General features: G+C 39.1%; 55 protein-coding genes and 4 tRNA genes (1 of these 59 running past the window's edge). 19 read left to right on the top strand and 40 right to left on the bottom strand.

The annotated features are described in order from the left end of the window. Positions 1-679, bottom strand: the 5' end (the start) of a protein-coding gene (locus AAEU28_RS16175; RefSeq protein ID WP_421965059.1) for a sigma-54 dependent transcriptional regulator. It extends 764 nt beyond the left edge of the window; 679 of the gene's 1443 nt are visible here — the first part of the coding sequence; the start codon lies at positions 677-679; its stop codon lies off the left edge, out of view. Between the two features lie 155 nt (positions 680-834). Then, positions 835-1611, bottom strand: a complete 777-nt coding sequence (locus AAEU28_RS16170) for a hypothetical protein (protein WP_421965058.1) — start codon at positions 1609-1611, stop codon at positions 835-837. 221 nt (positions 1612-1832) lie between these two features. On the opposite strand from AAEU28_RS16170, the gene pseB reads away from it, so the two are divergent. Genes pseB through AAEU28_RS16130 form a run of 8 tightly spaced genes read left to right on the top strand, consistent with a single transcriptional unit; the run spans position 1833 to position 10576 of the window. After that, the gene (gene pseB / locus AAEU28_RS16165) at positions 1833-2834 is read left to right on the top strand and encodes a UDP-N-acetylglucosamine 4,6-dehydratase (inverting) (RefSeq protein WP_421965057.1); all 1002 of its coding nucleotides are present in this window, start codon (positions 1833-1835) and stop codon (positions 2832-2834) included. Beyond that, positions 2831-3982: a UDP-4-amino-4,6-dideoxy-N-acetyl-beta-L-altrosamine transaminase gene (gene pseC / locus AAEU28_RS16160; protein WP_421965056.1), complete on the top strand. Its 1152-nt coding sequence runs from the start codon at positions 2831-2833 to the stop codon at positions 3980-3982. The genes pseB and pseC overlap by 4 nt, the downstream gene beginning before the upstream one ends. Then, positions 3979-4845 carry an aldo/keto reductase gene (locus AAEU28_RS16155; protein ID WP_421965055.1) on the top strand — a complete coding sequence of 289 codons (867 nt, stop codon included), beginning with the start codon at positions 3979-3981 and terminating at the stop codon, positions 4843-4845. Before pseC ends, AAEU28_RS16155 begins: the two co-directional genes overlap by 4 nt. 24 nt (positions 4846-4869) lie before the next feature. Then, the gene (locus tag AAEU28_RS16150; protein ID WP_421965054.1) at positions 4870-5634 is read left to right on the top strand and encodes a cytidylyltransferase domain-containing protein; all 765 of its coding nucleotides are present in this window, start codon (positions 4870-4872) and stop codon (positions 5632-5634) included. Continuing rightward, entirely contained in the window at positions 5627-6913 is a 1287-nt protein-coding gene (locus AAEU28_RS16145) for an aspartate aminotransferase family protein (protein ID WP_421965053.1), read from the top strand. Before AAEU28_RS16150 ends, AAEU28_RS16145 begins: the two co-directional genes overlap by 8 nt. Position 6914: 1 nt before the next feature. Continuing rightward, positions 6915-8411, top strand: coding sequence for a UDP-2,4-diacetamido-2,4,6-trideoxy-beta-L-altropyranose hydrolase (gene pseG / locus AAEU28_RS16140; protein ID WP_421965052.1), 1497 nt, complete (start codon positions 6915-6917; stop codon positions 8409-8411). Between the two features lie 7 nt (positions 8412-8418). Continuing rightward, positions 8419-9474 carry a pseudaminic acid synthase gene (gene pseI, locus AAEU28_RS16135; protein WP_421965051.1) on the top strand — a complete coding sequence of 352 codons (1056 nt, stop codon included), beginning with the start codon at positions 8419-8421 and terminating at the stop codon, positions 9472-9474. Next, positions 9467-10576 (top strand): Gfo/Idh/MocA family protein, encoded by a 1110-nt coding sequence (locus AAEU28_RS16130; protein WP_421965050.1) that lies wholly within the window; start codon positions 9467-9469, stop codon positions 10574-10576. The genes pseI and AAEU28_RS16130 overlap by 8 nt, the downstream gene beginning before the upstream one ends. Before the next feature lie 59 nt (positions 10577-10635). Here AAEU28_RS16130 and AAEU28_RS16125 read toward each other — a convergent pair whose 3' ends face one another. From AAEU28_RS16125 to AAEU28_RS15995, 27 genes are all read right to left on the bottom strand, one after another. Continuing rightward, the gene (locus tag AAEU28_RS16125; protein ID WP_421965049.1) at positions 10636-11703 is read right to left on the bottom strand and encodes a glycosyltransferase family 2 protein; all 1068 of its coding nucleotides are present in this window, start codon (positions 11701-11703) and stop codon (positions 10636-10638) included. A 16-nt stretch (positions 11704-11719) separates the two neighbouring features. After that, complete coding sequence (locus AAEU28_RS16120; RefSeq protein ID WP_421965048.1) at positions 11720-13021, bottom strand: radical SAM protein; 1302 nt, start codon at positions 13019-13021, stop codon at positions 11720-11722. 64 nt (positions 13022-13085) lie between these two features. Then, complete coding sequence (locus tag AAEU28_RS16115) at positions 13086-14582, bottom strand: AAC(3) family N-acetyltransferase (RefSeq protein ID WP_421965047.1); 1497 nt, start codon at positions 14580-14582, stop codon at positions 13086-13088. Further along, the gene (locus AAEU28_RS16110) at positions 14583-14831 is read right to left on the bottom strand and encodes a phosphopantetheine-binding protein (protein ID WP_421965046.1); all 249 of its coding nucleotides are present in this window, start codon (positions 14829-14831) and stop codon (positions 14583-14585) included. Between the two features lie 14 nt (positions 14832-14845). Then, positions 14846-16336, bottom strand: coding sequence for a class I adenylate-forming enzyme family protein (locus AAEU28_RS16105; RefSeq protein ID WP_421965045.1), 1491 nt, complete (start codon positions 16334-16336; stop codon positions 14846-14848). Beyond that, entirely contained in the window at positions 16333-17610 is a 1278-nt protein-coding gene (locus AAEU28_RS16100; RefSeq protein WP_421965044.1) for a DUF4910 domain-containing protein, read from the bottom strand. Before AAEU28_RS16100 ends, AAEU28_RS16105 begins: the two co-directional genes overlap by 4 nt. Position 17611: 1 nt before the next feature. Beyond that, on the bottom strand, positions 17612-18115 hold the full coding sequence (locus AAEU28_RS16095) for a GNAT family N-acetyltransferase (protein WP_421965043.1): 504 nt from the start codon (positions 18113-18115) through the stop codon (positions 17612-17614). Between the two features lie 59 nt (positions 18116-18174). Then, positions 18175-18474, bottom strand: coding sequence for a hypothetical protein (locus AAEU28_RS16090; protein ID WP_421965042.1), 300 nt, complete (start codon positions 18472-18474; stop codon positions 18175-18177). Beyond that, positions 18474-18863, bottom strand: coding sequence for a flagellar export chaperone FliS (gene fliS, locus AAEU28_RS16085; RefSeq protein ID WP_421965041.1), 390 nt, complete (start codon positions 18861-18863; stop codon positions 18474-18476). The genes AAEU28_RS16090 and fliS overlap by 1 nt, the downstream gene beginning before the upstream one ends. A 110-nt stretch (positions 18864-18973) precedes the next feature. Continuing rightward, a complete protein-coding gene (locus AAEU28_RS16080) occupies positions 18974-20986 on the bottom strand; it encodes a 6-hydroxymethylpterin diphosphokinase MptE-like protein (protein ID WP_421965040.1) in 2013 nt (670 codons plus the stop codon). 15 nt (positions 20987-21001) lie between these two features. Further along, on the bottom strand, positions 21002-22420 hold the full coding sequence (gene fliD, locus AAEU28_RS16075; RefSeq protein WP_421965039.1) for a flagellar filament capping protein FliD: 1419 nt from the start codon (positions 22418-22420) through the stop codon (positions 21002-21004). A 25-nt stretch (positions 22421-22445) separates the two neighbouring features. Continuing rightward, positions 22446-22856: a flagellar protein FlaG gene (locus AAEU28_RS16070; RefSeq protein WP_421965038.1), complete on the bottom strand. Its 411-nt coding sequence runs from the start codon at positions 22854-22856 to the stop codon at positions 22446-22448. A gap of 102 nt (positions 22857-22958) precedes the next feature. Continuing rightward, positions 22959-24404 carry a flagellin gene (locus AAEU28_RS16065; protein ID WP_421965037.1) on the bottom strand — a complete coding sequence of 482 codons (1446 nt, stop codon included), beginning with the start codon at positions 24402-24404 and terminating at the stop codon, positions 22959-22961. 366 nt (positions 24405-24770) lie between these two features. Next, complete coding sequence (locus AAEU28_RS16060; protein ID WP_421965036.1) at positions 24771-26213, bottom strand: flagellin; 1443 nt, start codon at positions 26211-26213, stop codon at positions 24771-24773. A gap of 816 nt (positions 26214-27029) precedes the next feature. After that, positions 27030-28280: a flagellar hook-associated protein FlgL gene (gene flgL / locus AAEU28_RS16055; protein ID WP_421965035.1), complete on the bottom strand. Its 1251-nt coding sequence runs from the start codon at positions 28278-28280 to the stop codon at positions 27030-27032. Between the two features lie 5 nt (positions 28281-28285). After that, positions 28286-30307: a FlgK family flagellar hook-associated protein gene (locus AAEU28_RS16050; RefSeq protein WP_421965034.1), complete on the bottom strand. Its 2022-nt coding sequence runs from the start codon at positions 30305-30307 to the stop codon at positions 28286-28288. 1 nt (position 30308) lies between these two features. Further along, complete coding sequence (flgJ, locus tag AAEU28_RS16045; protein WP_421965164.1) at positions 30309-31289, bottom strand: flagellar assembly peptidoglycan hydrolase FlgJ; 981 nt, start codon at positions 31287-31289, stop codon at positions 30309-30311. Positions 31290-31392: 103 nt separating this feature from the next. Next, positions 31393-32487, bottom strand: a complete 1095-nt coding sequence (locus tag AAEU28_RS16040; protein ID WP_421965163.1) for a flagellar basal body P-ring protein FlgI — start codon at positions 32485-32487, stop codon at positions 31393-31395. 9 nt (positions 32488-32496) lie between these two features. Continuing rightward, positions 32497-33180, bottom strand: coding sequence for a flagellar basal body L-ring protein FlgH (gene flgH / locus AAEU28_RS16035; protein ID WP_138483440.1), 684 nt, complete (start codon positions 33178-33180; stop codon positions 32497-32499). Positions 33181-33194: 14 nt separating this feature from the next. Continuing rightward, positions 33195-33983: a flagellar basal-body rod protein FlgG gene (gene flgG, locus AAEU28_RS16030; protein WP_138483442.1), complete on the bottom strand. Its 789-nt coding sequence runs from the start codon at positions 33981-33983 to the stop codon at positions 33195-33197. A gap of 17 nt (positions 33984-34000) precedes the next feature. Continuing rightward, entirely contained in the window at positions 34001-34765 is a 765-nt protein-coding gene (locus AAEU28_RS16025) for a flagellar basal body rod protein FlgF (RefSeq protein WP_421965033.1), read from the bottom strand. 122 nt (positions 34766-34887) lie between these two features. Continuing rightward, positions 34888-36231 carry a flagellar hook protein FlgE gene (gene flgE, locus AAEU28_RS16020; RefSeq protein WP_421965032.1) on the bottom strand — a complete coding sequence of 448 codons (1344 nt, stop codon included), beginning with the start codon at positions 36229-36231 and terminating at the stop codon, positions 34888-34890. 42 nt (positions 36232-36273) lie between these two features. Continuing rightward, complete coding sequence (locus AAEU28_RS16015; protein WP_138483448.1) at positions 36274-36957, bottom strand: flagellar hook assembly protein FlgD; 684 nt, start codon at positions 36955-36957, stop codon at positions 36274-36276. Between the two features lie 14 nt (positions 36958-36971). Beyond that, the gene (gene flgC, locus AAEU28_RS16010; protein ID WP_058029153.1) at positions 36972-37406 is read right to left on the bottom strand and encodes a flagellar basal body rod protein FlgC; all 435 of its coding nucleotides are present in this window, start codon (positions 37404-37406) and stop codon (positions 36972-36974) included. 2 nt (positions 37407-37408) lie between these two features. Then, complete coding sequence (gene flgB, locus AAEU28_RS16005) at positions 37409-37819, bottom strand: flagellar basal body rod protein FlgB (protein WP_421965031.1); 411 nt, start codon at positions 37817-37819, stop codon at positions 37409-37411. 165 nt (positions 37820-37984) lie between these two features. Continuing rightward, positions 37985-38818, bottom strand: a complete 834-nt coding sequence (locus AAEU28_RS16000; RefSeq protein ID WP_421965030.1) for a CheR family methyltransferase — start codon at positions 38816-38818, stop codon at positions 37985-37987. A gap of 17 nt (positions 38819-38835) precedes the next feature. Then, entirely contained in the window at positions 38836-39768 is a 933-nt protein-coding gene (locus tag AAEU28_RS15995) for a chemotaxis protein CheV (protein WP_058029150.1), read from the bottom strand. A 140-nt stretch (positions 39769-39908) separates the two neighbouring features. On the opposite strand from AAEU28_RS15995, the gene flgA reads away from it, so the two are divergent. The 3 genes from flgA (at position 39909) to flgN (ending at position 41427) form a co-directional block, all read left to right on the top strand. Further along, the gene (gene flgA / locus AAEU28_RS15990; RefSeq protein ID WP_421965029.1) at positions 39909-40616 is read left to right on the top strand and encodes a flagellar basal body P-ring formation chaperone FlgA; all 708 of its coding nucleotides are present in this window, start codon (positions 39909-39911) and stop codon (positions 40614-40616) included. Between the two features lie 66 nt (positions 40617-40682). Further along, a complete protein-coding gene (gene flgM, locus AAEU28_RS15985; RefSeq protein WP_421965028.1) occupies positions 40683-41006 on the top strand; it encodes a flagellar biosynthesis anti-sigma factor FlgM in 324 nt (107 codons plus the stop codon). Next, positions 40999-41427: a flagellar export chaperone FlgN gene (flgN, locus tag AAEU28_RS15980; RefSeq protein WP_421965027.1), complete on the top strand. Its 429-nt coding sequence runs from the start codon at positions 40999-41001 to the stop codon at positions 41425-41427. The genes flgM and flgN overlap by 8 nt, the downstream gene beginning before the upstream one ends. 31 nt (positions 41428-41458) lie before the next feature. On the opposite strand, the gene AAEU28_RS15975 is transcribed toward flgN, so the two are convergent. Beyond that, the gene (locus AAEU28_RS15975) at positions 41459-41926 is read right to left on the bottom strand and encodes an LPP20 family lipoprotein (protein WP_421965026.1); all 468 of its coding nucleotides are present in this window, start codon (positions 41924-41926) and stop codon (positions 41459-41461) included. Between the two features lie 106 nt (positions 41927-42032). Here AAEU28_RS15975 and AAEU28_RS15970 point away from each other — a divergent pair, with 106 nt between their 5' ends. Next, positions 42033-43223 carry a flagellar assembly protein T N-terminal domain-containing protein gene (locus AAEU28_RS15970; protein ID WP_421965025.1) on the top strand — a complete coding sequence of 397 codons (1191 nt, stop codon included), beginning with the start codon at positions 42033-42035 and terminating at the stop codon, positions 43221-43223. A 131-nt stretch (positions 43224-43354) separates the two neighbouring features. Beyond that, positions 43355-44080, top strand: coding sequence for a glutathione peroxidase (locus AAEU28_RS15965; RefSeq protein ID WP_421965024.1), 726 nt, complete (start codon positions 43355-43357; stop codon positions 44078-44080). A 130-nt stretch (positions 44081-44210) separates the two neighbouring features. On the opposite strand, the gene AAEU28_RS15960 is transcribed toward AAEU28_RS15965, so the two are convergent. The 6 genes from AAEU28_RS15960 to dnaQ form a co-directional block, all read right to left on the bottom strand. Beyond that, positions 44211-44287: transfer RNA gene (locus AAEU28_RS15960), tRNA-Asp, on the bottom strand. A 52-nt stretch (positions 44288-44339) separates the two neighbouring features. Beyond that, positions 44340-44416 (bottom strand) — tRNA-Asp (locus tag AAEU28_RS15955). A gap of 27 nt (positions 44417-44443) precedes the next feature. Further along, a tRNA-Asp gene (locus AAEU28_RS15950) sits at positions 44444-44520 on the bottom strand. Positions 44521-44547: 27 nt separating this feature from the next. After that, a tRNA-Asp gene (locus AAEU28_RS15945) sits at positions 44548-44624 on the bottom strand. Positions 44625-44722: 98 nt separating this feature from the next. Beyond that, positions 44723-46087, bottom strand: coding sequence for a TIGR03503 family protein (locus AAEU28_RS15940; RefSeq protein ID WP_421965023.1), 1365 nt, complete (start codon positions 46085-46087; stop codon positions 44723-44725). An 11-nt stretch (positions 46088-46098) separates the two neighbouring features. Continuing rightward, a complete protein-coding gene (gene dnaQ, locus AAEU28_RS15935) occupies positions 46099-46809 on the bottom strand; it encodes a DNA polymerase III subunit epsilon (RefSeq protein ID WP_421965022.1) in 711 nt (236 codons plus the stop codon). A 70-nt stretch (positions 46810-46879) separates the two neighbouring features. Here dnaQ and rnhA point away from each other — a divergent pair, with 70 nt between their 5' ends. Beyond that, positions 46880-47347 carry a ribonuclease HI gene (gene rnhA / locus AAEU28_RS15930; protein ID WP_138484728.1) on the top strand — a complete coding sequence of 156 codons (468 nt, stop codon included), beginning with the start codon at positions 46880-46882 and terminating at the stop codon, positions 47345-47347. 9 nt (positions 47348-47356) lie between these two features. Here the strand turns inward: rnhA and AAEU28_RS15925 are convergent, their stop codons facing one another. Beyond that, on the bottom strand, positions 47357-48109 hold the full coding sequence (locus tag AAEU28_RS15925; RefSeq protein WP_421965021.1) for a class I SAM-dependent methyltransferase: 753 nt from the start codon (positions 48107-48109) through the stop codon (positions 47357-47359). Positions 48110-48160: 51 nt separating this feature from the next. On the opposite strand from AAEU28_RS15925, the gene gloB reads away from it, so the two are divergent. Next, positions 48161-48922, top strand: coding sequence for a hydroxyacylglutathione hydrolase (gene gloB / locus AAEU28_RS15920; RefSeq protein WP_421965020.1), 762 nt, complete (start codon positions 48161-48163; stop codon positions 48920-48922). Positions 48923-49001: 79 nt separating this feature from the next. Continuing rightward, the gene (locus tag AAEU28_RS15915; protein ID WP_421965019.1) at positions 49002-50585 is read left to right on the top strand and encodes a LysM peptidoglycan-binding domain-containing protein; all 1584 of its coding nucleotides are present in this window, start codon (positions 49002-49004) and stop codon (positions 50583-50585) included. 42 nt (positions 50586-50627) lie between these two features. On the opposite strand, the gene AAEU28_RS15910 is transcribed toward AAEU28_RS15915, so the two are convergent. Both AAEU28_RS15910 and AAEU28_RS15905 read right to left on the bottom strand, forming a co-directional pair. Continuing rightward, complete coding sequence (locus AAEU28_RS15910; protein WP_421965018.1) at positions 50628-51314, bottom strand: response regulator; 687 nt, start codon at positions 51312-51314, stop codon at positions 50628-50630. After that, positions 51315-52763, bottom strand: coding sequence for an ATP-binding protein (locus AAEU28_RS15905; protein WP_421965017.1), 1449 nt, complete (start codon positions 52761-52763; stop codon positions 51315-51317). Positions 52764-52903: 140 nt separating this feature from the next. Here AAEU28_RS15905 and AAEU28_RS15900 point away from each other — a divergent pair, with 140 nt between their 5' ends. Further along, positions 52904-53605, top strand: coding sequence for a hypothetical protein (locus tag AAEU28_RS15900; protein WP_421965016.1), 702 nt, complete (start codon positions 52904-52906; stop codon positions 53603-53605). On the opposite strand, the gene AAEU28_RS15895 is transcribed toward AAEU28_RS15900, so the two are convergent. Further along, entirely contained in the window at positions 53602-54504 is a 903-nt protein-coding gene (locus AAEU28_RS15895; RefSeq protein ID WP_421965015.1) for a DMT family transporter, read from the bottom strand. The genes AAEU28_RS15900 and AAEU28_RS15895 overlap by 4 nt on opposite strands. Positions 54505-54704: 200 nt before the next feature. Between AAEU28_RS15895 and AAEU28_RS15890 the strand changes: the two genes are divergently transcribed. Both AAEU28_RS15890 and AAEU28_RS15885 read left to right on the top strand, forming a co-directional pair. Then, the gene (locus AAEU28_RS15890; protein ID WP_421965014.1) at positions 54705-55073 is read left to right on the top strand and encodes a hypothetical protein; all 369 of its coding nucleotides are present in this window, start codon (positions 54705-54707) and stop codon (positions 55071-55073) included. 55 nt (positions 55074-55128) lie between these two features. Next, entirely contained in the window at positions 55129-56739 is a 1611-nt protein-coding gene (locus tag AAEU28_RS15885) for a methyl-accepting chemotaxis protein (protein ID WP_421965013.1), read from the top strand. Positions 56740-57671: the final 932 nt, after the last annotated feature.

Below are 57671 nucleotides of genomic sequence, written 5' to 3'. Positions count from 1 at the left end.
TTTCGTCTAGGAATAAGGTTCCGCCTTGAGCGAGTTCAAAACGACCTTTTCGTGCTGATATAGCCCCAGTGAAAGCTCCCTTTTCATGACCAAATAATTCGCTCTCTAATAAGTCACCAGGAATAGCACCACAGTTAACCGGCACAAATGGCCCAGAGCTTCTTTTAGATAAAAGGTGAACATTTCGTGCAACGACTTCTTTACCTGTGCCTGATTCACCTAAAATCAATACATTGGCATCAGTTTTCGCAACTTGTGAAATTAAAAAACGAACTTGCTTAACCGCTTCAGTTTCACCCACTAAACCATCGAAACTCTTGCCCGCTGTGGCATCAGCTTTATTTGGTAGCATTCGAAGGTATTGCTGAGCATCATGCAATAATTGCATGGTTACATCATGAATAAAGGGCTCTGAGATTAAACCTATCACATTAGCGAGATCTAAAAGAGGTTTGAGTGTTTCGCCTATTAACAAAAAAGGAGTCGCAGGAGAGGCTTTAATGACTTGTTCGTGATCAAGCTCTGCAAGGGCACCGAGGACGACTATGGCATCTTTAGTCTTAGACATCTCTTTCTGAAAATCACTTTCAGAAACCATTTGCGCAGGTTGCCCTACAAAGTTAAGAGCGGCTGATAAGCCATTCGCGCGATTATTATTGTTATCTAAGATTAAAACCATTTAAGGAGTCCAATGCTTCTATCAATGTGACTTAATAAAAGATTGTAAGGGAGTGTGTCAGGGATGCAATACCTAAGTGGCAAGTTTTTGACTCTATCGCCAAAAAAATGCCACTGAGCATGAGGTATATCAATACTTTGTTATTAAAAGATTTATTAACTTAATAACTTATCGATCCCATTTGGTAATGCGTTTGATTGCGCTCTTAATGCAATATCAACATCTAACTTAAGCTGAGACGCAACGCCTTTTGCAGATTCTAATGCATAATCTGTACTTTCAATACGCTCTCGGCCTGCGGTCGACGCAAGCTGTGTTTCCCTGTTTGTATTAATTGATTGATAAATCGAGTTTGAGAAACTAGCCAAATCACTTTGCTGATCACTCACGCCCTCTCTAAGCTCTTTCGCCAATTCAAGAGACTGACCCGCTTTTAGTTGAGATGACACGTCCAAGTTAGATAGCTGCTCCAACACTTGAGACACATCGACTGAGAGAGATTGTGTTTCTCCTTGGTTTGGTGAAACTTGAAATTGGGTTGACTCCCCCGAAAAAACTGGTTTACCTGCAAAGTTGGTAGACTCTATTGTTTGCGCTATACCTGCTTGAAGTTGTTCAACTTCAGATTGAATTGCACTTCTATCACTTGCGGATAAAGCACCACTATTGGCTTGAATAGCGAGGGCTTCAACTCGGTTTAAGTTATCTGTAACGCTTTGTAATGCCCCACCAGCCACCTGCGCAAAAGATACACCATCATTTGCATTTCTTATTGCAACTGTACTGCCACTTTGTTCAGCAATAACGCTTGTGAGGATTTGAATTGCAGCGGCATCATCTTTTGCTGAATTGAGCTTTTTGCCAGAAGCGAGTTTCTCAAAACCACTTTCTAGGCGATTCGCGTTTATAGTGTTAGGTGAACTGATTTTCATATTGACTCCAAACAACATACAAAATCGATTCAAGTATAGTTGAGGTGTTCAAACTATCATCAAATTAAGCCTAGTTTCTTAAATCCTGTTATTAAATATGCTATTTAGTTTTCATATAAGCTAAAGTATTGTTTAATTGTAAGGTTATTCTAAATCAACTTCGCGCAAAGGCTTTCGCAGCGTTGAAAGTGTAAAGATCTAAGTGCAATGGGTAAAAATCAATGTTCAATAATTCAACCATTTTAATCACTGGCGGTACAGGGTCATTCGGCAAGAAATATGTGAAGACCTTGCTTGAACGTTATAAACCTAAAAAGATCATCATTTTCTCCAGAGATGAATTAAAGCAATTCGAGATGCAGCAAGAATACAATGCACCATGTATGCGCTATTTTATTGGTGATGTGAGAGATAAAGAACGTTTGATAAGAGCCATGAGAGGTGTAGATTATGTCATTCATGCTGCAGCATTAAAACAGGTGCCTGCTGCTGAGTATAACCCTATGGAATGTATCAAAACCAACATAAATGGCGCTGAAAATGTTATTGAGGCTGCACTGGATAATAACGTAAAGAAAGTTATCGCACTATCCACAGATAAAGCAGCTAATCCTGTAAACCTTTATGGTGCAACCAAACTCGCGTCTGACAAGCTATTTGTCGCAGCCAATAATATTGCAGGTGGTCATGAGACTACTTTTTCAGTAGTCAGATATGGTAATGTTGTTTGCTCAAGAGGCTCTGTTGTCCCTATTTTCCAAAAGCTTATCTCTCAAAACGATCAGTTTTTGCCTATCACACACCCTGATATGACTCGCTTTTGGATTACACTTCAGCAAGGTGTTGACTTCGTTCTTAAAAACTTCGAGAGAATGTTAGGAGGGGAAATTTTTATTCCAAAAATCCCCTCTATTAGGATCACTGATTTGGCTCAGGCTATGGCCCCAAACTTACCACATAAAATCATAGGAATACGTCCCGGCGAAAAATTACATGAAGTGATGTGTCCAACAGATCTAAGCTTTAACACTTATGAATTTTATGATCATTACGTAATAGCCCCTGCAATTAAATTTAGCAGCCGCTCAAATGACTTTACTATCAATGCATTAAGTGAGAAAGGGAAATTAGTTCCAGAAGGGTTTGAATATAACTCGTTTACCAATGAGAAGTTTCTTACAATTGAGGAAATAAAAGAGTTCAATAAACAGGCGGCTCTATGATCTCCTATGGTAAACAACAAATTACTGATGCAGATGTCGACGCTGTTACCGAAGTTTTACGTTCAGATTGGTTAACACAAGGCCCACAAGTCCCAAAATTTGAGGCTGCGATATCTGACCTTTGTGATGTGAAACATTCTATTGCTGTTAATAGTGCTACTTCAGCATTACATATTGCTTGTTTGGCTTTGGGAGTTAGTCATGGTGATATAGTATGGACTTCACCAGTCTCCTTTGTGGCGTCTAGCAACTGCGCTTTATACTGTGGAGCAAACATAGATTTTGTAGATATATCACCTCTTACAGGTAATATTGACTCTAAGAAGCTAGAGAAAAAATTAGCTCTTGCAAAACAAAACAATACCTTGCCCAAAGTTGTTATAGCAGTTCACTTAGCTGGACAACCCTGCGACATGGCGCAGATAAATTTTCTCTCAAAGCAATATGGCTTTAGAGTTATAGAAGATGCCTCTCATGCAATTGGTGCCAAATATAAAGAAAACGCCGTTGGAAACTGCTTATACTCAGATATTACTGTTTTTAGTTTTCACCCTGTTAAGATCATTACCTCTGCTGAAGGTGGTATGGCCACTACAAACTGCAATGAGCTTGCTCGTAAAATGATAAAGTTAAGGAGCCACGGAATCACTAGCATTGAAACGGAAATGACAGAAGAAAGTCACGGCCCCTGGTACTATCAACAGCAAATGCTTGGTTTTAACTATAGAATGACAGACCTTCAAGCCGCGTTAGGCCTTAGTCAGCTAAGTAAGCTCGAGGAGTTTGTTCGAATAAGAAATCAACTTGCTTCTATCTACCGCTCAAAAATTGCAAAGTTACCTTGCACTCACTTACTTCAAAAAAATGATTGCTACTCGTCATATCATCTCTTTATTATTTTGCTAGACCCCTCAGTACAAGAAAAGCATCGGGCTACCATAGAAAAGCTAAGGGAGAAAGGCATACAAGCTCATTTACATTATATTCCTATTCACCTACAGCCCTACTATCAGCAAATGGGATTCAAATCTGGCGATTTCCCGTGTTCAGAAGAATACTACAAAAGAGCTGTTACTTTACCCTTACACCCTCAACTTACAGAACAAGATTTAGACTATATCGTAAATGTTTTAAGTGATACTTTATGAAATTGATACTTGGTACTGCTCAATTTGGTTTGAATTATGGTGTCACCAACTTTAATGGCCAAGTATCACATTCAGAGATTAAAAACATCTGCGCCTTAGCCCAACAAGCTGGAATCAAGCACATTGACACTGCAATTGCCTATGGAGAAAGTGAATACTTACTCGGAAAGCTCAACCTTGCCAAAAAATTTAGCATTCTAACCAAAGTGCCAAGCTTAAGCTCTAACACTAACTCAATTGATGAATTGGTCAAAGGCAGTTTAAAGCGTTTAAATGTAGACCACCTTGAGGCTATCTCATTTCACGACGCAAAAGATGTTCAAGGTGAGCATGGGGCATTAAATCTTGGACGGCTAGACAAACTAAAGCGTCAGGGGGTTTGTACAAAGTTAGGTGTATCTCTTTATGAACCTGGAACTATCGATTCAATAGAAGCTCCTCAACAGCTCGATTTGATACAAGCACCTATAAATTGTTTTGATCAACGCTTTTTAAATGCTTCCTTAAATTACCATTGGCAGATACATGCGCGCTCTATTTTTTTACAAGGGTTATTACTTACTCCTTTAGAACGCTTACCTAATTTTGCAAAGCAGCACTCTGATTCTTTTGTTAAATTTCAATTGTTAGCAAAAGAAGTTCAGTGTGACTTACTCACTCTAGCATTGGCTTTCGTACTTAAGCACTATAAAAAAGTGCAATACTTAGTTGTGGGTTGTTGCTCTGTAAAACAACTTGAACAAATTTTAAATTGCTATGCTCATGCTATTGAGTTACAAGATTTGGACGTTGCTTTGTTTGATGATTTGAAATGTGATAAAGCTGAGCTAATTAATCCAACACTATGGCCGATAAACAAATAAGCACCTATTTTACTGCCTGAATTTATGATCCAAGCCTTTATTCAAGCTCGAATGAGCTCTACTCGATTCCCAAATAAAGTACTCAAAAAGGTATTAGATAAATCTATACTGGCTTTTCTTGTTGAGCGCGTAAAACGGGCCCAACATATTGACCAGATAGTTATTCTTACGAGTGTTCAAACTGAAGATGATGCAATTGAAAATGAAGCTAAGCACCTCAATGTAAAATGTTTTCGGGGTGACTTAAATAATGTACTCAAACGATTTTATGATGCCTATATCGAGTTTCCAAGTCAGCATATAGTTAGGTTGACTGCAGATTGCCCTTTACTTGACCCTGATATATTAGATCAAACAATCGAACATCACCTGAATACTCAATCTGATTATACTTCAAATTGTCAAAGTAACTCATTTCCTGACGGCTTAGATGTAGAGGTATTCACTGCGAAATCTCTAAAAACAAGTTATAAGCTTGCAAATAAACCCTCTGAGTTAGAACATGTTACTCAGTTTATTAGGAATCACCCAAGTGACTTTATTATCAATGAAGTCTGCTCCCCTGTTGATTTATCCCGTCATAGGTGGACAGTTGACGAACCTTCAGACTTTCAACTCATAGAAGAAATTTTGCATTGCATTTATCCAAGTAACCCTAATTTTTCTTATAAAGACGTTTTAGATTTATTTGCACAAAAGCCATCATTACTTCAAATAAACCAGCACTTTCAAAGAAATGAAGGGTTAAATATTTCATTATTAAGAGATTTAATTAACGGTTATGAATAATCAATATCAAAACTCAAATAAATTATTGAACCATGCCGAAAAGTATATCCCTTTAGGCTCGCAAACTTTCAGTAAAAGCAAAATGTCTTTTCCTGAAGGGGCTAGCCCAATGTTCATTGAACGCGGTGAAGGTGCGCGTGTGTGGGATGTTGATGGCAACCAATACACTGATTATGTCTCTGGTTTATTAGCTATTTCCTTGGGCTATCAAGACAAAGACGTTAATCACGCAGTGATAAATCAACTAGGTCAAGGCGTTACCTTCTCTCTTCCTCATAGGCTTGAAAGTGAGCTTGCTGAGTTGTTAACGAAACACATTCCTTGTGCTGAAATGGTAAGATTTGGTAAAAATGGTAGCGATGCAACTTCAGCAGCCATAAGAATTGCAAGAGCATATACCCGCAAAGAAAGAATCGCGGTATGTGGCTATCACGGTTGGCATGACTGGTATATCGGTTCAACAACAAGAGACTTAGGTGTACCAAAGTTAACAAAATCTTTAACCCATACATTCAAATACAATGACTTTGATAGCCTAAAAGCGCTATTAGAACAGTACCCTAATGAGTTTGCTGCAATCATCATGGAACCTATGAATATAGATTACCCTAAATCTGGCTTTTTGGAATCAGTTAGAGCACTTGCAACTCAACAGCAATGCCTGCTTATTTTTGATGAAACCATAACAGGCTTTCGCTTCCATATGGGTGGAGCTCAAGCTTTATTTGGTGTTACACCCGATATCGCCACTTTCGGGAAGGGAATGGGCAATGGTTTTCCTATTTCTGCCGTCGTAGGTAAAAAGCCTGTGATGCAATTAATGGAAGATATCTTTTTTTCTGGAACATTTGCAGGTGAAACCTTGTCGCTCGCAGCTTCAAAAGCGACGATTAACAAAATTGAGCAACACCAAGTTATCGAACATATTTCAACTTTAGGCGAAAAGTTACTATCAGGGCTTGAACATTTGATTAAACTCACAAATTGTCAATGGCTAGGAACATCTGGTCATCCTAGCTGGTCGTTTGTTCATTTTTCTAACGTGAATAATAATGATGCGCTAACAATAAAATCTTTATTTATACAAGAAATGGCTGAGCGAGGTATTTTATTAGCTGCAAGTCATAACTTGTCTTTTGCTCATACAGAAGAGGATATTGACTACTTACTAGCATGCTACAAAGAAGTAATCATTCTTATCAACTCTGCCATAGATAATGATGAACTCGATGCTCAGCTAAAAGGCAAACCTCTTGAAGCTGTTTTCAAAGTACGCTGATATGAATATATTATTTCGGCTTGATGCATCTAGCTCCATCGGCGCTGGTCACTTTGAACGCTGTTTAACAATCGCTCGTTCTATTAAATCAACATTTGATAAAGCTAAAGTTGTATTTGTATGTCATGAATTAGCACCCGTTTTTATAAAAAAGCTAGAGTATGCGGCTATAGAGTACATACCTTTTAGGCACGAATTCCAATCTGAAAAACATGATGCCGAGCAGCTGCTAAGTATTTTAAAAAACCATTTTTACGACTATATTTTTATAGACCATTACCAATTGCAGGCGAAGTGGGAGTCATCATTGCGACCTCATTGTCGAGTGCTAATTGCACTTGATGACCTCACAACCCGGCAACATACCAACATTGATTATTTAGTTGATCAAACATATGGGCGAACCGCTGAGCAATACCCGTCTTCACTCCCTGAAAATTGTAAAACATTATTCGGATCAAAATATGCAATTCTTCGTGAAGAGTTCAAAGAAACAAGAAACAAGGCAATAATAAAAAGAGAAAGTTACAAATCGGTAAAGCAGGTTGTAATATCATTAGGAGCAATGAATACTGGCGAATATACGCTGCCCTTACTTTCATATTTGGTGCAATACCGCTTAGAAAATCAGTTACATTTTAATATTCAAATTTTATTAAGTAGTAGTGCCAAGGGCTTAACAGATATTAAAAAGTATATTGCACCATATCACTTTATTAAACTGCAATTAGATTGCACTCATATTGCTGATGCGTACCTTCAAGCTGATATTGCTATTGGAGCGTGCGGTACCTCTACGTGGGAAAGGTGTAGCTTGGGCTTACCTACTATTGCCGTAACACTTGCATCTAACCAGCTTACCATCGCAAAACAATTGCATGGGGCTGGTGCACATTATTACCTTGGAGAAGCTCATAGCGTCAAAATTTCGGATTTCAAAGATGCTTTTAGCGAAATAACCTCCAATATAGACACTTATTCAAATATGGTTCGCAAAGCTTTAGAAATTGTTGATGGACAAGGTGTCGAAAATCTCCTTAAGAAAATACAGTTATCTGATGTGCACCTACGCTTAGCTGAACTTTCAGATATCAATACCGTCTATCAGTGGCAATCACAATCTGTAATTAGGCAATACTCTAGGAACACTCAACCAATTAGCTATGATGAACACTGCGCTTGGATGACTAAGGCACTTGCAAATGAGCATCGCCATATTTTTATAATAGAGCTCAAAGTGAGCAGCCGTATTGAGCATGTAGGGATGCTAAGGCTAGACAAGTTTAAAGATGGCTACGAAATCTCTATTCTCGTTTGTCCACAGCATCATCAACAGGGTATAGCTAAGCGTGCCTTGGCATTGATACCGGAGAAGTTCAAAACATCTAAGATCTACGCCACGGTTTTACAAAAAAATCTTGCTTCACAGCAGCTATTCTTAAATTCTGGCTACAGTAAAATTTCGCCAGAAGAATATCTACTACAACCAACTTCATGAGACAACAATGACCTTTAAAATACATAACACTGAAGTAGGCCCTAATAATTCACCTTTTATTATTGCAGAAGTATCTGCAAATCATAACGGTTCTATTGATACAGCATTAAAAACAATAAAGGCAGCAAAAGAAGCCGGCGCAAGTGCAGTAAAAATTCAAACTTATACACCTGACACAATGACCATAGACTGCAACCAACCCGACTTTCTGATTGAAGGTGGATTATGGGATGGTTACAATTTATATCAGCTTTATAAAGAAGCGCACACTCCCTTTGAATGGCATGAAAGACTATTTGCATATGCAGCAGAAATAGGCATAACTTTATTCAGTACGCCTTTTGACGCTTCAGCAGTCTCGCTTTTAGAGTCCCTAAATTGCCCAGCTTATAAAGTTGCCTCATTTGAAATTACTGATATACCGTTACTGAAAGCTATCGCCCGTACTAAAAAGCCTATAATTATATCAACAGGGCTTGCCAACCCTGAAGAGATTGCTGAAGCAGTACAAGCAGTTACTGATGAAGGAAATACTCAACTTGTTTTACTACATTGTATTAGCGCATACCCTACTCCTGTAGAGTTAATGAATTTAAAAGCTATAGAATCTTTGAAAGTAAAATTTAATGTTCAAGTAGGACTGTCTGATCATTCTATGGGGATCGCTGCAGCGAATACTGCTATCGCTTTAGGCGCAACCGTTATTGAAAAACACTTCATTTTGTCACGGGATCTTGGTGGTCCTGATAGTAGCTTTTCAATTGAACCTAGTGAGTTAAAACTGCTTGTAAAATCCTGTCAACAAACACAAAACTCTTTAGGTAGCGGAGAAATCAGTACCAGCCAAATCGAAAGTAATAACAAAAAATTTCGACGTTCCATTTATGCTGTAAAAGATATTTCTAAAGGAGATATTATTACTGCTAATGATATAAAAGTGATCCGCCCAGGCTTTGGATTAGCACCAAAACACTTGGAGAAAGTAATAGGTAGAAAAAGTACACAAACAATCCTAAGAGGGACTCCCCTTAGCTGGTCATTACTGGAGAACACATATGAATAGGAAACCATTAAAGCTGGCTTTCATTGGGGGGGGCAATAATTCTGCTGTCGGATACGTACACTTCTGTGCCAGTCAGTTAGATAATTACTTTAAAGTCGTTGCAGGGGCATTTAGCCGAAACAAGCAGGTTAATATTGAGACTGCCGATAAATGGGGGATTGCACCTGAGAGAACATACAATAACTGGAAAACGCTTCTAGAAAGTGAAAAAGATGAGATTGATGCTGTCGCGATATTGACACCTACCCCAAATCATTTAGAAGCACTGCTTTATGCTCTTGAGCTGAATATTCCAATTATTTGTGAAAAATCACTCGTGAGCGGCCCATCTGAGATTGAACAATTAGAAAAAGTTTACGATAAAAGCAAGCATTACCTAGCTGTCACTTACAATTACTCTGGTTACCCTATGGTTAGAGAATTAAAACAACGTATCAGCAAAGGGCAACTCGGTAAAATACAAAAAATTGTTTTAGAAATGCCACAAGAAGGGTTCAAGAGACCACCTGATATTGCAGGAAAAAAAGCAATGCCTCAAGCTTGGCGTTTACAAGATGGCGAAGTACCTACAATCTGCTTAGATTTAGGCGTACACCTGCATCACATGGCGCACTTTTTAACAGGTCAAGAACCATGCTCAGTGTTGGCACAGGCAAGCAACCACTCTGATTACAATGGGCTTGTTGATGACATGCAACTTCTTCTTAAATACACAAATGATGTTGTTGGCAGTATGTGGATCTCAAAAACCGCAATTGGACATAGAAATGGACTAAATATTAGAGTATACGGTGATCAAGGCAGTGCTTTTTGGCATCAATTGAATCCAGATGAGCTGCAGCTCAATTATGCCTCGGGTTTAAGAGAGACGCTTGATAGAGGAAGTGAGTGCGAAGTTGCTAGCATATATGAGTACAACAGGATGAAACCGGGTCATCCTAGTGGCTTTATTGAAGCGTTTGCTAATCTTTATCGGGACTTCGCTAATGATCTTTACAAAATGAAAGGCGGAAAACGCATAGAGCAAACTGATTTTTTAATATCAAAGATGGGATTAATGCTTTTCAGCAAGGCTTACCAATCAAGTAAAAAAAACTATTGAGTACTTTTACAATGTAACACTTAATGAGTGTGCCAAATACAAGCCCACTCATTAGCTTTTTAAGCTCTAACAAACGAGCCTTTTTCTATGATTCCAAGTTTTATAGCTTGTGACTCAAAAAATTCTGCAGAATCACCTGAAACTCCAAACTCTGAATATACCCTAAAAAAATTGCTAAAATGCTTATCCTTAATTGTCTCAAATGGTAAAGCTTTTTCATCGAACAAACCAATACTCTTGGACTTTTTAAAAATATAATTGTAATTTACTACTCTATCAGCAAAGCTATCAGCATGAAAAACTAAGTTTTTCTGCAATAAGCTAGCTATACAGCCTACCAGTCCTCTCATAAACTTGGTGTAAATTTCAACATGCGGTACTAACTGACTGCCTTGAACTTTATCAAAACAGCTTAACCAAGCTTCTATTAAGCCATCTATCTGTCTAAACGTTAGATTATTAATAATAGATTCCTTTCTGAACTTTTTAAAATAAATAACCTTCGATAAGGTATCTATCTTTTCGGCATGTAGATAACATTCAAATATAAAAGGAATATCTTCATGAAGACCATCAGGGAAAGTAATCTTTCCTCGCTTTACTAAATCGCTTTTTACTAGAGAAAAAATCACAGAACCATCTAATTCAGCTGCTAAGAACTCTTTAATTAACTCTTCCTTATTAGATTTATACAACTCTATAATATGCAGGTCTTTTCTAAAAGCGTATGCTGGGTCACCTACATTTTCAATTAGTCCATAATTATAGAAAAGAAGATCTACTTCCTTTGTACTTGCTTCGTTGTAAACGAGCTCTAATGCATCATCGCTAATGTAGTCATCGCCATCTAAAAAGAAGTAATATTCTCCACTAGCAATCTCCAAGGCTTTATTACGGGCATTACCAGGCCCCTGATTACTATCAAGTTCTATTAAATATAAGTTACTATTCTGCTTTACAAATTCTCTGACAATTTCACAAGAGTTATCAGTTGAAAAATCATCCACAATGATTACTTCGAAGTTTTCTAAACCAATACTTTGCTTAAGAACACACTCTAATGTTGTACCTATGTGTTCTTCCAAATTAAAACATGGAATGATTACACTGATCTTTTTTCTAGACACTATCTAACTCTCAAAACTAAATAATCAATTTATTTATAATACGTGATTTAGATACACCCATTGCTATCAGCTCATCATAGATTTCGTTAAAATACATACTCGAGGCAATAACAATAAAGTCTTCTGTATCTAAGACTGAATTTGGCGAATATACCGAATAACCGATAAACTTAGTTCCTTGTTTTTCTTTAGATTTATCAACAAGGAAACTTATTTCATTATTCTCAAAAAATAGGCTATCATTTGTGAGTGACCTAGCATACTCGCCTGCTCCCCAAAGTATTACAGGTTTATCCAAAGGAGCTACATACTCAACCAAGAAATCAATATTACTCTTTGCATAGATATCATCAGACTCCAAAATCTGACGAACTTTACGGTTTAACCTCGGCCTTAAATGATCATCTAAATGAACCGTAGATGCTCCAGCGTTAAAAAGTCGCAAGTAAAGTTTAAAAATGCTAGCTACCTGATCCGTTTTTAAGTCTTCGCATTTGAAGTCTGAGCTTATTTGAAAGTCACAATGAATTAATCCATGACTTATCACTTTATCAAAAAAACCGTTTATCTCTGAGAGTTCGTAGTTTTGGTCAGTAAAAATATACTTGATTATTACACCTCTACCTGCAAAGTCGTAATATCTTTTTAAATTTTTAAAAACACGCTCAAATGCCCTAAAACCTCTTACAGCTTCGAAAGTTTCAGAGCAACCGGCATCAATACTTGTTGTGATGTTCAATTGACCACTTTTAAGGTAATTAGCTACTTTTTCGCTAAACTTAGTTGCGTTACTGAAAATTTTTGTATATTTAGGAGAGAAGCCTTGCATATATAATGAAAATATATCCTCGAAGTCATCAAGTAATAAGGGTTCTCCCCCGCCCCATGCAATCGACAAATTACCTGAATTGACCACACCTTCTGAACAAAGCTGCTCATAAAGCTCTTTTAAATCATAGTTAGGCTTTAAGCCTCCATAATAAGTGTCACTACAATAACTGCATTTCATGTTACACACTGAGTGAGACTCGATAGATATATGATCTATATTTAACTTATCAAAATCTGCCCACTCTTCCCTTGTTAAAAATGGACAACCGGTACAAGGAGTCTCCTGACCTTTATTGATAGCGGCATGTAAATCTTTCTTAGCTTGTAAAATTTTTTCTGCAGAGATGTCTTTAGTTGAATTAACAGGGAACATTTCAACATCCCCCTTCATTTTTCCATCAACAAAAAAACGTTTGCAGCAATGTCTAAGAACATCTGGCGCAAAGTAAACTGCATGATGAAGATATTGACAACTCAATGTTTTCATTGTTCATCTCTTTTCTAAAGGAATATAACGTTATCGGCAAAAACTAAGTAAAATTAATACAAACTTATAAAGCTTGGAAAATATATTTATAATTCTTCAACAGTTTTTTTGCTTTTTTTGTTAACTCACTCCTGAAGTCTTCATTATTAATACCCCATATATAAATGGGTCCACATTTACTTCCAAATAGCTCAGAGACTAAACCTAAAGCTATCCAAGAGGAACAAATCAACACATTATTTTTACTTTGTAAGCCATATAACTTTTTAATAATATCTTTCTCTTCAAGTCCATTGGTAAAAAGTACATCAACAGGAAAGCTATCATCAACTTGCGAGTAGGCTACAATCATTTCTGAGAAAAAAGCCCCACAATTCAAATTAATATCATATAAACCATTAGGCTCTATAGAGAAAGGGAGTGATTTCAACACCCAGTCTCTTTTAATGTCATTGAAGTACTGTTCTGTTTCAATAACATGCTGCAGCAACTCCGTTCCCAAAACCTTACCACTGAAACCTAAACTATAGCTACTAACATAGTCAACACACTTTAATTTCATAGTATTTGTAGTTACACAATATATTGATAAGTCACCACAATGCCAGCCTTCAGGAATAATTTGGCCTGCAACTATGTCACCTGAGTCAAACTTTAAATAATCCATATTAAAACGTTTTGTTAACTCAATTATAAAGCGGTTTGAAGCTTTCGAGTTTTCTAGCAACCCCGCACTATCAGAAAACTCAGCGTTTATCCTATTATATTCCATTGCATGAATATCATGAGGCCCTGAACTTGCTAAACACCATTGATTCTTTACTAAGCAGTTATCTACGTAATCAAAGTACTCATTGTAACTACAAGCATAAACTCTCCCTCGTCCAAGCTCAGAAACTTTCCATAATCCTTCCTGCTCAGAATCTCTTGCAACCTTGTGCGCATTTGCAACTGCAAAATCCCCTAAAACAGGCACCGTATATATCCACTCAGACTCTTTCCCATTTATGAAACCGCAAAATCTTTTGTTGTACCGAAAAGGTACATTATGTAAATACTCTATATGGTGGATAAACGCCATCCAGTTTGGTCCTAGACCAATATTGAGACATTTCGTATTTAGCGTTAGTAGGCGGGCAAAGATACAATCGTGGCCGTATGAAGTGTTAGGTAAGTTTGTTACTAAGTCTTCTGCGTGTTTTCCCCAAATACTCACAGACATAAATGGATCTGGTGTTCGAATTACATTTTTCTGTTGTCTAAAATACTCAGGAAAAGGACCTATTTCACTAGGAGTAGTTATAGTGTTAAATGATGCGGGCTTACTTTTTCTTCCTTTACCAAAGGTATATGAATAAGTGGGGACAATTATTGTTCCATCACTACCCAATAAATCTACTAACGACTCAAAAAATGCTTGGTTAAGTTCATCATTACTTTTAGCACCTTCAAGCAGACCTAACATGCCTAATGAAGTAGAAACAAATACTGTATCTCCAGGTTGTATATCTACTATTTTCAGAGCATTGAGGATGTCTTCTTTTGAATATTGTCTCGGCATTTAGATCAGTTTTTCATTTATTAGCGAAAGTAAACTTCCAATTGCTCTAAACTGATCTGACTCTGTATCTTCAGCACTTAATTCAACACCAAATTCACTTTCTATATCTGCAATTAAGTGAATTAGCGAGAAAGAATCAAAGCCTGTATTATCAAGATACCTGAAGCTTGACAACTCAGATTCAGTTAACGTTGGAAGTTCATTATATTGCTCTATTAATTCAACAAGCTGTTGTAAAGAAATTGCCATTATGGTTCCCATTATTATGAATTACTATATAAAGCGCGTTTGGGTTTACCCGTCGCAGTTTTCTTCAAATCTGACACCTGCTTAAAACTAATTGGTAGCTGGTATAAAGCTAATTTTGCCCGGCAAAACTGCTTTAACCTTTTAGTGTCAATGTTCTCATCAGCCGTAAAAACCGCGGCTACAACCTCACCTAAGTAAGGATGAGTTTTAGAGTAGGCGATACTTTCTTTTATGCCTTCATATTTATTAATAACTGTTTCAATATCTTCAGGGAATACATTGATCCCACCGGAGATTATCAACTCTTTCTTTCTACCTTTGAAATATAGGTAACCCTGTTCATCCACATAACCCAAATCCCCCGTCAAAAAATAATTACCATGCATACTACTTAAAGTTTTTTCTTCATCTTGGTAATAACCACAAAATAACAAAGGGGTGTAGACCGCTATTTCGCCAACCTGATTAGCAGCTAACTCTTCGGAGCTATTACCTATAATTTTTATTTGTACACCACTAATAGGCTTGCCAACGCTTTTGTAAAAATTAAGTTCTTGATTAACATGAATGTCTGTAACAGTGCCAACTTCTGAGGCCCCATAGCACTCATGTAATTCACAGTTTAGCATTGTAAGAAGTTGCTGCTTATACTCAGAACTTAAAGTTGCTGAAGAAGATACCACCCGGCGAAGAGTGGTAATTTTGGTATCAGTTTGATTTAAATAATTAAGTATCGCTATTAACTGAGAAGAAACAGAAATAGTAAAGGTTACATGATGCTTTTTAACGTTCTCAACCCAAGTTTGAGCTGAAAACTGGCGTCCTAATATTAAAGTTGCACCATTCATAAGTGGTAAAAAAGTTAAACGCTGAGCCAGAGAATGATATTGAGGCGTATGCGCTAAAAAAACATCATCACTTGATAATTTGTAGCAATCATAGGCTGACTTTGCTCGATTCAGCTTTGTTTGTTGAGAAAAGGTTATTAATTTAGGCTCGCCAGTAGTGCCAGAAGACATAGTTAAAATAAATGGGGCATCTAAATCGACTTGAAAATTCAGCTTTTTACCTGAGCGATTCAGGCCAAACTTAATATCACAATCATCAGCATCTGAATCCAAGCCAAGTGAAAAAACAGAACTTAGCCTATGAGCTAATTCTTTTTTATCCACCCGAGACTTATAAGAAAAGTCAGTAACAATTACTTTATCACCAGGTATATTGCAATAATTTTCTATTTGCTCTAAAGACAACTCTTGTGAAAGTGGCAACCAAGACCAACCCAGTTGGCTTAATGCCAACATCAAAGTGGTTTGCTCTAAACTATTTTGTAATAGCGTAATTATTATTTTATGTTCAGAATTTAAACTCTCTACTAAGTTTTCTGTTAGATTATCAACATAAACTAATAGTTGCTTATAACTAACTTCTTGTTCAGGCAAAACCAGCGCAAGCTTATCAGGGGAATTATTAGCTGAGTTCTTAAATTGATTGTAAATACTCATATTTTTTTAATTACACCATGTTCGAGCAACTTACTCGCCAGATTTATTAATTTACTGGCTGGAACGTTGATTGTATCTGCAATTTCAATTAGATCCTGCTCACCATCAGCATAAGCTAAAAAGTTCATCATATCTTCAATTGACGCGTAGTCTGTATTTATCGAACTTATATCGGGGTATAACCCTCTCTTGCCAAGCTGAGGCTCACAAGGGAATACAGCTTGATATATATAATTATTTTCTATCAGTTCAATAGTTTTCCACAGTACACTATGCGCCCCTTCAAGACCCTCAGGGCTAATAAAGTCTAAATTATCCAAAGAGGTATGATACTCAGGGTATTCTCCATACTTACTCCGCATAATAGAACATACGGGTAGATTTACATTTGGTGAGCAGTATTGTCGCTCATCGCTACCTCTGTCTAAGTATGAATAATAATCCACTTTTTCTTCTAGCCACTTTAGTGTCTGTAAAGCGGCTCTATCTGCTAAGGTCCCTCCCTGCCTACTTGGCAAGAAAGAGTATTTATTATTATCACCAACACATGTTAAAACGAATCCAGCGATAGTTTGATTCTTCATATGTTCAAGGTTTTCGGCTAAATAAGCGATAGCTCCAATTGTTTCTGCAAGAAACAGAATTCTATATGTAAACCTTCTATTTTTTTGCGCTGCTAATTTTTCTGCCAACGAAGCCGCTACTGCAGGCCCTGATAACTCATTATTTGCTAATGATGGATGACAAATATAAGTAGAAATCAAAACCTCTTTTTCTGAATCCCCAGGGAGGATCAGTTCACCATAGTTAAGTTCTCCATTAAACAACACTGAGTCTATTACTACTTGGTAAACTCCCTCTTCAAGCTCAATAAACTCTTCATAAGATAAGCAAAAGCCCCAGTTCTCAGCATAGTAAGAAGTTACATATGGAATTGCACTTGGTTGCTCTGGTAAAAAATGTAAGTGCTCTTTTAACTCTTGCAGACTAACTTTTTTATTTACAGGCATAGAGTAACCTACTAAGTGCAAGTTGCATTGGCTAAAGTCACAAATCTTCTTACCACTTGGGGTAATAATATATGCAGCGTTTACTTTCCACTCTCTAGGTATTTTCCAATCAAATACTTGAGTACCAGATTGAATTTTTTTTATTTCTAGCTGAGGCAATATACCTTTAAGGTAAGATAAAGTCTGCCTGTTGCCTTCACCTGTCAGGCTGCGATTTAGTGGGAATAAATCTTCACACCATTCGTAAATTTTCTTTCCAAGCATTTTAATTATTAGATTCAGGTATAGTATATTTCATAGTCAATGAGTTTGGATTCTTATCTTCAGGATTGAAAAAACTCTTAAATCCGAATTTTTCATATAAATAGACAGCCCTAATATTACCTTTATTAACGCCCAGTATCACTGTTTCGATGTCATGTTCGTCAAACACAAACCGAAAAGCAAGTTCCATTGCCTCAAACGCAATGCCTTTGCCCCTGTAGCAAGACTCACCAATCATAATCCCTAAAGCCACTGTATTTTCCATATATGAAATAGGATCTAACTTGATATTACCAATGTGAAAATGTGAATGGTCAAAGATTCCAAATAAATGACAACCTTGTTGAGAATTTGAAGCCTTAATAAAAGACTTCAAATCAGCAATAGTTCGAGGGGATTTTTTTATATAGTTATTAATTTCTTTTTGTTTAAACCAAGAAAGATAACTTGGACTTGCATCATTTTCAGAAAGTCGTCGCAAATAGATTTTTTTGCCATTAAGCATATAGGCTCCAACTTATCAGGTCATTAGTTTTATTAACTCACTAAACCTCTTATTAGGTATTATTTTGAATGCGATAAATATTTGTTAACACCTAACTTTCCTTGCTTTCTTTTTTCTATTAACTTCACCGATTCGAGCTTTAGTCTCGCAGCAACTGTTTCAAGCTCAGAAACTGAACTTAGCCAGCTTTCGACTTTTTCCCGGTTGGGTTCTGAAGTTTTAGCAAAATAAGCTTCTATAGAACTTTTTAAATTATTAAAAAGCACTTCATGCTCATTCTCAGAATAGCCAAGTGAAACGCTTTTTAACGACTTTTTCAAATGCGCTATATTATAGTCAACCTCTTTTTCTAAACTCACTATAGAGCTCTATTTTCTTGAGGGATGCTCTCCCAGCCCGCCTTTATTTCCCCGATTATGCCTAACACTTCATCAATTTGATTTATATCGTTATTCATGTTGGCATCAAGCAACTTTCTTTGACAAAAGTCATACAAGGAATCTAAGTTACCAGAGATCTCTTTTCCTTGCTCAAAGTCTAGGACCTGCTGAAGCGCTCCAAGTAAAGTAATACAATCTGAAATGTACACGCCCTTTTTTTCGTAGTCTTTTCTATCAATAAAGCCCTTTGCTGCTGACAGTTTCCCTACAATATTTACGAAAACAAGCTTAACCTGATCGTAAGGTGACATTTCTCTTACGCTGCTAACCGTGACTTGTTTATATTTATTAATTGATAAATGTTGCATGACTGTACTCTCTAAAAAAATAACAACTAAACAAAGCAATATAAATGCCAAAAATCTAAGTTAATTATCTTATCGGCTGTTTCGGCTAAAAATTAAATACTTTTTCTCAATTATAAATGAGAAGGCTTGTTATAAAATGCCATATACTCTCTATAGACATCATCAATATGAGAGTGGAAAGCATCGATACAAGCATTCATAAATTCAGCTCGCTTTTCTAGATCATGGTAGTAATAACTGTTAGTCATAATGTAGGCTTGAAAGTACCTGAATGAACCTTGAATTATCCAGTAAATAACGCGTCCATCATCAGAGTTAGTTAGTGCTTTCAAAACCTTATTCTGCAGAGTAAATGCGTCTGCTAGCTGCTCTCTTGTCTCAAAACTTTGCGATGTCAGAAGCAGTAGTTGCTCAAGTACATCTTTTAAATTTAAATTAATTTTCTCGATACGGTCGTTAACTAATTCAACAGATAATTGCTTAGTTGAAGCTGCAACTTTGAATAGCTTTTCTAAATGCATATCTTTAGAGTCCAAGCAATCATCAATCGCTATATCTTGAATCCTAACCGGCGTTGTTAATCTAATAAACGCGCCATCTGACGTGTTTTTAACCTTTAGTTCTGGGTTTTGTTGAATATATAACTCTATATTACCTTTTGAAGAGTCAAACAAGTTAGTAGATAAAACCTTTTCTCTAAAGTTACCTTTTACCTCTAAATTACTTCGCATATTATTTTTAACCAGATCTTTGTGTTTAAAATCTTCGTCAAAATAAATACTATGCTTTGAATGATGTTTGTCTTCACTGATGAAACCAAAATCAGTTCCACACAAATAAATATTTTTAAAACCTAACTCCCCTACAACTGCCAATGCAGTATTAGAAACACTTGGATTACTGTTATCAGGGTAAGTAAACATAATTTTTTCGTCTAAAGCATTGATTAATCTACCACCCGCATCGTTCACCTTGGCGAGTAAACAAGCTGACTTAAATTTTTTGAATATTCCTGTGTAGACAGTATTTAATGCAACGATTCTTAGATCAGATAAGTTATATTTAATATTTTCAGTTCTTTCTACAACCTCAACCCAGTCTAACAAACCAGCTGTTCTTTCCATTTCAATGTGAATATCAGGTTTGATGTCGTTAACCAACAAAGCTTTCAATGCCGTACCAGCTGAAACGATAATAACTTTATCTTGATTTTCTTTTAAGAAATCGATGGCTAAATCAAGAGAAGGTCCATTAGCACAAATAAAAACAGGCTTATCTTTTATAGGGTTATGGAATTGTTTTTTATTTTTTAAAACTGGAAACTTAGAATACAGGTTTGAAAGAGTGTGGGTTGTACCAATAATCTCATCTTCCATAAACCCCCACCCATCTGACCATCTATGACCAATTTCTTTCATTCTTTTTATAGTATTTAAAATGGTCTCACTCGTATAATGAGTAAAAAATAAAACTCGACTTAAGTTAAAATGACCCTGCTCAAAAAATAATTTAGAGACTTCGTTAATAAAACCATCTGCACTCCCCCCAATTCTTATAGAGAACTGACCACCTTTGCTAGTACAATGTTCAAAAAGCGGCTTCAACTCTAAACAGTGAAGAAGAGCAAAAAAGGTATCTTTACTAGGCTCAAAAAGCATAAAGTTTAAAATATCTTTTTCAGCGAAAAGTGCATCTATTTGGTAGCCAAGTCCCCCCCCAAGCATACACACAAAATCAAGTCGAGCTTCGTTTGCTGGGTTTCCAACATCATTTCCCACTTCATCAACTCTGACGTTATAAATTGACTTTAACAATGCCGCATGCTTGAAGCAGATAACGTCATCTTCCTGATGACCTATCTGATATCTAAAATAATCAGGCTTATTTAAAAACTCTTCTACTTGCTTTTTAGCGAAAGCTTCAGGGCAGGTTGGATAAACTAGCTGGCCATTATTTATTAAATTAATACTCCCATCTTGGGCAACTGATATTGCATCACCAGTCGGTGTGTAGCCATTAAACTCATTGTATAAACTAGGCATTACTTGTTTTAATAAAAGTAAATTAGAAAAAAAAGTAGCTTGAAGTTTAAGCTTATTAATATCAGCAAATTCAGAATTCAAAAGTAAAGCCTCTTATTATTTTGATTTTTTAACTACACCAGGGAGGTTGGATAATTGTTGTTGTAAGTAAGCGCCGGTTGAGTTTAATCCAGATACAAGTAAATCCATTGAATTATATTGATCTAGTAAACGTGTTTCATAGGCTTTCATTTTTAAATTAAAACTTTCAACCTCTTTCTCAAGTCTATCTAACTGAGACTCTCGACCATCAATACGAGTTTGCATAATACCTTCACTCTTCGTATAGACTTCTGTAACGCTTGTAAGGTTTGCTACAAACCCATCGTCACCATTTTCACCAAGAAAGAAAGTCTGAATAGCATCAGGGTCAGCGTCTATAGCTTCTTGAAGTTGTTCTTTATCGAGACTTAATTTTCCATCTCTTTCGGTTCTAACACCTAGATTGGCAAGAAACTCAGTCTCACCATTACCTGTGCTAAACTCTCTAGTAACTAGGTTTCTAAGCTGGCTTACTGTCCCTCTTAAAAGAGAGTCGCCAGCCATTGCACCTGTGCCATCTTCACCTGAACGACCTAACTGAGCTGCTAAATCAATATAGGCATTAAACTTCTCGATGAATGAGCTAACTCCCGCCTCTACATTCTTATTATTTTCTGTAACTTTTAACTCGCTTAAATCGTCATCGGTACCATGCTTTTTCTTAACATTGATAGTAATTCCATCAATGACATCTTTAAACTCATTAGTATTACTCTCAACAACGACAGTACCGTCAATGGTGATCGAAGCATTCGTTGCAGCTGTCGTTTCAGTCATGTTTGTTGCAAAAGTTGGTGAGGCAGCATCAGAATCGAAGGCTAATTTCGACAAACCTGTTGTGTCAGTACCATTACCATCAACATCATCAACCACAACTTTTATCTCATTATCTGCACCTGATGATTTACTTGAGAGCACCAAACGCTGGCCTGCATCATCAGTTACTATTGTTGCATTAATAGATGTATTACCATCGGAGTCGTTTATAGCGTCTCTCACTTCTTCAAGAGTAGCTGTATCTGAAACGTTTATTTCAAATGAGTTTTCACCCGACGACAACGTGAGCTTACCTTCACCAACAGGTGAATCGGCTACAAAGCCGTCCGATAATATTTTATGATTTTGAGCAAGCTCATTAACCTTAACAGAATAGGTATTGAGCTGAGCTGTTTTTTCGGAAGAAACAGAAACAAAGTCATCTGATCCACTTATACTTCTTTTCTGATACTCATCAATATCACCAAGCCCTTCTAGAGACTTAGCAATATCTTCTAAAGCACCTTTCATCGAACCCACAGCTGAAATATCAGTTGTATACTGTGCTTGTTGTCTGGTTACTCGAGCCTGATAAGGCGCTTTTTCAGCATTAACTAGTGCATTAACGATTTCGTTAACTTGTAAACCAGAACCTATACCTGTAAATGAGATTGCCATATCGAGACTCCAACAACATAAAAGTTTATACTTTATAATCGACCAACGTACCGGTAGCTTTAGCTAATTTTGACACTATATCAAGCACTTCTTCAGAAGGGTATTGCTTGACTAAGTCACCACTACTTTTATCTATAACTTTAATAACATCTCGACCAGAGTCTTCATGTACACTAAATTCTAGACCTTTATTCATTTCGCTCACAAATTCTTGCAATTGTTGAGCCACCTTTTTCAGCTCTTCCGTTGAAAGTTTACCTTTTGTACTTTCTCTTGAGTCGCTACTGCTAACTATAGCCGAATTCAATTCAATCGCACTATCTTTCGCTTTGCTCTCATTACTAGCAGAAGCTATATCTTTGCTTTCAGCTGCTTGAGGCGGAGTGACATTACTAGACAATGCTTGAGCATTTTGTGAAATACCTTGAGATTCCATTTCTACACCTCGTCATGATCATTGAAAAATAATTTACTTTCTAAAAAGCAAAAAGGAAGGGTTACCCCTTCCTTATTAACATCCTGGTAAACTAAAGTTCTACTATCCTAGTAGGCTTAGCGCTGCCTGTGGTAACTGATTTGACTGAGCTAGGATAGATGTACCAGCCTGCTGCATAATCTGGCTCTTCGTTAATTTAGCTGTTTCAGAGGCATAATCAGTATCTTGGATACGACTTCTTGCTGCTGATACATTCTCTTCAACGTTTGCAAGGTTACTGATTGTGTTACCAAAACGGTTTTGAACCGCACCTAGGTCCGCACGTTGTGCATCGATTTGAGCTAATGCCGCATCTATGGTTTTAAGTGCATTTTGAGCACCATCAGAAGTTGATCCTGAGATATCAATTGACTCTACCGTTGTTAAAGCACTCGTACCACCTGTTGAAGCAATAGCAGCAGAACCTGTACCGAACAGCTCATTTGCAGTAGTACCAGAAATACCAATTTTATCAGCCGAAGATAAGTTCAGTTCAGAAGATACACTTAATGAACCTGCTGTAGAAGCTACCGCTTGACCACCGATTGTAAAATTACTTGTATCACCAGCACCTGTAACATCAATACCATCTACATCCGTAGCTTTGAAAGAGATTGAATTAGCAGAGCTGTCATAAACCGCATCATAACCATCTTCTTGCATATCTTTTGCAAGACGCTCCATATCACCACCGTAAGTTGATAGGTCGTAAGAGTCTACTGCAGCACCACCTTTTTTAACTTCGATAGTTGAGGTACTTGCTGCCGTTACACCCGCAATCGTTGTATCTAGTTTCGCTTCAGCAACAACACCATTACCCACTGCGTTGATACTGTCAGCAATTGTTGCTGCACCATCACCAGCCGATACACTAACGCTTGAACCATTGATGTTAAGAGTGTCCGCAGTAGTACCATGGTTAGTCGCAAGAGCAACCGTTTCTACATCACCCAGTGATTTATTTGGTGATGCTGTACCCGGACCTGAAATCTCATTTGCACCAATCGCATCAGCAGACATATCTCGTAAACTTACATTAATTGTTTCGTTAGCGTTAGAACCAATTTGGAACTGCTTTGTACCAAACGAGCCATCTAGAAGGCTTGTACCACCAAACTTAGTAGTCTCAGCGATACGTGTTAGCTCTTGTTGAAGTGCACTTACTTCTTTTTGTAGTGCTGCTCTGTCGTCAGCACTGTTAGAACCGTTTGCTGATTGCAGTGATAAGTCACGCATACGCTGTAAGATATTGGCAGACTCTTGCATTGCACCTTCTGCTGTCTGCGCCATTGAAATACCATCATTGGCATTTCGCTGAGCTACATTTAGGCCGTTTACCTGAGAGGTAAGACGGTTAGCAATCTGAAGACCTGCCGCATCATCTTTTGCACTGTTAATGCGCATACCTGAAGATAAACGTTGCATTGAAGTTTGAAGTGAATCACTTGAACTTGATAAGTTTCTTTGTGCATTCAAAGAAGTTGTGTTGGTATTTACTGTTAAAGCCATGATAATACTCCTGATTACATTTCGTAATGGAAAGTTAGTTACTTAACCAGGAGCTAAAGCGCGGTTGCAGTGCAATTTTGCTTAATTAAGCTCCTTACTGATTAACTTAACGGCAGGGTTTCAAACTTCTTTAGGAAAAAATTAAATTTTTTTTCGTTTTTCAGTAAAAGTTTGATTTTTCTATTACTAACATTAAGTTACGAAATTATATCGACACGAAACAGCTTATCATTATAGTACTTTAGCAAATATTTTAGAAACGTACGAAGAGCCAACACGAATGTGCCTTGCAGATTAAGCGTAATATTTATTAGGAGCATAAAAAAGCCACCTAGAAGGTGGCTTGATGGAGATGGTAAAACTTAATTAACCACCTAATAGGCTAATTGCTGCCTGTGGTAACTGGTTTGCCTGAGACAGAATTGAAGTACCAGCCTGCTGCATAATCTGATTACGAGTAAGCTGTGCGGTCTCAAGGGCATAGTCGGTATCTTGAATACGGCTCCTTGACGCCGACACATTTTCAGCGACATTTGCTAAGTTAGAAATTGTGTGGCCAAATCGGTTCTGTACCGCACCCAAGTCAGCACGTTGCTCATCAATCTGAGCCAAAGCCGCATCAATCGCTTTAATGGCGTCTTGTGCACCGTCCGATGTCGCGCCGGAAATATCAATAGATTCAACACTAGTCAGCGCACTTGCACCACCTGTTGATGTAATCGCTGCGGTACCCGTTCCGAATAGTTCATTCGCAGTGTTACCAGAAATACCAATTTTATCAGCCGATGATACATTTAGCTCAGCAGACATACTGAACGCATTGGCAGCCGTTGTGATTGCAGTACCGTCAATTGTGAAACCGCTGGTATCAGTACCTGTTACATCGATACCATCAATATCAGTAGCTTTAAAACTAATGCCTGTATCTTCATCATAAATGGCATCATAACCGTCTTGCTGCATGTCTTTAGCAAGACGCTCCATATCACCGCCATAAGTACTTAAATCATAAGTATCTACTGCGGCACCACCTTTCTTAATCTCAATTACACCCGTACTTGCTGATGTAATACCTGCAATGGTTGTATCAATCTTCGCTTCTGCTGTTACACCATTACCCGTAGCATTGATTGTATCTGCAATCGTTGCAGCGCCATCACCGGCATTTACGGTTACATTTGCACCATTGATGTTTAATGTATCTGCCGTTGTACCATGGTTTGTGGCGAGAGCAACTGTTTGTACATCACCAAGAGACTTATTTGGAGAAGCAGTTCCAGGACCCGTAATTTCATGGACACCAATCGCATCCGCTGACATGTTACCTAGACTAACATTAATCGTCTCGTTTGCATTTGCACCCACCTGGAATTGTTTTGTACCAAATGAACCATCAAGCAAGCTTGTACCACCGAATTTAGTCGTTTCCGCAATACGAGTTAGCTCTTGCTGTAATGCACTTACTTCTTTTTGCAGTGCAGCACGGTCATCCGCGCTATTTGAACCATTCGCTGATTGAAGCGATAAATCACGCATACGCTGTAAGATGTTTGCTGATTCTTGCATCGCACCTTCAGCCGTTTGCGCCATCGAAATACCATCGTTTGCATTTCGCTGTGCTACATTTAAACCGTTAATTTGTGATGTAAGTCTGTTGGCAATCTGTAGACCTGCAGCATCATCTTTAGCGCTGTTAATGCGCAAACCTGATGACAATCTCTGCATTGACGTCTCTAGTGCCATACTAGACTTCGATAAATTACGTTGGCCGTTTAATGAGGCAACGTTCGTATTTACACTTAAAGCCATAATACCATCTCCTAAGTATTTCGTAGGTTGTGGTTCAGGACATCACATGGCTGAAACCACTGAATTTTTATTTACACGCTCAGTAAAAAGCAAGTACCGTTCCAACAAAAAAATAAAATAAAATAAAATTTAAAACCTATATTTTTCAACAGCTTGAAATTAAGCTTTGAAGTTTCAATTTTCATAAAAGGCTTAAAAAATAGCCGTGACAAAAAATTGCCGCCCGCCATTGCCGCCTCTTGTTCTAATTTCTATTGATGTATGGGAGAGATTAGGTGAAGTTTCTTTTGTGCCCTTTACGCTATAAAAATAGTGAGGACCGATTACATGGCTTATTCGTGGTTATACAAATTAAGGGAAAAGCTTCTATAAACAGTTTAAAGCTAAACTAGTTAAATATTTACTTTTTGGTGCTAAAAGCCATATTTATTAAGCACTCTAAAAGCAGGAATATAGAATTACTTACTTTAAACTGAGCTTTGGTTAAGAGATTTACTAATGTATTCATATTGAATTGATGAGTATTTTTCAAATCTGCAGTCGGAGACTTTTAGCGATCACAAGGCGAATTTACGCATCGATAGCTGGCCTAGTGCAAGTAAATTCAACGTAGTTAGCGTTGAAAGTAGCCGCTGGAGATAGATTTATTAGCTTTACTCTTTAGCATTGCAGCCTGACTATCTTTAGGTGTTACAAGCTACAGAGCTGCCAATAAACTCTTTTTTGACAGCAATTCCACACTCCGTTTTTAAGCACCAAAAAAATGCCAGCAGATTTATCTACTGGCATTTTTAAAAACAATCGTATTTTTGATGATTAAATATAATCGAGTAAGCTCATATTCGCTAAACGGCCAAATGTCGCGTGAGATGCTTGAAGAGCCGTTTCATGTTTAGTTAAGTCGCTTATTGCCTCCGCAATATCAACCTCGACTAAATCTGAACGGCTAGCTTTATTATTGATATCTAATGATTCGTTAGAGTCCATCACACGTTCAAGTGCGTTTAAACGCCCACCTAATCGTGATTGAGTAAAAGATATCTGCTCACTCGAATTTTTCACCTGCACGAGTGCGTCCGCAAGGTACTGGCGGTATTGATCGTTGTCGAGTGTTTCATCTTCTAGGCCAATAATAAGTTGATCTATGGTATTTAGAATGTTTTCTTTACCCAATGGCTCTAGCTCAAAGTCAAATTGACCCGTTTGATCTTCAGGGATATCTATTTTTAGACCATTAAATTGGATGGTTTCACCGTCTAAATCACCTGTGATAGGTGGTACTAATGGCACACCATTTCGCATGATTTCATATGTACTTGAGGTAATGTTAGATACAGGTGGTGTTATGACAACATTATATGTATTAGCACCAACCGGCGCTGAGGGACTACGATCAAAGTTTTCCTTATGGAATAAATCAAATTCATCTTGATTCTCGACATATACTGTGCCAGTTGCAGTGCTAGTTGCCGCACCATTGTACGACACAACATCTAGACGCGCATCCACATTCTCAAACACTTCAAAGCCGTTGTCACTTGAGCCAATCCTTACATTTTCAGCTAGTGGTATCGAGTGTAGGCCCTGATCGCCTTGATACTCATACTTTTCTGTATCAGGGTTGTATAAATATGTTTGTGTTTGATCTTGATAGCCAGAGAAAATATAACGACCATCTTCAGACTGAGCGTTCATCAGATTTAGCATTGATTTTTGAATTTCTTTCAACTCGGATGCAATACTTTGCCTATCGATTTCATTGTGCGCGCCATTACCCGCCTGGATAGTTAACATTTCAACCCTGAACAATGTGTCATTTATATTGTTCAAAACACTTTCTTCTGTTGTCAGACGGGCATTAAGCAAAATTGCATTCTTTTGGTGTTGCTCGTTCATCTGAATACGGTCAGTTAGTAACTGCGCTGTTGTGAATGCTGATGGATCTTCAGAAGCACCTAAAAACTTTTTTTGTGTGTTCACTCTTTGCTGAGCATCCATCACCATTTGCTGTTTATCAAGTACATTCCCGATATTTTGTTTGTAGATTAAATTATTCGATAATCTCATGACGTCTACCTCGCAGCATTCAGTAATGTATCAAATACATTTCTTGCCGCTGATATAACCTGTGCTGCCGCTGAATATGATTGTTGAAAACGAAGCAAGTTCGATGCCTCTTCGTCCAAGTTCACGCCTGAAAGTGACTCATACCATGACTCTGATTGTTGCGATAGCGCTTCAAAGGCCACCAAATTAGTTCTCGCTTGGTTTGTTTTCACACCAATATCAGTGACTAATTCTGTATAAGATGCATTCACTGTTTTATGGTTCTCATCAAGCGCTGATGCAACAACATTTTCTCTTACAATACCTTTATTCTTGATATCGAGTAGCGCCATGCCATTTCTATTGTCGTCAAAACCACCCGTATTAAATTCGACGGTAAAGCTATCACCTGTTTGTGGCACCCCTTCGATATTAAAATCGAATCCATACGTTGCAAATACCGGATCCACCAGCGCTGCTTGCGCTAAAATATTTTCTCTTGGCGCAGGCGCTGTAAATGTTACAGCTGTTCCCGTTCTTGTGTCTGTTATCTCATATTCATCAGTATTCGCCGTTTTAACGATTGAGATGGGCCCATTTGCCAGACTTGGCGGAGGACCTGCGTTAAAACCTGCAGCACTGGTGTCTGTAACGACACCCGCACTCAAGTTCGCGGTACTTTGGTTACCTAAATCTCGCTCCATACGAATTGGAGAAGCCAAAGCAAGATCTTCTGAACGACCTGTTGTTAGAGTCATAGTTGTAGCAATATCAGCATTAAATTTAATTTCAAACTGATCTTGGTTTGCGGGCACACCGGTTAAATCTAACTGTAATCCAAAAGCCTCACCGGAGGTTATCGTTGAAGAATCAATTCTTCCTGCTGTCACGTTCGCTGTGGAAGGCGTACCAACTACTTTGCCATAGTTATCGATTGCAGCAATCTCTACCGTTGTTGCACTGGTAAATGTCACTCTAAAATCTGTCGCAGGTAATGACATTCCTTGCCCAGGCTCAAGTGTCGCAGTTAAGCTTGCTGTTCCAGTATTAGCTTGATAGCCCATCGCATCAACACTAGGAATGGTAAAAATGTCGCCGCCAAAATTACCATTTAAATCCATACCTAATCTATTTTGCTGATTCATTGCATCAGCTAAAGAAACAGTCATCTGCCCTAGCTTGTTTTGTGCAGGAATTAAGATCTCATCTCGGAATGCAAGTAAACCACCTATCTTTCCTTTCAAGGTCGTTGATTCCATCTGCATAGGCACAGCATCAGCACCTCTAACATCTAACTCTAATTTTTTGTACTGTAAATCTGGATCACCATTGGTCACAAAGACACTAAATGCGCCATTCTCCATGACAAGTGCTTCACCCGTGCCTGCAAAAACCAGCTTTTCACCGTTTTTGCCATCTAACACTTGAATATCCATCAATTCAGCTAGGTCTTTAATTGCTTTATCTCGCTCATTAAAGACCGCATTTGCCGCTGATTTATCATCTACTGCATTCATAGATGAGATATCTTTATTCAAAGAAGAGATTTTCTCTATGTACGTGTTTGCATCCTCTGCGAAGATATCTAGCTGTTCATTCACAATATTCTTTTGGTCTAACACTATGTCAGACAAGCGTGCTGCTTGGTCTAAGTAACTCTGTGCATCAGTAAAAAATAATGAACGCGTTACTGACGATGATGGCTGGTTAATACTCTCTTGAAGATTGTTATATAGCGAGTTAATACTGTTAGCTAAACTATTCGACTCTTCAGCAAATAGTAAATCGACTCGCTGAGCCTCGTTAACGAACTGCTCATAAAATGTGGTATTTGAGATATCTCGATTTAATTGTCTTTGCGCGAATTCATTCAGTAACCTAACGGTTTCACCACGGCCTATTTGGCCATTGCGTAACGTCACGTGTTCTGTACGCTCTCTAACATAGCCTTCGGTATTTAGGTTTGCAATATTTTTACTGGTTGTTTGCAACAACTCAGTACTTGCTCTAATACCGGAAGAGCCAATATTCATTAAATCAAAAGACATGTTAGTTAACTCCTTGACGTACTAGCGACGTTAACATCTGTTTAAATTCTCCTCGCTGTAAGACATTTTTTATTTTTTCTGCGTAGTTCGGATCTGTGGCATAGCCAGCTTGTTGAAGTTCATCTAAATATTGCTCAGGCTTATCAGTGTTGTTCAATGCTTGGCTATAACGCGGATTGCTTTGAAGAAAGTCGACATAATCATTAATGCTGTCTTTTATTGATTCATAAGCTCTAAAGCTAGCTTGCTTTTGCACAGGTAAACCTTGTTCGAACTCTAATGTCATTTTTTTGGCATGCTCACCCTGCCAAGATCTATCTGCCTTGATATTGAATAAGTTAAAGCTACTGCCACCATCTTGTTTAGCGATAACATGCTTACCCCAGCCTGTTTCAAGTGCAGCTTGCGCAATCATTACTGCTGGGTTCAAACCAATCTTCTGTGCTGCTGTTTTAGCGTGTTCCCACATTTCACTGATAAATGATTCTGGAGAGTCAAAGCGAGGTTGTTCATCTGCTTTTTCTGCTTTAGCAACCTCTGGCGTTACTTCAGGTTGGCGACGAATAAACTCTGGGAGCTGCTCTGATGTTGGCTTTTGCATCGGTAACTGTGCATCATTACGAAGTACAGATGACGGTTTATAGCCATCAACATTTGGTGAAAGCTGTTTAACAATGAGATCGGCTAAACCAAGGCTACCTTTTTTTGATAACTCTAAAGAAAGCTGTTGATCATGCATCTCTTGAAAGAACTTCACCCCACTGGAATTAAATGGGCTGTTTTTATCTTCCATTGCTTCATTGGCTTTACGCATACTTTTCATCAGCATTTGCGTAAAAATAGATTCAAACTGTTCTGCTGCTTTTTTTAGTGCTTCATTCGATGCTTGTTGATCGCCACCGCTTTTCAACGCATCTTGTCTAAGTGTATTTAGATCACCTAAATCAAAGAAGTTTTGTTTTTCTAACGGATTGGTATTCATACTCATCAATTACACTAAATTAGTCATACACTAACAAAGCAATAATCGAGCCAAAAAAAAGCCCCGCAATTGCGAGGCTAACTAATTGATTATAAATAAAACACTAAATGACGACTAATTGACCATTAATAGCACCAGCCTCTTTTAACGCTTCAAGGATAGCCATTAAATCCCCCGGTGCAGCGCCTACTTCATTAATCGCTCTGACCAAATCATCTAAGCTCACCCCTGGATTAAATACAAACGCCCTTGAGTCGTCTTGATTCACATCGACGATGCTTTGACGGGTAACAACCGTTTCGCCATTTGCTAAAGGTTGTGGCTGAGACACCATTTGGTCTTCAGAAATCGTCACTGTTAGACCACCATGAGTAATCGCAGCAGGTTGCAATTTGACATTTTTACCAATCACAATCGTGCCTGTACGGGAATTCACAATAATTTTGGCTGAGGTGTCTGCCGGTTTAAACTCTAAATTCTCAAGTGTCGATAAATAAGCAACGCGCTGTGAAGGGTCTCGTGGTGCAATTACACGAACAGATGCTGCATCCATTGGCTTTGCACTATTAGGACCAACCAAATCATTAATAGTGTCAGCCAAACGTTTAGCTGTTGTAAAATCAGGACGGTTAAGATTAAAAGTAATGAAGTCACCCTGTGTAAAAGGGCTTGCAACCGCTCGCTCAACTGTCGCACCGTTTGGAACTCGGCCAACTGTAGGAGTATTGATAACAACTCTACTTCCGTCTAACCCTTCAGCGCCTAAACCACCCACGATTAAACTGCCTTGTGCAATGGCATACACATTACCATCAACTCCTTTTAGGAATGTTTGCAGTAAAGTCCCTCCTCTTAAGCTACCCGCGCTGCCTATTGAAGATACTGTAATATCAATATTCTGACCGGGTTTTACAAATGGAGGCAACTCTGCATGCACCGCCACTGCCGCCACATTTTTAATTTTTGGCTTTAAATTAGCAGGTAATGTGATACCAAAACCACTTAACATGGCCTTAAAGCTTTGCTCTGTAAAACGAGATTGTTCACCTGTGCCAGGTAAACCCACTACTAGGCCGTAACCCACTAACTGGTTAGAGCGAACACCTTCGACCATGCTGACATCTTTAATTCGTTCAGCTTGCGCTGCTTGGCTTATTATTAATAATAAAGCCACTGTCATTATTTTGAACATTTTCATCATGGTTCCTTAAAATGGCATCAAGGTGCTTAAGAAGAATTTAGCTAACCAACCAGCACTCTGCGCTTCTTGGCCATCGCCTTTACCTGAATATTGAATGCGCGCATTAGCAATACGGTTCGACTCTACCGTATTGTCTGACTTAACATCCGCAGCTCGGATAATGCCCTCTATTCGCATAAACTCTTCACCCGTGTTGAGTGTTAACCACTTTTCACCACGAACAACCAAATTACCATTCGGCAGTACGCGCATCACGTTCACCGAAATATTACCAAATAGACTGTTTGATTGATTTGCTTGGCTGTCGCCTGAAAAAGAGTTACTTGAGTTCATACCAAACTGCAGGCTTTGACTGCCAATATTAATATTGTCACCGCCAAGTCCTACAACAGGGTCAAGCGATGCGGAGGTCGCTTTACCAGTTGTGGTATTTGCCGCTTTTGTCGCAGATGTTGTCTCGCGAAGTACCACTGTCAAAATATCGCCAACACGGAGTGCCTTTTTATCTCCATATAAATCATTTGATAAGTTTGGGTTAAAAAGGGAACCTGTTGCGACAATTTGCTCAGCTTGTTGCTCTGGATAAATAGGCGCATAGTAAGGATCGTCTTTAACGACGTTTTTATTTTGTGTAGACACACACCCAGTTAAAAACAATGAGCCTAAAATGATAAAACTTACAATACGCATAGTAGCCTCCAGAACTATAATTGCTGGTTAATGTAACTCAGCATCTCATCAACTTTTGAGATAACTTTTGAGTTCATTTCATAAACACGCTGAGTTTCAATAAGGTTCACTAACTCTTCGGTCACGTTAACGTTTGAAGTTTCAAGCGCACCTTGCACAATAGAACCTAAACCATCAACACTTGGGTTGCCCTGAACAGGCGCACCACTTACTGCTGTTTCTGTATAAAGGTTTTGACCTATAGGCTCTAAACCAGATGGGTTGATAAAGTCACTGATCACTAGCTGCCCAATAACGACATTTTCTGCTTGTCCTGCTATCGTTACTGACACTTCACCGTCTTGTGAGATGCTAATTGACTTTGCATCGTCTGGTACATTCATTTCTGGCTGAACAGGAAAACCTGCGCCTGACGTCACAACACGACCATTCTCGTCTGTAGTGAATTGGCCATTTCGAGAATAAGCAACCGTGCCATCTGGCATTTGAATCTCAAAGAAGCCGGGGCCCTGGATCATCCAATCTAATGAGTTTTCGGTACTTTGCATATTACCTTGCGAGAAGTTTTTTTGGTTCGCAACAACCTTTGAACCAGCACCTAACATCAAACCTGACGGTAGTTCGGTATCTTGTGAAGAGCGACCACCTGGCTGATTGATATTTTGATAAAGCAGATCTTCGAAAATCGCGCGGCTTTTTTTGTAGCCAACGGTACTGGCGTTGGCGAGGTTATTCGAGATAACCGAAATATCAGTTTGCTGGGCATCTAAGCCTGTTTTACTGATCCATAATGCTGGGTTCATAACTTATACCTCACTCATTAAACAATACGCAGAAGCTGAACGTGTTTCTCGTCCATTTCTTCTGCCGATTTCATTAATTTCATTTGCATTTCGAATTGACGTTGATGGTTGATCATATCGGTCATCTCATGCACTGGATTGACATTAGACATCTCTAACATGCCACTCATAACTCGAGCTGTTGGCGATATGTCACAAAAACCACAAAAGCCATCTTCTAACGCATCTTCTCTTGGACGAAATAAACCATCATTGCCCTTTTGTAATTTACTGTTATCAGCCTCGATAATTTTCAATCTATCAACTACTTCTAAAAAGTTAGCCGGAGCTCCTTGAGGACGAACTTGAATTGAGCCATCGTCACTAAACACCACCTTATCAACAGGCACAGGTAAAATAATTGGACCACCTTCGCCAATAACTTGACGGCCGTGACTCGTTCTTAACGCACCATCAGTGGAAATGTTTAAAGTACCGACTTTTGTGTACGCTTCTTCTCCAGAAGCATCTAACACACTGATCCAAGATTTTTGGTCTACAGCGATGTCTAAATCTCGGCCTGTTTCAACAACAGCACCCATAGTCATATTGGTGCCTGGACGCTCTTGCATCGCAAACACCCGTGTTGGTAAACCTTCACCAAACGCTTGCATTGAACGCGCTTGAGCAAAGTCAGCTTTAAAGCCTGTGGTATTGGCATTGGCTAGGTTATTCGCTTTTAATGCCACACCACGCAAACTTTGTTTGGCGCCTGACATTGCGATATACAGCATTTTATCCATTACATTGGCCTAAAAATTAATCTTAAACCTAATAAAGCAATAAAAGTGCCAATCTAGTTTTGACGTTTAAAAAAGAAAAGAAAGGCCGCTGTTGCGGCCTTTGTGAAAGAGGGTTTAAGTGATTATCGGATCTGTAGAATGTTCTGCTGTAACGTCGAGTTAACTTCTAAGGCACGAGAGTTAGCCTGGAAGTTACGCTGAGCACTAATCAAGTCTACTAACTCATTTGTCAGGTTAACGTTCGATTGCTCTAAGGCAGATGAGTTAATTGTACCCAATGTACCTGAACCTGGTTCACCTGCGATTGGCTCACCTGAAGTTAAGCTCTTCTTCCAAGCTGTTCCACCAACCTGAGATAAACCTTGAGAATTCGAGAATCGAACCATGGCAACTTGACCAAGGAAAGACGTGTCACCATTGGAGTATGACGCAACAACCTTACCGTCAGTCCCAATATCGATACCTGCTAATCGACCTACAGTTGCCCCATCTTGTTCTAACGCTTTCACCTCAAAACGGCTCGCATACTGGGTTGGTAATTTATTAGCTGTATTTGCTTCGTCACTCCAGTTAACTGTAATGTTATTTGGGAACTGAGCACCGTTCGTTAAACGATCTGACAAACCATCTGTCGCAGTCGACTGAATATTAATATCTGGGAAAGTCGTCTCTGGCGCTGTTACATCTGGCAGACCTGCCGCTGTAAATTGCAATGTATCGATTGGTGTATGCGCACCCGTTGCGGTTTCCTCACCATTGATATCAATAGGGATCTCATCCATGGTTGCAAACACATTCCAAGAGTTATCTGCAGTGGCAGGATCTTGTTTTACAAAGAAGAACTGGATCACATGTGGCTCACCTAACGAATCATAAATTGTCGTCGATGTTGATGAGTTGTAGCTTGTACTATCACCTGGATCAAAAGTGGTTGTCGACGGTACACCAGCTCTAGAGTCTAAGTTCATTGAACTGTATACATTAGATGTATGACGCGGAGAACCTGATGCGTCAGGAATTTGAATAGGTGACGCAGTACTCAAACTTAATGAAGTTGTATTACCTGTACCAGGGTCAACGGGAAAACCTTGAAGATAATTACCTGCGGCATCTGTTACAAAATTGTCTTTATTAAGTTTAAATGCACCTGCACGTGTGTAGGTATAATCTTGCGAAGCGATATCTTCACTCATTGCGAAGTAACCTTCACCCGTGATCGCTAAATCTAGCGAGTTTTGAGTAAACTTAAGCGAACCTTGGTGAAACTGCTGAGCTACCATGGTGGTTTGTGCACCGTCACCATTTTTTGTTTTACCTGAGCTAAATACAGATGATGCGTATACATCAGCAAATTCTGCTCGAGACTCTTTAAAACCTGTCGTGTTAACGTTAGCAATGTTGTTTGCTGTGACATCTAAGTCTTTTTGTGCCGCAGCCAATCCTGTTAATGCAATATTGAAACTCATGTTTTCACCTCTTTCACTTAAATTTACTTAAGTACTTAAAATCTATGCTATCTCTGCGACGTCTGATAATTTCACTGCGCCAGAGCTCGTATTAACTATGATGCCGTTAGCACCGTTTACGTTAACACTGTCTATATTCTTAAATGTGGCCATGGGTAAACTGGTATATTCACCATTCAAACTACCCTCAGCCTTAATTTTGTAATTACCTGCTGGCATGGTTTCTCCGTCACCGTTTTTACCATCCCATTCAAAGCGGATTGCACCAGCTTTTTGTGCCCCCATATCCATTTGACGAACCAGCTGACCTTTATCATCAAATATACTGACCGTTAATTTCTCTACAGGATTTTGAGCTATAATAGAGCCTTTAGCTAATTGGTCATCACCAAAGTCTATTGAATCCGATTCTAATAGCGCTTTTTTGCCGACTAGCGTAGACGCCTGTAATGCCGAGTTAGAGGTCATTGAGGCTGACAACAAATCAAACTTTTCATTTAAACCGGAAATACCTTCGGCCATCGTAAAATTCGTCATCTGCGAAATCATTTGGTCATTGTCAGCAGGTTTACTCGGATCTTGATAAGACAATTGTTGAGTAAGTAACGAAAAGAAATCTTCTTGCGTCAATGCGTCGTTTTTCTTATCGCTCTGCGTTGTTTTATTTTGCTCAGACCAACGTAACGAATCCATATATGAAGATGCGGCATTAATATCGTTACTCATCGGCTATACTCCCACTAGCGCTGACCAAGTAATAAAGTTTTGCTGAGCATTTGCTTGGCTGCATCAGCGACTTGGACATTGGTTTGGTACGAACGTGAAGCAGAGATCATGTTTGCCATTTCTTCTACTACATTCACGTTTGGTTTATAGATGTACCCGTCTTTATCAGCACTAGGGTGATTAGGGTTGTACTCAACCTGTAATGGCTTATCACTCTCTACGATGCCTAGCACTTTCACTCCTACCGACGCATTTAGCTGGCTTGGATCATGTGCCTCAGACGCTTTGGTCAGTTCAGCTGCAAATACAGGGTGTCGCGCTCGATAAACTTTATCTTGGCTAGAACTGATACTATTGGCATTTGAAATATTACTCGCAGTGGTATTCAATCGAATATTTTGAGCACTCATTCCTGAGCCAGCTATATCAAAAACATTATATAAGCTCATAATTATGCTCCTTGACTACCAAGGGCTTTCTTTAACCCTTTAAACTTGCCAGATAAAAATTGCAAACTTGCCTGATACTCTAATGCGTTTTGTACATACAAGTTTCGTTCCACTTGTATATCAACTGAGTTACCATCACCTGTATCTGCTTGATTTGGATTACGAAATAGCTCAACACTACTATTTAACTGACTGCCACCATGTAAATGTTTGCTGTCTGTTCTTTGCATCATGTTGCCACGTTGCTGAGACGACTTTGCCGCTTTGAATGCCTGAGCAAAGTCGATATCTTTTGCTTTGTATCCTGGTGTGTCTGCGTTCGCAATATTACTTGCTAACATCTCTGCACGTTGTGAACGTATCAACATAGTATGCTGATGAACCCCAAGTGCTTTATCAAAACTAATTGCCATGACACGACTCCAAAAATTTGACTCTACGGAGTTAAAGCAATAAGCGGGCCAAAATAAAAATGAATAATTTCAATAAGTTAGATGAGAGATATATAGATAGAAAGATTTGAAGCGAAATTATTAAGATATAAAAAAAGCGGCAAATAGGTTGCCGCTCAGTATTTATTATGTTTTTTTACGGTAAATAATCCCCGGATTACATCGGATCATTTCGAATTCATCACTGAGCCCAGCCATAGACTCGGATGCCCCTAAGAACAAATACCCTCTAGGATTCAGAGCCTGAGCAAACTGTGCAATAATTTTAGCTTTGACTTCTGGCGAAAAGTAAATAAGTACGTTTCTGCAAAAGATAACATCAAATTTCCCCATCAAAGAGTAGGAATCAAGCAAGTTAAGGTGCCTAAAATTAACCATTCTCTTTATTGGATCAACAACTCGCGCCATACCGTTGCCACTGTCTTGAAAAAACTTTTGACGACGTTCAACTGACAACCCTCGTGCCAAAGCCAATGAGTCGTACTCCGCATTTTTACACATATCGAGCATGGTATTTGATATGTCAGTCCCGACAATTTGCACACCCATTTTCAGAGCACCTGGGTTTTGAGATTGATACTCCTGTGTCGCCATAGCAATAGAGTATGGCTCCTGACCTGAAGAGCTTGCAGCTGACCAGATTTTTAAGCCCCTGCGGGTATCTTTCAATTCTGGGTAAATTTTACTCTTTAACAACTCAAAAGGATAAGTATCTCTAAACCAGAGAGTTTCATTTGTGGTCATGGCATCGACAACAGCAGCTCTTAGCTGACGCTCATGTGGACTCAATGTTTTAGCGACAAGCGCAGAAAGAGAATCCACTCCAAAGCGAGCCATCAAGGGAGCTAAACGGCTTTTTACCAAATAAAGTTTATTATCTCCAAGAACAATCCCGCATTGCTGCTCTAGGAAGGTTCTGAACTGGTCATATTCGCCTTGTTGAAGGTTTTTATTTTCCAAGATACTACCGCCGTTATCTAATCACAATGAACCCATTTTTTAACCGCTGTTGCTAACTCATCAGGGTTAAACTTTGCAATAAAATCATCAGCGCCAACTTTTTCAATCATAGCCTGATTAAACACCCCACTTAGTGAAGTGTGTAAGATTACATGCAAAGGGGCTAATTTTGGATCTGCTTTAATTTCAGCAGTTAGCGTATAGCCATCCATTTCAGGCATTTCTACATCTGAAATAAGCAGGCCTACACGCTCAGTTATGTCATTTTGACAATCAACTTCTGCAATCTCTTTTAGCCTAATTAAAGCTTCTTTGCCATTTTTTGCTAATTCTGTTTGAACACCTAATGGCTCCAAAGCACGCTTGACTTGATTTCTTGCAACTGCAGAGTCATCTGCGATAAATACAATTCGCTCACCAAGGTCTTTTTGCATCTCGCCATCAGACACTATGTCTTCGCTGACTTCAGTATTAACAGGGCATATTTCGTTGAGAATTTTTTCTACGTCTAGTATCTCGACTAGTTCGTTTTCAATTTCTGTCACTGCCGTTAAATAGGAGTACCTACCCGCACCATCTGGTGGCGGCATAATTTTTTCCCAGTTCATATTAACGATTCTTTCAACCGCACCGACCAAAAAGCCCTGTACTGAACGGTTGTATTCAGCAATGATAATAAAACAGTCTTTAATGTTTTCGATTGGTGGACCACCCACAGCTAAAGACATGTCGATAACTGAAATAGTTTGACCACGAATATGGGCAACGCCGCGTATGTAAGAGTTTGATTTCGGCATACTGGTGAGGGGCGGACACTGAAGCACTTCTCTAACTTTAAATACATTGATGCCAAATCTTTGACGACCTCTCAGTCGAAAAAGTAGCAACTCTAGGCGGTTTTGCCCAACCAACTGAGTACGCTGGTTTACAGAGTCTAAAACACCTGCCATTTCAATCTCCTACATATCGGTCATCTTGGTAATATCATACGCTTTAAAGGCTACTAATCATAGAAGTACCTTGAAGGAATATGGTATTTCACGCAAAATCTTTATACCTTGTTTCTCCAGATAAGCATAGTCGAAACATCATGAGTTTGTTAAAAAAAACCAAATCATATGAGATTTTTTGTGCAATGGCTTGTTTTCTAGCCAGCTACATGAGCCAAGCACAAATTTATACGAACACCAACTTAGAAATGGGGGCTGAAAGGTTTATTACTCAACAAATTGAGCTAAGCCCTAATATCAAAACAAACATTAAAGCGTTACCATTAGATGCTCGGTTGTCTGAACGTGCGTGTGAGACACCTCTATCATATTCAACCAATGCCATACCGCCTTTTAACCGACAAGTTACTGTAAAAGTGAAATGTGATGATATGTCTGGCTGGACTCAGTTCGTACATGTACGAATTGAAGAACTTCATCCTGTGATCGTTACGACTCAGGCCATTAACAAAGGAGAGCTAATTACTAGCGAATCTATCAGCATTGAGTTCAAACCTAAACACTTTGTCAGGGCCAGCAATTTAGATACTGAGCAGTATCTGGTTGGTAGTAGAAGTAAAAGAGTAATTAGAGCAGGCACAGCCATTGGGCTCCATCATATCTGTATGGTTTGCAAAGGCGACAATGTGACAATTTATGCTAAAACTCGCACCTTAACAATAAAAACAACTGGCGTGGCACTTCAAGATGGAAATGTTGGTGAACAAATAAGAGTTAGAAATCAAAAGTCTGGAAAAACTATCTCCGCAAGAGTAAAAGATGTAGAATCTGTTGAGGTTAATATTTAATTTTTTACTAAAGTTATAAGCGAACAGGTCGATAGATAGGCATGAGTAATTTTTGGGTCAATTATCATGGTTAATAATGTAAAAGGGCAATCTCAGCCGAACACAGCGCTTAATAATATTAAGCAACAAAAAACTGATTTACAAAAGTCTGACGCAAACGTGGCAACTGAAACAGCAAAAGCCCCTCAAAAGGCTGCAACAGACTCTGTGAGTTTAACTCCACAAGCACAACAACTAAAAAGTTTGCAAGAAAAAGCGCAACAAGCGCCTTCTTTTGACAGTAAAAAAGTTGAGGAGCTAAAAAATGCAATCAGTGAAGGTAAATACCAGGTTGATGCTGAAAAGTTAGCTAAGAATATTGCGGCGTTTGAGTTTGACGTGTATGGATGATCAAATAAACCTTTGTCATCATAAATTAGAAAACCAATTACAGCACCTTAATGCTTTGACCCAGCTTTTAGATGCAGAGCTAGCATGCCTTGCTAGCAAAAAAGGCAATGGCTTAAAAGACATTGCTCGTGAGAAACTTACTCTTCTTAATAACATCCAAAAGTTAGATAAAGAACTTTCGGGTTTTAACCAAGATATTTTTAAAACTGAACAAATTAAACCTTTAACAGAATCTGTAAATTCTTTACTACTTAAGTGTAAGAAGCAAAATGAGGTTAATGCACAGGCAGCACATCAGGCCCAGCTTGCAGTTAAAGAGCTTAAAAATATATTAATCGGTGCCCCCACTTCTGTTACTTATGGACAAGATGGTGGTGTGATAAGTGAAAACTCTGAGTTGGTTAAAAACTTAAAAGCCTAGTGCTTGAAAAATTACTAATCACATTTTGTGGTTAGTAATAGATCACACGCTTTACTTTTCTTGGTTTGATAGCACTAATATACAGCTCATGTACTTTTTTCATATCTAGCTCTAATTCTGTCGCATAAGTATCACCGACAGAGTATGTCTTAACTATTTTAGCGCCTTTGATTAAACCGCCGACTTTACTCGATAAGCCATCCGTTTGCGCAATTGCCCCTTTTACAGTCATCGTTGATGTGAGCTTTTGGCCGTGAACTTGCTCTGCGAGTTCTCTGTATGCTTCCAGTTTGGACACTTTAATTGCCATCAACATCTTTTGTGCATTTGTTTCACCTGGCTGGCTGCTCAAAGGCGCATACCCCACAGCACGAAGAACTGGGTAATAGTCTGGCTCTTCGTAGGTATACTCTATATGCTTATCAAATACTGAGCTACAGCCTGTCAGAAGAATGGAACACGTCACCAATGATGAATAAAAAACGTTTTTCGCTTTCATAATAAACACACCAAATTAAAGTCTGCTCATTCAATGCATTTTTCACGCCAATAAAGCTGGTACGTCTATTGCTTTGATCGATTAAGCGAATCAGTTTGGAATAGAGATGATGAAACATATTCTGATAATTGTACTACTTGTATTCTGCGATCACGTAAAAGCGGAATGGTTTGAGGTAGTCGGTTATGGCGGCATAGTTGATGGTGACACGTCTTCAGCTAGACAAATGGCTGTCAAAGATGCGATCACCCAGGCCTTGATATTCTCTGGTGCAACAGTATCAAGTGTTCAAACTGTTGCTGATGGTGTACTCGAGCAAGACGAACTCAAGATTAAAACACATGGTCAGATACAGCATGTAAACTTAATCAATGAGCAACAACAAGGCGAGCAATACTCTGTCACACTACATTTAGACATTATTCCTCAGCAAGCGCAATGTGTTGAATCAAAATTTAATAAACAAATTACTGTCACACAAAGCCAATTAACACACCCTGATCAAGCTAGGTTAGGTCAAATTTTTGACATCCCTAAAGCCAGTTCACAGCGCTTATTTAATACTTTAAATGAGCGAAATTTAGGCGTAAAAATGATCCCGTACATTGATCGGAAGCTTGATGTCAGGGCTTTCTTTGCACAGCAGTTTGAGTATAACGCCAACTTAATTGATACGTTAAGTCGAAGTAGTAACACTCAGTATGTGTTACTGAGTCAAATAACAGATATTTCTCAAGGCCGAAAAATGAACAACGATTATGCATTTTGGGAAAGTGAAGCCTATATGCGTAACTTTAAAATTGATTTTGCGTTATTTGATTCGCAGACTAACGATCAAGTCTGGTCTCAGCACTACAGTGCTCAAGGTATTTGGCCACATAAAAAAACTAAGATTGTGAATGTAAATAGTGAAGAGTTTTGGCGAACCGATTATGGTCAAAAAATTCAAACTATTTACAATAAGGTGAGTCAAGACCTAAACACCGCGGTAAGTTGCCTGAAAACAACCGGCAAAATATTAATGATCGACTCTGATAGAGTGGTGATTAACTTAGGACAAAGCCATGGACTAGAAGCAGGGCAAGTCCTTTCAATCCTTCACAGAAGCAATTTGACTGCGGCAAATGGCATGCAGTTTTCACATCATATTCAAACCATTGAACAGATTGTAGTTGAACAAGTGAATGCGCAAAGTGCCATCGCTAGAAATTTAAGTGACAGACCTTTGAGTAATATTCAGCTTAATGACGTCATTAAGGTAGTTGTTAAAGAGCCTGAGTCATTCACGTTAAAATAACTTCATATACTCACAATTCAGACAATAAAATAAGGGTAATCTAGTTTTTAGATTGCCCTTATTTGTTTTACTTACTTTAATCTAAATGTGCATTATAGATAATAAAGGCATTCAACTATGAGGAAATTAATATGCTAGAAAATCGTGAAGGAAAAACAATACCCTCTGTATCATTTCCTGTGAGAATTGGTAATGACTGGCACACCGTCACTACAGAGCAACTTTTTAAAGGTAAAACCGTTGTTGTGTTCTCTTTACCAGGTGCATTTACACCAACCTGTTCATCGACACACTTACCACGTTATAACGAGCTGGCAAATGCATTCAAACAAAATGGCGTAGATGACATAATTTGTTTATCAGTAAACGATACCTTTGTTATGAACGCTTGGGCGAAAGATCAAGAAGCTGACAACATCACCCTACTCCCTGATGGTAATGGAGAGTTCACGGACGGGATGGGCATGCTTGTCGATAAGGCTGACTTAGGCTTTGGTAAACGAAGCTGGCGTTACTCTATGCTGGTTAAAGATGGTGTTATTGAAAAAATGTTCATTGAGCCTGATGTACCAGGTGATCCTTTCGAAGTTTCGGATGCCGATACCATGCTTGATTACATCAACCCAGAGTGTGAAAAGCCTCAGCCTGTGAGCTTGTTTACCAAACCTGGATGTGGTTATTGTGAGAAAGCTAAGGCACACCTGATCAGTAAAGGTATTCAATTCGAAGAGATTGTATTGGGCCGTGACGCTAGCCTAACAAGTTTAAAAGCGATTTCAGGCCAAGAAACAGTACCGCAAGCATTTATCTCTGGAAAGTATATTGGTGATTCAGAAGCGATTCTGTCGCATTTCTGATTATTGATACAAGTTATTGATAATACTCTATTGAGCGAATTGAATTAAGCTTAAGATAACAAGGAAGTTATTTTACTGTCATTTAAATATAAAGGTTTAGGGTGATAGTGAGATGAATAATCAAAGTGAGTGGCGGAGTGGACGGGACTCGAACCCGCGACCCCCGGCGTGACAGGCCGGTATTCTAACCAACTGAACTACCACTCCGCAGTGGTGGGTATTTATAGAGCCAGTTCTGGTTTGACTCTTAGATATCTAATGGCGGAGTGGACGGGACTCGAACCCGCGACCCCCGGCGTGACAGGCCGGTATTCTAACCAACTGAACTACCACTCCGCAGAGATATCTTATTTTTATTTGCATTGGCGGAGTGGACGGGACTCGAACCCGCGACCCCCGGCGTGACAGGCCGGTATTCTAACCAACTGAACTACCACTCCAGCGCGACTTACAAATTTTAGAATAATTGGCGGAGTGGACGGGACTCGAACCCGCGACCCCCGGCGTGACAGGCCGGTATTCTAACCAACTGAACTACCACTCCGCTTTATTCTTGTTGTCAGGTTGCTCCCTGACAGCGGCGTGAATAATACGAATCGACCTGTTTAGAGTCAACTGTTTTTTTTAAAAAAACTGTCTTTTTTAGTCTCCATCCATAGAAAGGTTCAAAATATCACCTGATTTGTTGTTTTTTGAACCATTCGGATCATTTGCGTTATCTTTGTCGCCATCCTGTTCTGTTGTCGACTGCTTTTTCTTGAATGACGGTAATTTAATTTTCAGCTTAATTGGCTTCTTCTGAACGAAGATTCTGATCACCAACCAACCAATTAACATAATAAAAATATTTCCAACAGCGATAATGCCTATTAAAGCGCCGGTACTCAATGTCGGCTCAGGCTCTGGGGGAGGTAATTTAGCAAGTAAAGGGTTTACTTTTGGCGCTTGTAACTCAGGCACCTTCTCAATTGGCCTTTCAATCTCAAAGTTATACATAGGTAACTTAGCCATAAACTCTCGATCATTGATATTTTCACCAAAGACAGAAAACTCGATTTGATAGCGACCCCAATCGTAATTACTTACTTCTAATTTGCGGTAAAGACGTGCTTCTGGGTTAATCGTAAAGATTTGCTCTTCGCCGTTTGGATAAAATATCTTGCCTTGAAAAATAACCGTTTCAGGTTTAATGATATTTTGATCTAACTTAATCAACAGTTCATGACTGGCTGTAGCATTGCTGGCGAGCGTCAAATCAAACTCAAAGGGTGGCTCTGCAATAACGATAGGCGCTTGTACCACCCTTCGTTTAAGAATGGGCGTTTCAATATAGAACTCTGGTTGCCACTCACCGGCAGGAAAAACAAGTTTAAATTCTCCGGTAAAAATTCCATCCATCGGTCTTTCATCAAATTCGCGACCATCATCTTTAAATTCGGTCACGCTTTGTGTGCCCGCCCCAAAATTGTCATATTGATCATTGTTGGTACTCACGAACTCAACAATTAGACTGACCACATCACGAAAATAGCCGACATCGATAGGCTTATCATCGTTCATTACTTGACCAGTCACTTTGAGAGTTTCTCCCCTAAACATCAATTTAGGTAATGGCTCTACCACCAGCTCAATGTCACCTAACACCATAATTCGGCTATCGGGCTGCACCCTACCTATTACCTGCCAAGGACCTGGCGTTGGGTTTTCTATGGTAATAAGGTCGTAGCTTGCTTCATCGTACCACTCTAGCATTTCATCTTTCATAGCATGATGCGCGTAGTATTTACTGCCATCAGGTTTGACTAAGATAACCGCCGGTGAACCAGGCTTTCGAAAGAAAAGCAGTGTTATTTTTTCGACTTTATGATCAATACGGAAGCGGTTATCTAATAGCGGAACTTCATTTACTTTGCGATTATTCTTCAACAACGTAATAGATGGGGTTGTTGTGAGTGCAATACATTCATGAACAAACAATAAGAGCAGCACTAACAATAATCGCTTCATATAAATTTACCTTAATTTAGTTGCCAAAGAGTCTCGCCATTTTTATTAACGACTTTTAGCCTTTCTTCATGCGCTATTACTTCATCGGCAGAAGCTTTAACAACTTTAAGTGCCGGACGGTTATCAGCCAAACGTCTAATACTGGTGTTATCAGTTTGCGATGTGTCTTCGGTATTATTCGCCAAGTTCATTTTTACTTGACCACCCGTCATCGCTAAATAAACATCAGCTAAAATCTCGGAATCCAGTAATGCGCCGTGCAGTGTACGTTTTGAATTATCGATGTCATAACGTCGGCACAATGCATCTAGGCTATTCTTCTGACCTGGGTGCAGATTTCTTGCCATAACAAGGGTATCTAGCACCTCACAATAGTCATGGGTGTTTGGGTAGCCTTGCTGTAACAGCGCAAATTCGTTATCCATAAAGCCAACGTCGAACGGTGCGTTATGAATAATGAGCTCAGCCCCTTTAATATACTCAAAGAACTCTTGCGCTACTTGATGATAAAGTGGCTTATCTCTCAGAAATTCATTGGTAATACCGTGGACATCGATTGCCTCCTCTTCAATATCACGCTGAGGGTTGATGTACACATGAAAGTTATTACCTGTTAAACGGCGGTTAATGAGTTCAACACACCCAATTTCAATGATCCTATGACCTGCTTTCGGATCGATACCAGTGGTTTCAGTATCTAAGACTATTTGTCTCTTTAACATATCGTCTGCCTGTTAACTTTGCTATTGTTAGCAACTAATCACTTTATTCTACATAAAAACAGGCTAATTCGTGCAAAAAAGCGTAGAGATTTATACCGATGGTTCATGTTTAGGCAATCCCGGACCTGGTGGGTATGGCATTTATCTTCATTATCAAGGCCATGAAAAAACGCTTTCTCAAGGCTATAAGCTCACTACTAATAATAGAATGGAGATGCTCGCCGCCATTGTTGCACTCGAAACTCTAAAACGCCCTTGCACAGTCGTGTTACATACTGACAGTCAATATGTTAAACAAGGCATCGAGTCTTGGGTTGCAGGTTGGAAAAAGCGTAACTGGCTTACTTCCGCAAAAAAGCCAGTTAAAAACGTTGATTTATGGAAGCGCCTCGATGAGGCCTGTCAAAGACATGACATAGAGTGGCGTTGGGTAAAAGGTCACAGTGGCAATAAATATAATGAAATCGTAGATGACTTGGCCAGAGAAGCGGCGGGTAGTTCAAAACTGCTTGAAGATGAAGGATATCAAGCAGCTTAAATTTTGTTGTTAATTAGACTTGTCTCGAGTTTGTCTAAGCCCCGCATTTTTAACCGCAGGTGCCCATTTGGGCCTTGCGTGCCACTTAGGTTTAATTGGTGTTAAAGGTGCGACCCGCTTTCGTGCCACCAGCATATAACAGCTACCCATGGGCTTTAAATAATGACGGCAAAAACGCCGCCAAGGCGCAAAACGGGATAAACGGCTGCCACGAGCCAACGACGCATAGACAAAGCGCTCATCACTGATTATTTCGAACCCCAATAAATCTAACCAATCTTTTACTCGAGCAGGGGTAAAAAAGCGCCCTGACCACGGCAGCTTTTGTGAGCTAAACGGCAATAAATTCGCTAATCCACATAAGCTAAACGGGTTAAACCCTGAAATAACCAAGTAGCCACCAGGAATTAAAGTACGATGTGCTTCGCGCAGAATGTGATGAGGATCACTTTCATATTCTAAGCTGTGAGCCAGCACACATACATCGACACTGTGCTCCGAAAAAGGCAGTTCATCAATTTCAGCAACCACACTGGTTTTCTTACATTGATGAGGAGATACATTCACTTGATGAGGGATCACACATTTTGATGTATCAAGTTGTCCACTTAATGAGCCTAGTTTAAGTAAGTGATATCCAAACATCCTCGGTAACCAAGCTTTCATTCTTCGCTCTAAACCGACTTTTATATAATCGCCATGTGGAAATTCAGACCAAGTTAATGGTTTTGGTCCAGACCGAAAACTTAATGCTGGTTTCATTATTGATGCTCGTTATACTAAACCCATCTACACTTTATAGAGCAAATACTTATGGTGCAAGTTGATCCAATTAAAGCTTTTTCTGATAACTATATCTGGGCGTTGAAACAAGAAAATAAAGTCTGGGTTGTTGACCCTGGGCAAGCTGAACCTGTATTTGATTATTTAAAACAAACTCACACAACGCTGGCCGGTATCCTAATCACCCACCATCACTGGGATCATACCAATGGCGTTGAGGCTTTACTTCAAGTATTCAAAAACATTCCTGTTTATGGCCCTGCTCACTCCCCTTTTGAAGGTATCTCACACAAATTAAATGACAGTGATGAAATAACCATTGCTGATACAAACTTTAAAATCATCTCAACCCCAGGGCATACCTTAGATCACATTTGTTATATGAATGATGCTTTTTGCTTTACTGGCGATACCTTGTTTAGTGCAGGCTGTGGCCGATTATTCGAAGGTGATGCTGAAATGATGTGGCATTCTTTAGAAAAGTTTACCGAATATAGTGATAACACGCTTATCTACTGCACCCATGAATACACGCAAGCCAACCTTAAATTTGCTTTAGCTGTTGAACCTAACAATGCAAATTTATTAGCGTATGTCGAAAAAATACAAAAGCTTCGAGATGATAATCAACCAAGTTTACCGACACATTTTGGCCTTGAGCGGGCTGTAAATCCCTTTTTAAGAGCCTCTGAAGAAAATAGCCTTGTACATGTACCTAAGCATTTAATTCAAGATACAAATGAAAACTGGCAAAAATTTGCAGCTTTAAGGGCTTGGAAAGATGAATTTTAACCAAGTTACCATGTGATTACTTTAAATAACGCAAGAGAATCTGTAGAATCGAGCGGTTTTTGCTCGAATATGAATCACTATGAAAAAGTCTGCAAGTTTAGTTTTAACGCTCTCGTTGTTAACGGGTTGTCAAACCCTAACTGACACACCAAAAGATCAATCAGAGATCACCAATACGGCTGCTAATGAAAACCTAGCAAGCCCTTTAGATATTAGCGAAGCGCTTGCTAATTCAATCACAGAGCCAGTAGAAGCAGACGAACCGGCTCCTGTATTCGATGATGTATGGGAACGTATTCGTTACCAACTCTCAATTCCAGTGCCGCAAAACCGCCCTGTTGTGGCTGAGAGGAACTATTATCAACGCCATCAAAAATATCTAGACCGTATATCAAAGCGTGCAGAGCCGTATTTATATTTTATTGTTGAAGAAGTAGAAAAACGCCAAATCCCGATCGAGATAGCTTTACTCCCCATCGTTGAAAGTGCGTTCGACCCATTTGGTTATTCGCATAGAAGCGCGTCAGGTATCTGGCAGTTTATGCCCCAAACGGGAGAGCGTTTTAACTTACATCAGAATTGGTGGTATGACGGTCGCCGAGACATAGTACAGTCAACGCGTGCTGCTTTAGACTATTTGAGTTACCTGCATAAAACCTTAGAGGGTGATTGGCTGAATGCCATTGCAGCATACAACTCAGGTGAAGGGCGCGTCTTAAAAGCCATCAGAAAGAATCGTAAAAAGCATTTACCAACTGACTTTTGGTCGCTTGATTTACCAAGAGAAACGACGGCTTACGTGCCAAAGTTATTAGCGTTATCAGATCTATTAAAACGACAAGAAGAGTTCAATGTCACTTGGAAGCCAATTATTAATGCGCAGGTAGTTGAGATTGTCGATGTCGGCTCACAAATTGATTTAGCGCTTGCCGCTGACATGGCTGATTTAAGCCTCACTGAATTATACCGTTTAAACCCAGGGTTTAACCGTTGGGCAACCGCACCTGATGGTCCACATCAATTACTGATCCCCAGTGATAAAGCGGATGCATTTAAAAACAAACTCGCACAAACACCAGTGAAAGACAGATTGCGTTGGCAATACTACACGGTGAAACGCGGTGACACTCTATCTGTGATTGCTAAAAAGTTTTCGACGAGCAGTAAAACCATTCAATCTCTTAATAAGCTTGATACCCACATTATCCGTGTTAACCAAAAGCTGCTTGTTCCCCTAAGCGATGGAAAAATAAATAGTGAGCACTTACCTAAATCTGTCAGAGTTGCCGCGAATAAGTCTACCCGAGCTAAAAAAACACATACGGTGAAATCTGGTGACACACTGTGGGATATCAGCCGAGAGTATGATGTAACAGTAAAGCAACTTGCTAACTGGAATAAGCTAAAAACCAACAGCGTATTAAAGCTCGGCCAAAAGCTCACTATTTATCAAACAAAAGAAGCAAGCAAACCTACCGGATTAGTTTCTACCACCCGAACCATTACTTACAAGGTTAGACGTGGTGATTCCTTAGCCCGTATTGCTTCTAAGTTTAACTTAACGGTAAAAGAAATTGTCGAGTGGAATAACTTATCTGGGCAAAAATATCTTCAGCCGGGGCAAAAGTTAAAGCTAAAAGTCGATGTAAAACGCACGTCTTAAAAGATGTACTAAAAAGAAAAGCACCCAAGGGTGCTTTTCTTTTTAGATAGGCTCGAACTTATAGCCGGCTCCATAAATCGAGTGAATAAAATTGGCTTCAGGTGCAATGCTTTGTAATTTTTTACGAAGTTTCTTGATGTGACTATCAACCGTTCTATCGCTCACAATCCGGTCGTCTGAATAAATATGATCCATCAGTTTATCACGACTGAAAATACGCCCTGGGTGCACATACATGGCTTTAAGCAAAAGAAACTCAACGTGTGTGAGTGCAATGCTTTCATTGTTGAACCTTGCCATAAATGTTTGCTCATCAACTTCTAAGCCATGAAGAGCTTCTTGGTTTTGCTCTGCAATATAATTTACTCGACGCATAATAGCTTTTACCCTGGCTACAACTTCTCTTGGGCTATATGGCTTACAGACATAATCATCCGCACCAACTTCAAGACCAATCAGCCTATCAATTTCTTCAACCTTAGCTGTCGTCATAATGATGGGTATCTGGCTTTGAGCCCTGATCTGCTTACACAAAGTTATACCATCAACGTTAGGTAACATGATATCTAACAGCACCATACAAGGCTTATAGCGCTCAAATGCTGTCATTACTTCGCCACCATCAGTAACGACATGACATTCAAAGCCTGAAGCTGATAAGTATTTTGCTAAAATCGCAGCCAGCTTTTCTTCATCTTCAACAATAAGGACCGAATCTGCAGTCACCATTTAATTTTCCTTATATTTGAATTCTATCGTCAATTTTAATCCACCAAGCTTACTTTGCTCTGCGTGAACTTCGCCATTATGCGCCATAATAATATTCTGGCATATCGCCAAACCAAGCCCTGAACCACCTGTTTTACGGTTTCTGGCTGAGTCTGTTCTGTACAGTCTATCAAAAAGGTGTGACAGCTGTTCAGAGCCTACTCCTGGGCTGCTATCTTGCCATATAACTTGGACTCCTTGCCCAATTCTGTTCACCTTAATATCTAACATTCCCTTGTTTTCTGACGATGCATCAGTATAGCGTAATGTGTTCTGCAATAAGTTATCGAATAACTGTCCCATACGATGTGCATCACAGAACAAGAAGCACCTGGGGCTGAAATCAAACTGCAAATCAAAGTGACTCAGTTCACTCTTTCTTTTTTCAAGACTGCGCTCTATGAGTTCAGGCAACACCATTTGTGACTTTTCATAGGACAACGACCCTCTATCTGACATCGAAAGCTGGTGAAGATCGTTTACTAATTTGGTAAGTCGCATGATCTCTTCATGCAATGAATCAAGTTGCGCTTCATCAGCTTCTATGACACCGTCAATCATGCCCTCGATTTCAGCTTTAATCACCGCAATTGGGGTTCTTAATTCATGAGAAATATCAGCTATCCAACGTTGTCTAGCAGTCAAATTTTCAGCCAATGTCTTTGCTAGCAAATTCATGTCACTTTCAAGTTGACCTAATTCATCTCTGCGAATGATTTGTTTTGATAACGAGTAATCCCCACTGGTGAGGTTCTTTGTTCTTTGCCTTAGTGCAAGTATTGGCCTAACTAAATATTTACTAAAAGGGATAGACAGTAAAAAGGTCACCACAAAAGCAATAATAGCAATAACAACAAAGTGTTGACGCTGCTGCTTAGCAAATAGTGTTTCAAACTTTCCCGTTACCATTGAGCCATTTTCAACACCTATGTACCCTAACTTTTGCTCTTTTTTATCTGGCCAATAAACAGGTAACCAGAGTGCGTCCTTAACTATAGATGACCTTCCTACCAATAATGTACCATCTGGAGCTTTGAAAAATAGCTTGTCTGACGGTCCCCTGCCTCTTCGCTCTCCTCGAGGAGGTGGGCGCATATCTTTGCTAGGCTTTGGACGTTTTTTAGGTAAGGCCTCATTGGCAGCACTTACTTGATGGTAAGTTCGCATTAAGTTTTTCCAATGTGGTGATCTTCTATCTAGCCAGTCAACATTCTGTTGCGTTTCCATTGTTTGTTGGAAGGCTTCAATGACTGGCTCTAGACGCGCTTTAGTTTGACTTTGTACATAGTCAGAAAAGCTTTTATCAAATGCTATCTGATTAGCAACAAATATAGCCAACACCAATGTTGAATTAGCTAAAAGCAGCATAATTAATATTTTTATGCGAATAGGTAATCTAAGCGTCTTCATTTTAACTTCAAGAAATTGACTCAAGATCATGTTCTGCCATGAATGTGTAAATAATGTGGAAGTAACAGGCGCAGTTTGTTCTTTTCCTAAGCCCCGAATTTGCTACTATAAAACTAAATTTAAAAAAGATCCCGAATACAGTGCAAAACCAAACACTTCAGAGAGTCATTTCTTATATAAAGTCACAACAAGTAGATAAATTGCCTGAGTTTTATAGCCAACTTAGCGACTCTGATTGCGTGATTGTATTAAAGTTCTGTTTCGAGCAGGCAATAAAGAACCAAGAGACCTACATATTCTTTCAAGACCTTTGCAAACAGCTAATTACAACAAAAGAAGTACTTCCTGAAGGGCTGATCACTGGCATTAATACATTAGATCGACTGGCATTTTTCTCGAATGCACTCACTGAAATTGAGGGCTATAAGCAAGCCAACAGGCAAGGCAACACGGTTATTCATGCGCTTTGCTCTAACGCTCAGCAAACTGAATGGCCGTTTAACTTTTTAAGGTCTCTTATGCTATTTGAAAGAAATGAATCACTTGCTCACGCTCTCGGGCATAAGAATAATCAAAGCATGCGCCCTATCGATTGTTATCTTGCATTTAATCATAACTTAGCCAAATTGCCCGATCATGAGTTTTCTGCTCTCTTAGCCCTTATTGAAATACAGTCAAAAACGTCTCAGCAAAGCGAACCGGGTCTGTTACATGCGATATGTCAATTTTTAGTTAAAGAAAAAGTAAATGAACAGCTAGACAATGCGCATCAACGCGTATTACTCATCGCTAGCTGTTTTCAGACACGCGTTGAAACCGTGTGCACACTTTTGAAGATTTAGGCCTTTTCAACCGCTTCTAACTTATTTCGTTTGATGTACTTATCACCAAACTGGTAAAGAAATAAGCTAAGCAATATCATAGTGCCGCCAATTAAAAGCGATGACGTTAAAACTTCATCATTCAGTAACGCGCCCAGACTTACCGCAAAAACAGGGGTGATCAAAGTCGTCAAGGCAACTGTACTTGCCGGTAACTTTTGCAGTACATGAAAATAGGCTAAGAATCCTAACAATGAACCAAACAGTGCTAAGTAACCCGTCGCTAAAATCGACTTCATCTGCCATTGCTGATAATTAATCTCACCACCTGCTGCTAACCAAATCATTGCAAAAACAGGCGTTACAAATGCTAAGGCCCCGAGTGTTGTTGCCATTGGGTGGATAGCGATTGGTACTGTTTTGATCATTACGCCACTCAAACTAAAACTTGTTACAGCCATGAGCACATAGATAATCCCTTCTACAGGCACATCCAATTGCTGGATTTGCGTTTTACACACTAAAAACAAGCCGAGTATTGAGAACAATAAGGCAATTAGTTTAACTGGCGTAAAAGCGTGTTCAGATAGTATTTTTTGTGCAAATAAACCCGAGATTATTGGCGCAAGGCCAAAGACCAGAGAGATCACACCGGAAGGCACAGTCTGAGCTGCTAAATAACTTAAAAGCATGCCCACCACAATACCAGCAGCAGAATAGAAATATAACAGGCAGGACTTCTTAGACCACGGCACATGTATTTTTAGAATAAACACAGTAACGATGGCAAGCACCAAAGCAATCAACATACGTAGAAAAACACTTAATGTCGGTGGCATGCTCTCTGCGCTCCAGACAATACCAAGTGGTGTTGTTGACCAAACTAAGATCACAAATAAATACGACCCCTGCACGGGCATAACTTTTCCTTGGGAATAAAACATTGAAGAGGGCGAAATTATACTGATTAAAATACTTAAATGTTATCGGTACATTGGTCTTATCAAACAGTTTTATGTAACGATACATTAATGAAGATAATAACTGCTTTAATCAACATATACATCTGATAGACATATCTGCAATTTTTCATATCATGAGCCCTTTATTCGGAGGAACCATGACAATTATCGTCTATATCATCACCGCTGTTCTTATCAAACTATCAATTCTTGGCTTAGGTATGTTATCCATTATTACTGCTTTTGTTGGTTTGCTACTTTTAAAAGTCATGAACAAAAAACTTTCAGAGTTGTTGATAATTAGGTTTAGTAAAAAGTTTAAAATAGGACTTTGGGGGCACATCAGCGTTTACATTGCTTTTATCGGAAAAATGATATTTATTGACGACTTGAGTGATGTTCCTGCCTTTCTAGCCAGTCATCTCATTATTCACCATGTAGCAAGCGGCTTTATTGCTGCGACTTTAATAATTATGAGCCTAAGAACTTATAACCAGCTTCAAGTAAGTAACTTGAATTCGAATTAGACAAAATAAAGAATGTCACTCACACTTTTAGAACCAAAATCTAATGGTGAGTGGTATGAACATAAAAAGCAAAGTTACGTTGCCGGTTATCATTGGCATTATATGCATACTAGCTTCAAGCACATTCAGTATTATAAAGTTAGAGTTTTTAATATGGGATTATCATAATCTAGTTAATAAAGAACAACAACGCCTCACATTAATTGCTGATACTGAATCAGCTTTTAAAAACCAAGTACAGGCATGGAAAAATACTTTACTAAGGAGTGACACTAAATATTGGAATGAGTTTTTATCACACCACAAGAGTGTTCAAGAAAGCCTGTTAAAGCTAGCTAATATTAAAGATAGTAATACCTGGGCAACAAGCGCATTGAAGAACCATGACACACTATTAAAAGATTATGAAGAAGCTTATAAAGAATTTAAGCAGACAAACTCTCACCAAAGTGCAGACAATCTAGTCAGAGGTATTGATAGAGGCTTTGCTGAGCAGCTCAAGATAAAAAGACATAAAACACAGATCGAATTCTCTAAAAATCAAATAGCCATAGAAGAAAAACAAACCACTGTTATGACGGTTTACCCTCTTATAGCTTTGTTCGTTGCTTTCTGCAGCATTCTTACCATCCTATTTCTTATCCAAAAAACCATTATTAACCCACTTAAATCACTAATTGAAAAAACCATTGAAGTCTCCAAGGGTAAGTATGACATCCATATGGAATACCCATATCAGGATGAAATTGGTCAATTGAGCCTTGCTATCAGCGAAATTAAAAACCATATAGTTGAAGCTGTCTCAAACATATCGGTAGTAAAGCGTGAAGTAGAAGACGCTTTTAGCGCCATAGATAATGTGAGTATTGAGATAAGCAAAGGTTCTGAAGAGCAATTAGCATGTTCTGAAACAATGGAAAACACCATAAACGGCCTTTCTGAAATAGCCATACGTTTACAATCATTGACCCAACAGGCATTACAGTCGACCACCCTGGTCACTCAAAAAGCCAATAATTGCGGCGATACAATGGAACTATCCGCAAATAGTATGCAGGTGCTTGTTAAAGAGGTTGAGAGTACATCTCTAGTCATAGAATCTTTAGAATCAAAGGCTGCAAGTGTCAGTAGTGTACTCGACATGATTGGCTCTATTGCTGAACAAACTAACCTTCTTGCCTTGAACGCCGCAATAGAAGCTGCAAGAGCAGGAGAAGCAGGAAGAGGCTTTGCCGTCGTTGCTGACGAAGTGCGAAGCCTCGCTTCTAAAACACAACAATCTACATTGAGTATCACGTCTGTTATAGATGAACTTCAAGCTGTTTCAAAACAAGCCGTAACAGCAATGCAGCATGAGATAACGATAACAACCGAAAACGCAGAAAAAAATAAAGATGCACAGCTTGCTCTCACAGAAATACTTCAAGAAATGGAGCAAATGACCAACTTGAATCAACAAGTCACTGATTCTGCAACTGAACAAACAGAAATAGCTCAGACACTTCATCAAACACTTCTGCAACTTCAGGTTATATCCAACAATTATAAAGAGCTAGCTCAAAGCGATAATGTTTCACGAACTGTTGCAAATGCAAATAGAGATTTAACTAAAATGGTTGAAGACCTTCGAGGCAACCTATCCCATCAGGAAGCTGAACTTTTCTAGGGGAGGTGCAAAGTTTTGACGGCAATGAGCAAAGCAGGTCCATTTGCTTTGCGCAAGTAAATAGTGCGAAAGGTTTATGACAAGCGCGTAGCGCTTACATTCTTTTCGCGCAAGGGTGACGAATGACCGAAACGAAGTTTCGCAGCATGAGGAAGTGAGCGCATGGATGCGCGAAGGGCACTACTTCAAGGATGAATTAGCAAACGAGGTTTATCTACATGGAAACTGATTCAACAAGAAAAGACGAAGTACTGTGAAGGTTGCTCACTTCACCTTGCGCTAACGTGCAAGATTAGCGACTGCGAACGCAGTGAGAGCGCTTCTTTTGCGCAAGGTGAGATAAACCAGTTTAGCTGATGATGAGGGCGTCTATATTAAGCTCGGTGAAGGCTGCTCACTTCACCTTGCGCAGAAGTTTCCGCTTTATCACTTCGTGATGCGAAAATTCTGCACTACAAACGAAAAAAACCCGCTGCATTGCTGCAACGGTTTTTTTTAATTGTCCGGGGCAACCTTTGCTGGCAATATTCTACTTTCACATGGACGAAATGAGACCGAAGCGTAGCTTCGCAGTTCATTGAGATGAGTGCATGGAGGCACGATGGGACCCAGCTTCATGGATGAATAGGCGAACGAGGTTTATCTACATACAAACTGATTTAACAAGTAAAAATGAACTAATGTGAAGTTAGCTATTTTAGCTATTGCAAAGGGACTTAAAGCAAAAAAGCCCGACTCTTTCTAATCGGGCTTTCTTTAAATAGGTGCTTGGCAATGTTCTACTTTCACATGGGAGACCAAGCTGGCCACGCCCACACAATCATCGACGCTGTTTCGTTTCACTTCTGAGTTCGGCATGGGCGGGGCTGGCCTTCCAGTCAGGTGGTTCCAAAATGCCTCCTACCACACTAATTTTAGCCATAAAAGCAAAA

The sequence above is a fragment of the Pseudoalteromonas sp. SS15 genome, from assembly GCF_049257195.1.
GTDB lineage: Bacteria > Pseudomonadota > Gammaproteobacteria > Enterobacterales > Alteromonadaceae > Pseudoalteromonas.
The sequence above is the reverse complement of the archived record's forward strand: the minus strand, read 5'-3'. Positions and strand labels throughout refer to the sequence as shown.

Excerpts from the sequence above, each read along its gene's own strand:
- AAEU28_RS16170 (WP_421965058.1), bottom strand. The coding sequence starts at position 1,611 with ATGAAAATCAGTTCACCTAACACTATAAACGCGAATCGCCTAGAAAGT.
- pseB (WP_421965057.1), top strand. The coding sequence starts at position 1,833 with ATGTTCAATAATTCAACCATTTTAATCACTGGCGGTACAGGGTCATTC.
- pseC (WP_421965056.1), top strand. The coding sequence starts at position 2,831 with ATGATCTCCTATGGTAAACAACAAATTACTGATGCAGATGTCGACGCT.
- AAEU28_RS16155 (WP_421965055.1), top strand. The coding sequence starts at position 3,979 with ATGAAATTGATACTTGGTACTGCTCAATTTGGTTTGAATTATGGTGTC.
- AAEU28_RS16150 (WP_421965054.1), top strand. The coding sequence starts at position 4,870 with ATGATCCAAGCCTTTATTCAAGCTCGAATGAGCTCTACTCGATTCCCA.
- AAEU28_RS16145 (WP_421965053.1), top strand. The coding sequence starts at position 5,627 with ATGAATAATCAATATCAAAACTCAAATAAATTATTGAACCATGCCGAA.
- pseG (WP_421965052.1), top strand. The coding sequence starts at position 6,915 with ATGAATATATTATTTCGGCTTGATGCATCTAGCTCCATCGGCGCTGGT.
- pseI (WP_421965051.1), top strand. The coding sequence starts at position 8,419 with ATGACCTTTAAAATACATAACACTGAAGTAGGCCCTAATAATTCACCT.
- AAEU28_RS16130 (WP_421965050.1), top strand. The coding sequence starts at position 9,467 with ATGAATAGGAAACCATTAAAGCTGGCTTTCATTGGGGGGGGCAATAAT.
- AAEU28_RS16120 (WP_421965048.1), bottom strand. The coding sequence starts at position 13,021 with ATGAAAACATTGAGTTGTCAATATCTTCATCATGCAGTTTACTTTGCG.
- AAEU28_RS16115 (WP_421965047.1), bottom strand. The coding sequence starts at position 14,582 with ATGCCGAGACAATATTCAAAAGAAGACATCCTCAATGCTCTGAAAATA.
- AAEU28_RS16110 (WP_421965046.1), bottom strand. The coding sequence starts at position 14,831 with ATGGCAATTTCTTTACAACAGCTTGTTGAATTAATAGAGCAATATAAT.
- AAEU28_RS16105 (WP_421965045.1), bottom strand. The coding sequence starts at position 16,336 with ATGAGTATTTACAATCAATTTAAGAACTCAGCTAATAATTCCCCTGAT.
- AAEU28_RS16100 (WP_421965044.1), bottom strand. The coding sequence starts at position 17,610 with ATGCTTGGAAAGAAAATTTACGAATGGTGTGAAGATTTATTCCCACTA.
- AAEU28_RS16095 (WP_421965043.1), bottom strand. The coding sequence starts at position 18,115 with ATGCTTAATGGCAAAAAAATCTATTTGCGACGACTTTCTGAAAATGAT.
- fliS (WP_421965041.1), bottom strand. The coding sequence starts at position 18,863 with ATGCAACATTTATCAATTAATAAATATAAACAAGTCACGGTTAGCAGC.
- fliD (WP_421965039.1), bottom strand. The coding sequence starts at position 22,420 with ATGGCAATCTCATTTACAGGTATAGGTTCTGGTTTACAAGTTAACGAA.
- AAEU28_RS16070 (WP_421965038.1), bottom strand. The coding sequence starts at position 22,856 with ATGGAATCTCAAGGTATTTCACAAAATGCTCAAGCATTGTCTAGTAAT.
- AAEU28_RS16065 (WP_421965037.1), bottom strand. The coding sequence starts at position 24,404 with ATGGCTTTAACAGTAAATACCAACACAACTTCTTTGAATGCACAAAGA.
- AAEU28_RS16060 (WP_421965036.1), bottom strand. The coding sequence starts at position 26,213 with ATGGCTTTAAGTGTAAATACGAACGTTGCCTCATTAAACGGCCAACGT.
- flgL (WP_421965035.1), bottom strand. The coding sequence starts at position 28,280 with ATGAGATTATCGAATAATTTAATCTACAAACAAAATATCGGGAATGTA.
- AAEU28_RS16050 (WP_421965034.1), bottom strand. The coding sequence starts at position 30,307 with ATGTCTTTTGATTTAATGAATATTGGCTCTTCCGGTATTAGAGCAAGT.
- flgJ (WP_421965164.1), bottom strand. The coding sequence starts at position 31,289 with ATGAATACCAATCCGTTAGAAAAACAAAACTTCTTTGATTTAGGTGAT.
- AAEU28_RS16040 (WP_421965163.1), bottom strand. The coding sequence starts at position 32,487 with ATGAAAATGTTCAAAATAATGACAGTGGCTTTATTATTAATAATAAGC.
- flgH (WP_138483440.1), bottom strand. The coding sequence starts at position 33,180 with ATGCGTATTGTAAGTTTTATCATTTTAGGCTCATTGTTTTTAACTGGG.
- flgG (WP_138483442.1), bottom strand. The coding sequence starts at position 33,983 with ATGAACCCAGCATTATGGATCAGTAAAACAGGCTTAGATGCCCAGCAA.
- AAEU28_RS16025 (WP_421965033.1), bottom strand. The coding sequence starts at position 34,765 with ATGGATAAAATGCTGTATATCGCAATGTCAGGCGCCAAACAAAGTTTG.
- flgE (WP_421965032.1), bottom strand. The coding sequence starts at position 36,231 with ATGAGTTTCAATATTGCATTAACAGGATTGGCTGCGGCACAAAAAGAC.
- AAEU28_RS16015 (WP_138483448.1), bottom strand. The coding sequence starts at position 36,957 with ATGAGTAACGATATTAATGCCGCATCTTCATATATGGATTCGTTACGT.
- flgC (WP_058029153.1), bottom strand. The coding sequence starts at position 37,406 with ATGAGCTTATATAATGTTTTTGATATAGCTGGCTCAGGAATGAGTGCT.
- flgB (WP_421965031.1), bottom strand. The coding sequence starts at position 37,819 with ATGGCAATTAGTTTTGATAAAGCACTTGGGGTTCATCAGCATACTATG.
- AAEU28_RS15995 (WP_058029150.1), bottom strand. The coding sequence starts at position 39,768 with ATGGCAGGTGTTTTAGACTCTGTAAACCAGCGTACTCAGTTGGTTGGG.
- flgA (WP_421965029.1), top strand. The coding sequence starts at position 39,909 with ATGAGTTTGTTAAAAAAAACCAAATCATATGAGATTTTTTGTGCAATG.
- flgM (WP_421965028.1), top strand. The coding sequence starts at position 40,683 with ATGGTTAATAATGTAAAAGGGCAATCTCAGCCGAACACAGCGCTTAAT.
- flgN (WP_421965027.1), top strand. The coding sequence starts at position 40,999 with ATGGATGATCAAATAAACCTTTGTCATCATAAATTAGAAAACCAATTA.
- AAEU28_RS15975 (WP_421965026.1), bottom strand. The coding sequence starts at position 41,926 with ATGAAAGCGAAAAACGTTTTTTATTCATCATTGGTGACGTGTTCCATT.
- AAEU28_RS15970 (WP_421965025.1), top strand. The coding sequence starts at position 42,033 with ATGATGAAACATATTCTGATAATTGTACTACTTGTATTCTGCGATCAC.
- AAEU28_RS15965 (WP_421965024.1), top strand. The coding sequence starts at position 43,355 with ATGCTAGAAAATCGTGAAGGAAAAACAATACCCTCTGTATCATTTCCT.
- AAEU28_RS15940 (WP_421965023.1), bottom strand. The coding sequence starts at position 46,087 with ATGAAGCGATTATTGTTAGTGCTGCTCTTATTGTTTGTTCATGAATGT.
- dnaQ (WP_421965022.1), bottom strand. The coding sequence starts at position 46,809 with ATGTTAAAGAGACAAATAGTCTTAGATACTGAAACCACTGGTATCGAT.
- AAEU28_RS15925 (WP_421965021.1), bottom strand. The coding sequence starts at position 48,109 with ATGAAACCAGCATTAAGTTTTCGGTCTGGACCAAAACCATTAACTTGG.
- gloB (WP_421965020.1), top strand. The coding sequence starts at position 48,161 with ATGGTGCAAGTTGATCCAATTAAAGCTTTTTCTGATAACTATATCTGG.
- AAEU28_RS15915 (WP_421965019.1), top strand. The coding sequence starts at position 49,002 with ATGAAAAAGTCTGCAAGTTTAGTTTTAACGCTCTCGTTGTTAACGGGT.
- AAEU28_RS15910 (WP_421965018.1), bottom strand. The coding sequence starts at position 51,314 with ATGGTGACTGCAGATTCGGTCCTTATTGTTGAAGATGAAGAAAAGCTG.
- AAEU28_RS15905 (WP_421965017.1), bottom strand. The coding sequence starts at position 52,763 with ATGAAGACGCTTAGATTACCTATTCGCATAAAAATATTAATTATGCTG.
- AAEU28_RS15895 (WP_421965015.1), bottom strand. The coding sequence starts at position 54,504 with ATGCCCGTGCAGGGGTCGTATTTATTTGTGATCTTAGTTTGGTCAACA.
- AAEU28_RS15890 (WP_421965014.1), top strand. The coding sequence starts at position 54,705 with ATGACAATTATCGTCTATATCATCACCGCTGTTCTTATCAAACTATCA.
- AAEU28_RS15885 (WP_421965013.1), top strand. The coding sequence starts at position 55,129 with ATGAACATAAAAAGCAAAGTTACGTTGCCGGTTATCATTGGCATTATA.